This window comes from Ureibacillus sp. FSL K6-2830 (assembly GCF_038004145.1).
GTDB lineage: Bacteria > Bacillota > Bacilli > Bacillales_A > Planococcaceae > Ureibacillus > Ureibacillus thermosphaericus.
The window spans coordinates 1,888,358-1,946,028 of record NZ_JBBOQR010000001.1 but is presented as its reverse complement, the minus strand read 5'-3'; the positions used below and the strand labels follow the sequence as shown (position 1 = coordinate 1,946,028).

The 57,671-nt window shown below is 36.9% G+C and carries 48 protein-coding genes, 7 tRNA genes, 3 rRNA genes and 1 riboswitch (2 of these 59 running past the window's edge); of the genes, 11 read left to right on the top strand and 47 right to left on the bottom strand.

The window, feature by feature from the left end; genetic code table 11:
• The 4 genes from NSU17_RS09530 to NSU17_RS09515 form a co-directional block, all read right to left on the bottom strand.
• On the bottom strand, positions 1–1,648 hold the 5' portion of the coding sequence (locus tag NSU17_RS09530) for a bifunctional homocysteine S-methyltransferase/methylenetetrahydrofolate reductase (RefSeq protein WP_340704879.1). 200 nt of this gene lie to the left of the window's left edge; the window shows 1,648 of its 1,848 coding nt (coding positions 1–1,648); the start codon lies at positions 1,646–1,648; the stop codon falls past the left edge of the window.
• 102 nt (positions 1,649–1,750) lie between these two features.
• Positions 1,751–1,855, bottom strand: a riboswitch (SAM riboswitch).
• Positions 1,856–1,924: 69 nt separating this feature from the next.
• Positions 1,925–3,325, bottom strand: coding sequence for a protoporphyrinogen oxidase (gene hemG, locus NSU17_RS09525; protein ID WP_340704878.1), 1,401 nt, complete (start codon positions 3,323–3,325; stop codon positions 1,925–1,927).
• A 344-nt stretch (positions 3,326–3,669) separates the two neighbouring features.
• Complete coding sequence (locus NSU17_RS09520) at positions 3,670–4,548, bottom strand: tetratricopeptide repeat protein (protein WP_016838943.1); 879 nt, start codon at positions 4,546–4,548, stop codon at positions 3,670–3,672.
• 19 nt (positions 4,549–4,567) lie between these two features.
• On the bottom strand, positions 4,568–5,449 hold the full coding sequence (locus NSU17_RS09515) for a LysR family transcriptional regulator (RefSeq protein WP_016838942.1): 882 nt from the start codon (positions 5,447–5,449) through the stop codon (positions 4,568–4,570).
• Between the two features lie 193 nt (positions 5,450–5,642).
• Between NSU17_RS09515 and NSU17_RS09510 the strand changes: the two genes are divergently transcribed.
• On the top strand, positions 5,643–6,389 hold the full coding sequence (locus NSU17_RS09510; protein WP_016838941.1) for an alpha/beta hydrolase: 747 nt from the start codon (positions 5,643–5,645) through the stop codon (positions 6,387–6,389).
• A gap of 182 nt (positions 6,390–6,571) precedes the next feature.
• On the opposite strand, the gene NSU17_RS09505 is transcribed toward NSU17_RS09510, so the two are convergent.
• On the bottom strand, positions 6,572–7,732 hold the full coding sequence (locus NSU17_RS09505; RefSeq protein ID WP_340704877.1) for an endonuclease Q family protein: 1,161 nt from the start codon (positions 7,730–7,732) through the stop codon (positions 6,572–6,574).
• Positions 7,733–7,915: 183 nt separating this feature from the next.
• Entirely contained in the window at positions 7,916–8,740 is an 825-nt protein-coding gene (gene ku / locus NSU17_RS09500) for a non-homologous end joining protein Ku (protein ID WP_340704876.1), read from the bottom strand.
• A gap of 97 nt (positions 8,741–8,837) precedes the next feature.
• Between ku and NSU17_RS09495 the strand changes: the two genes are divergently transcribed.
• Positions 8,838–10,673, top strand: coding sequence for a DNA ligase D (locus tag NSU17_RS09495; protein ID WP_340704875.1), 1,836 nt, complete (start codon positions 8,838–8,840; stop codon positions 10,671–10,673).
• Between the two features lie 33 nt (positions 10,674–10,706).
• On the opposite strand, the gene NSU17_RS09490 is transcribed toward NSU17_RS09495, so the two are convergent.
• On the bottom strand, positions 10,707–11,657 hold the full coding sequence (locus tag NSU17_RS09490) for a cation diffusion facilitator family transporter (protein ID WP_340704874.1): 951 nt from the start codon (positions 11,655–11,657) through the stop codon (positions 10,707–10,709).
• Positions 11,658–11,706: 49 nt separating this feature from the next.
• Positions 11,707–12,036 (bottom strand): ArsR/SmtB family transcription factor, encoded by a 330-nt coding sequence (locus NSU17_RS09485; protein ID WP_340704873.1) that lies wholly within the window; start codon positions 12,034–12,036, stop codon positions 11,707–11,709.
• Positions 12,037–12,318: 282 nt separating this feature from the next.
• Here NSU17_RS09485 and NSU17_RS09480 point away from each other — a divergent pair, with 282 nt between their 5' ends.
• From NSU17_RS09480 to NSU17_RS09470, 3 genes are read left to right on the top strand one after another with little or no spacing between them, the layout of a single operon-like run.
• Positions 12,319–13,308 (top strand): TAXI family TRAP transporter solute-binding subunit, encoded by a 990-nt coding sequence (locus NSU17_RS09480; RefSeq protein WP_340704872.1) that lies wholly within the window; start codon positions 12,319–12,321, stop codon positions 13,306–13,308.
• A complete protein-coding gene (locus tag NSU17_RS09475) occupies positions 13,289–13,780 on the top strand; it encodes a DUF1850 domain-containing protein (protein ID WP_340704870.1) in 492 nt (163 codons plus the stop codon). Before NSU17_RS09480 ends, NSU17_RS09475 begins: the two co-directional genes overlap by 20 nt.
• Entirely contained in the window at positions 13,777–15,783 is a 2,007-nt protein-coding gene (locus NSU17_RS09470) for a TRAP transporter permease (protein WP_340704869.1), read from the top strand. Before NSU17_RS09475 ends, NSU17_RS09470 begins: the two co-directional genes overlap by 4 nt.
• Positions 15,784–15,985: 202 nt before the next feature.
• On the opposite strand, the gene NSU17_RS09465 is transcribed toward NSU17_RS09470, so the two are convergent.
• The 6 genes from NSU17_RS09465 to groES all read right to left on the bottom strand — a co-directional run bounded on the left by NSU17_RS09465 (position 15,986) and on the right by groES (position 25,658).
• Entirely contained in the window at positions 15,986–18,220 is a 2,235-nt protein-coding gene (locus tag NSU17_RS09465; RefSeq protein ID WP_340704868.1) for a YcdB/YcdC domain-containing protein, read from the bottom strand.
• 374 nt (positions 18,221–18,594) lie between these two features.
• Positions 18,595–19,884: a glycoside hydrolase family 18 protein gene (locus NSU17_RS09460; RefSeq protein WP_340705501.1), complete on the bottom strand. Its 1,290-nt coding sequence runs from the start codon at positions 19,882–19,884 to the stop codon at positions 18,595–18,597.
• A 545-nt stretch (positions 19,885–20,429) separates the two neighbouring features.
• Positions 20,430–21,635, bottom strand: coding sequence for an EAL-associated domain-containing protein (locus NSU17_RS09455; protein WP_340704867.1), 1,206 nt, complete (start codon positions 21,633–21,635; stop codon positions 20,430–20,432).
• Between the two features lie 314 nt (positions 21,636–21,949).
• Positions 21,950–23,407 carry a DHA2 family efflux MFS transporter permease subunit gene (locus tag NSU17_RS09450; RefSeq protein WP_340704866.1) on the bottom strand — a complete coding sequence of 486 codons (1,458 nt, stop codon included), beginning with the start codon at positions 23,405–23,407 and terminating at the stop codon, positions 21,950–21,952.
• A 245-nt stretch (positions 23,408–23,652) separates the two neighbouring features.
• Entirely contained in the window at positions 23,653–25,272 is a 1,620-nt protein-coding gene (gene groL, locus NSU17_RS09445; RefSeq protein WP_340435549.1) for a chaperonin GroEL, read from the bottom strand.
• A 104-nt stretch (positions 25,273–25,376) separates the two neighbouring features.
• Positions 25,377–25,658 carry a co-chaperone GroES gene (gene groES / locus NSU17_RS09440; protein WP_016839634.1) on the bottom strand — a complete coding sequence of 94 codons (282 nt, stop codon included), beginning with the start codon at positions 25,656–25,658 and terminating at the stop codon, positions 25,377–25,379.
• Positions 25,659–25,909: 251 nt separating this feature from the next.
• Here groES and NSU17_RS09435 point away from each other — a divergent pair, with 251 nt between their 5' ends.
• A complete protein-coding gene (locus NSU17_RS09435) occupies positions 25,910–26,638 on the top strand; it encodes a CPBP family intramembrane glutamic endopeptidase (protein WP_340704865.1) in 729 nt (242 codons plus the stop codon).
• A 68-nt stretch (positions 26,639–26,706) separates the two neighbouring features.
• Here NSU17_RS09435 and tatC read toward each other — a convergent pair whose 3' ends face one another.
• The 3 genes from tatC to NSU17_RS09420 all read right to left on the bottom strand — a co-directional run bounded on the left by tatC (position 26,707) and on the right by NSU17_RS09420 (position 28,538).
• Positions 26,707–27,537 carry a twin-arginine translocase subunit TatC gene (gene tatC / locus NSU17_RS09430; RefSeq protein ID WP_016839632.1) on the bottom strand — a complete coding sequence of 277 codons (831 nt, stop codon included), beginning with the start codon at positions 27,535–27,537 and terminating at the stop codon, positions 26,707–26,709.
• Positions 27,538–27,560: 23 nt separating this feature from the next.
• A complete protein-coding gene (gene tatA / locus NSU17_RS09425; RefSeq protein ID WP_016839631.1) occupies positions 27,561–27,815 on the bottom strand; it encodes a twin-arginine translocase TatA/TatE family subunit in 255 nt (84 codons plus the stop codon).
• Positions 27,816–27,905: 90 nt separating this feature from the next.
• Positions 27,906–28,538, bottom strand: coding sequence for a redox-sensing transcriptional repressor Rex (locus NSU17_RS09420; RefSeq protein ID WP_340704864.1), 633 nt, complete (start codon positions 28,536–28,538; stop codon positions 27,906–27,908).
• Positions 28,539–28,668: 130 nt separating this feature from the next.
• On the opposite strand from NSU17_RS09420, the gene NSU17_RS09415 reads away from it, so the two are divergent.
• Positions 28,669–30,612: an ABC transporter ATP-binding protein gene (locus NSU17_RS09415; protein WP_340704863.1), complete on the top strand. Its 1,944-nt coding sequence runs from the start codon at positions 28,669–28,671 to the stop codon at positions 30,610–30,612.
• Between the two features lie 452 nt (positions 30,613–31,064).
• Here the strand turns inward: NSU17_RS09415 and tsaD are convergent, their stop codons facing one another.
• Genes tsaD through tsaE form a run of 4 tightly spaced genes read right to left on the bottom strand, consistent with a single transcriptional unit; the run spans position 31,065 to position 33,689 of the window.
• Positions 31,065–32,096, bottom strand: a complete 1,032-nt coding sequence (tsaD, locus tag NSU17_RS09410; RefSeq protein WP_340704862.1) for a tRNA (adenosine(37)-N6)-threonylcarbamoyltransferase complex transferase subunit TsaD — start codon at positions 32,094–32,096, stop codon at positions 31,065–31,067.
• Complete coding sequence (gene rimI, locus NSU17_RS09405; protein ID WP_016839627.1) at positions 32,096–32,539, bottom strand: ribosomal protein S18-alanine N-acetyltransferase; 444 nt, start codon at positions 32,537–32,539, stop codon at positions 32,096–32,098. Before rimI ends, tsaD begins: the two co-directional genes overlap by 1 nt.
• Positions 32,536–33,243: a tRNA (adenosine(37)-N6)-threonylcarbamoyltransferase complex dimerization subunit type 1 TsaB gene (gene tsaB, locus NSU17_RS09400; RefSeq protein WP_340704861.1), complete on the bottom strand. Its 708-nt coding sequence runs from the start codon at positions 33,241–33,243 to the stop codon at positions 32,536–32,538. Before tsaB ends, rimI begins: the two co-directional genes overlap by 4 nt.
• Positions 33,240–33,689 carry a tRNA (adenosine(37)-N6)-threonylcarbamoyltransferase complex ATPase subunit type 1 TsaE gene (tsaE, locus tag NSU17_RS09395; RefSeq protein ID WP_340705500.1) on the bottom strand — a complete coding sequence of 150 codons (450 nt, stop codon included), beginning with the start codon at positions 33,687–33,689 and terminating at the stop codon, positions 33,240–33,242. The genes tsaB and tsaE overlap by 4 nt, the downstream gene beginning before the upstream one ends.
• A 342-nt stretch (positions 33,690–34,031) precedes the next feature.
• Between tsaE and NSU17_RS09390 the strand changes: the two genes are divergently transcribed.
• Both NSU17_RS09390 and NSU17_RS09385 read left to right on the top strand, forming a co-directional pair.
• Positions 34,032–34,871: an ISL3 family transposase gene (locus tag NSU17_RS09390; protein WP_340704860.1), complete on the top strand. Its 840-nt coding sequence runs from the start codon at positions 34,032–34,034 to the stop codon at positions 34,869–34,871.
• Positions 34,832–35,278 (top strand): transposase, encoded by a 447-nt coding sequence (locus tag NSU17_RS09385; RefSeq protein ID WP_340704859.1) that lies wholly within the window; start codon positions 34,832–34,834, stop codon positions 35,276–35,278. Before NSU17_RS09390 ends, NSU17_RS09385 begins: the two co-directional genes overlap by 40 nt.
• Positions 35,279–35,533: 255 nt before the next feature.
• On the opposite strand, the gene rrf is transcribed toward NSU17_RS09385, so the two are convergent.
• From rrf to acpS, 22 genes are all read right to left on the bottom strand, one after another.
• Positions 35,534–35,649 (bottom strand): 5S ribosomal RNA (rrf, locus tag NSU17_RS09380).
• Between the two features lie 68 nt (positions 35,650–35,717).
• Positions 35,718–38,644: ribosomal RNA gene (locus tag NSU17_RS09375) — 23S ribosomal RNA — on the bottom strand.
• Between the two features lie 303 nt (positions 38,645–38,947).
• Positions 38,948–40,500, bottom strand: a 16S ribosomal RNA gene (locus tag NSU17_RS09370).
• Together the 16S, 23S and 5S rRNA genes with 7 tRNA genes alongside form the textbook arrangement of a ribosomal RNA operon.
• A 132-nt stretch (positions 40,501–40,632) precedes the next feature.
• A tRNA-Gly gene (locus NSU17_RS09365) sits at positions 40,633–40,706 on the bottom strand.
• Positions 40,707–40,745: 39 nt separating this feature from the next.
• Positions 40,746–40,831 (bottom strand) — tRNA-Leu (locus NSU17_RS09360).
• 67 nt (positions 40,832–40,898) lie between these two features.
• Positions 40,899–40,970, bottom strand: a tRNA-Lys gene (locus tag NSU17_RS09355).
• A gap of 9 nt (positions 40,971–40,979) precedes the next feature.
• Positions 40,980–41,054, bottom strand: a tRNA-Gln gene (locus NSU17_RS09350).
• Positions 41,055–41,058: 4 nt separating this feature from the next.
• Positions 41,059–41,134 (bottom strand) — tRNA-Asp (locus NSU17_RS09345).
• Between the two features lie 9 nt (positions 41,135–41,143).
• A tRNA-Glu gene (locus NSU17_RS09340) sits at positions 41,144–41,215 on the bottom strand.
• Between the two features lies 1 nt (position 41,216).
• A tRNA-Asn gene (locus NSU17_RS09335) sits at positions 41,217–41,291 on the bottom strand.
• A gap of 196 nt (positions 41,292–41,487) precedes the next feature.
• Entirely contained in the window at positions 41,488–41,943 is a 456-nt protein-coding gene (locus tag NSU17_RS09330; protein ID WP_340705499.1) for a SprT family protein, read from the bottom strand.
• 156 nt (positions 41,944–42,099) lie between these two features.
• Complete coding sequence (locus NSU17_RS09325) at positions 42,100–44,289, bottom strand: Tex family protein (RefSeq protein ID WP_340704858.1); 2,190 nt, start codon at positions 44,287–44,289, stop codon at positions 42,100–42,102.
• 187 nt (positions 44,290–44,476) lie between these two features.
• Positions 44,477–45,259, bottom strand: coding sequence for an RNA polymerase sigma factor SigB (gene sigB, locus NSU17_RS09320; RefSeq protein ID WP_340704857.1), 783 nt, complete (start codon positions 45,257–45,259; stop codon positions 44,477–44,479).
• Complete coding sequence (rsbW, locus tag NSU17_RS09315; RefSeq protein WP_096549789.1) at positions 45,234–45,707, bottom strand: anti-sigma B factor RsbW; 474 nt, start codon at positions 45,705–45,707, stop codon at positions 45,234–45,236. The genes sigB and rsbW overlap by 26 nt, the downstream gene beginning before the upstream one ends.
• Positions 45,694–46,038, bottom strand: a complete 345-nt coding sequence (locus tag NSU17_RS09310; protein WP_016838303.1) for an STAS domain-containing protein — start codon at positions 46,036–46,038, stop codon at positions 45,694–45,696. The genes rsbW and NSU17_RS09310 overlap by 14 nt, the downstream gene beginning before the upstream one ends.
• Positions 46,039–46,112: 74 nt before the next feature.
• Complete coding sequence (locus NSU17_RS09305; protein ID WP_340704856.1) at positions 46,113–47,111, bottom strand: PP2C family protein-serine/threonine phosphatase; 999 nt, start codon at positions 47,109–47,111, stop codon at positions 46,113–46,115.
• A gap of 14 nt (positions 47,112–47,125) precedes the next feature.
• On the bottom strand, positions 47,126–47,527 hold the full coding sequence (locus tag NSU17_RS09300) for an anti-sigma regulatory factor (protein WP_340432512.1): 402 nt from the start codon (positions 47,525–47,527) through the stop codon (positions 47,126–47,128).
• Positions 47,528–47,851: 324 nt separating this feature from the next.
• Positions 47,852–48,202 carry a type II toxin-antitoxin system PemK/MazF family toxin gene (locus tag NSU17_RS09295; RefSeq protein ID WP_096549791.1) on the bottom strand — a complete coding sequence of 117 codons (351 nt, stop codon included), beginning with the start codon at positions 48,200–48,202 and terminating at the stop codon, positions 47,852–47,854.
• A 5-nt stretch (positions 48,203–48,207) separates the two neighbouring features.
• Positions 48,208–48,528: a hypothetical protein gene (locus tag NSU17_RS09290; RefSeq protein WP_016838307.1), complete on the bottom strand. Its 321-nt coding sequence runs from the start codon at positions 48,526–48,528 to the stop codon at positions 48,208–48,210.
• Positions 48,529–48,626: 98 nt separating this feature from the next.
• Positions 48,627–49,748 (bottom strand): alanine racemase, encoded by a 1,122-nt coding sequence (gene alr, locus NSU17_RS09285; protein WP_340704855.1) that lies wholly within the window; start codon positions 49,746–49,748, stop codon positions 48,627–48,629.
• A 92-nt stretch (positions 49,749–49,840) separates the two neighbouring features.
• Positions 49,841–50,848, bottom strand: a complete 1,008-nt coding sequence (locus NSU17_RS09280) for a LolA family protein (RefSeq protein ID WP_096549794.1) — start codon at positions 50,846–50,848, stop codon at positions 49,841–49,843.
• Between the two features lie 101 nt (positions 50,849–50,949).
• On the bottom strand, positions 50,950–51,306 hold the full coding sequence (gene acpS / locus NSU17_RS09275) for a holo-ACP synthase (protein ID WP_340704854.1): 357 nt from the start codon (positions 51,304–51,306) through the stop codon (positions 50,950–50,952).
• Between the two features lie 70 nt (positions 51,307–51,376).
• Here acpS and NSU17_RS09270 point away from each other — a divergent pair, with 70 nt between their 5' ends.
• On the top strand, positions 51,377–51,982 hold the full coding sequence (locus NSU17_RS09270; protein WP_016838311.1) for a rhomboid family intramembrane serine protease: 606 nt from the start codon (positions 51,377–51,379) through the stop codon (positions 51,980–51,982).
• Positions 51,983–52,028: 46 nt separating this feature from the next.
• On the opposite strand, the gene NSU17_RS09265 is transcribed toward NSU17_RS09270, so the two are convergent.
• Together NSU17_RS09265 and NSU17_RS09260 are read right to left on the bottom strand one after the other, a co-directional pair.
• A complete protein-coding gene (locus NSU17_RS09265) occupies positions 52,029–53,528 on the bottom strand; it encodes a PH domain-containing protein (protein WP_016838312.1) in 1,500 nt (499 codons plus the stop codon).
• Complete coding sequence (locus NSU17_RS09260) at positions 53,518–54,000, bottom strand: PH domain-containing protein (RefSeq protein ID WP_016838313.1); 483 nt, start codon at positions 53,998–54,000, stop codon at positions 53,518–53,520. Before NSU17_RS09260 ends, NSU17_RS09265 begins: the two co-directional genes overlap by 11 nt.
• A gap of 201 nt (positions 54,001–54,201) precedes the next feature.
• Between NSU17_RS09260 and NSU17_RS09255 the strand changes: the two genes are divergently transcribed.
• A complete protein-coding gene (locus NSU17_RS09255; protein WP_016838314.1) occupies positions 54,202–55,785 on the top strand; it encodes a long-chain-fatty-acid--CoA ligase in 1,584 nt (527 codons plus the stop codon).
• 37 nt (positions 55,786–55,822) lie between these two features.
• On the opposite strand, the gene NSU17_RS09250 is transcribed toward NSU17_RS09255, so the two are convergent.
• Entirely contained in the window at positions 55,823–57,259 is a 1,437-nt protein-coding gene (locus tag NSU17_RS09250; protein ID WP_340704853.1) for a DEAD/DEAH box helicase, read from the bottom strand.
• A gap of 339 nt (positions 57,260–57,598) precedes the next feature.
• Positions 57,599–57,671 carry the 3' portion of an alpha/beta hydrolase gene (locus NSU17_RS09245; RefSeq protein ID WP_168412639.1) on the bottom strand. It continues 623 nt past the right edge of the window, so the window shows 73 of its 696 coding nt (coding positions 624–696); its start codon lies beyond the right edge, outside the window; the stop codon is at positions 57,599–57,601.

Sequence of the window (57,671 nt, the reverse complement as noted above, 5' to 3'; positions counted from 1 at the left end):
TTCTTTCTAACACATCATCAGATAATTTAATTCCCGGTACTTCATGATGCAAAAATTCCGCATTTTTAAAACTAGTAAGCGGCATAATTCCTATATAAATTGGTGTATCTAAATGTTTTGTCGCTTCATGAATTTCCACAATTTTTTCCTTCGAATAAACTGGTTGCGTAATGAAATAATCCGCACCATGTTCAATTTTTTTCTCTAGACGGCTGACAGCACGATCTAACACTCTCACGTTAGGATTGAAAGCCGCTGCTACTGAGAAATTCGCTTTTTTTCTTAGTGCTTTGCCAGAAAAAGAAATTCCTTCATTTAACTGTTTAATTAATGATATCAATTCCATCGATGAAACGTCATAAACACTTGTTGCACCCGGAAAATCCCCTACCTTTGTTGGATCACCAGTTACAGCCAACACATCATGAAGGCCAAGAGCATTGAGTCCCATTAAATGGGATTGCAGCCCAATTAAGTTTCGATCTCGGCAAGTAATATGTGGCATTGTGCGTATGCCATATTGCAGTTTTAAAATGGCCCCCATTGCCAAGTTACTAACCCTTGGAGATGCTAATGAATTGTCTGCCATCATGATAAGATCTGCCCCTGCATTGTAAAGAGCTTTTGCTCCTTCAACAAACTGTTCAATTTCAAGATGCTTCGGCGTATCCAATTCTACAATGACAGAACGTGCTCTTTTTGCTTTTTCGTGGAGAGGTTCAAAATTATGCGGTTCAGGCTCGCGAATGATTATTTCCCTCTGAGGTTTTGCCTCTTTCTTTTCAACCGGCTGAAAATGAGCAAGCTTCTTTTTCATCGCTTCAATATGTTTCGGTGTTGTACCGCAACATCCTCCAATGAGCCTTACTCCTTCATTGCATAATTCAACCGTTGCCCTTGCAAAATAATCTACTTCTGATTCGTAAACGACACGCCCCTCTTCAATATCTAATAAAGAAGCGTTCGGATAAACAGATAAATACGCTCGTTCAGGAATTTCTACCTGTTCAAAAGCCTGTATTGTGTGGTATGGACCAAGTCGACAGTTCACCCCTACAATATCTGCACCTAATTTTTCTAACTGCTTTAATGCTTCATTCAATTTCATGCCATTCATTAATACGCCCGGCTCTTGCATTGAAACTTGAGCAATGATGGGCATATCCGTCATGGCTCGTAACATTTTTAACGTCTCGCATAGCTCTTCAACATCATAATAAGTTTCTAACAACAAACCATCTAACTGCCCCGCAATTAGCACTTCTGCTTGTTCACGAACTGCTGCAAGAATTTCATCTAATGTATAATCTACTTTGCGAACACCGCGGATACCACCAATCGAACCTAAAATAAACACTTCACTGTTCTTGGCTGCTTGTTTGGCAACACCTATCGCACCTTCGTTAATTTCCACTACTTTTGACTCCAAACCATAACGAGTGAGCTTGATTCGATTAGCGCCATATGTATTCGTTTGAATAACATCTGCGCCAGCTTGTATGTATTCACTATGAATTTTTTTAATGATTTCCGGTTTTTCAATATTCATTTCTTCGTGACAATTTTCAAGTCCATATGAATATAACAGCGTTCCCATAGCACCATCTGCAACTAACACTTTATGTTTTAACGCATCTAGTAGCCCCATTCGAAATTCCCTCACTTTTCTTTACTTCATAAATTTTCTGTCAATTCATCTAATAGAAAAAGCCTTCTTGCGAAAGAAGGCTTGTCATTTCCTTTAGAATTCACCTTATCTTTCGGCAATTGCCGCTGGATTTAGCACCTTACTAAACATTTTTAGTGGTTGCTGAAGCTTCACCGGGCCAGTTCCCTCCACTTCTCTTGATAAGTCATATTCGATTTTAAAATATCAATATAATAAGTTACATCATAAAATCAATACTTCATTTTGTCAAGTTAATTAGTCGGAATTATTTAAAAAGTTGTTTATAATTTGGTTTGCTGTTTCTTTCCCGTTATCAATGCATGCACCAATTCCTACGCCGAAATAAGAGCAACCAGCAATGTAAAGATTCGGATAGAGGTTATCTAATTTTGTAATTATTTCTTGCAAAGCTTCATGATGAGCTAAATCATAAGTTGGCATGGCATCGATCCATTTTGTAATATTCACAATGGTAGGTTGTGCTTCTATATTCAAACTGAGTTGAATATCGTTCAAAGCAACCTTTGTTAACTCTTCATCACTCATTTTCACTAATTCTTGGTAGCGAGGATTACTTTCTTTATAAAACAGTCGAACAAGTAGATTTCCTTCTGTTGAAGTATGCTTCCATTTACGGCTTGTCCAAGTAGAGGCATTACATAATAAATCGCTGTTGTAGGAAACGATAAATCCAGTGCCATCCTTAGGCAAAATAGAATCTGGTAGATCGAAGCCTACATACATCGTAATGGCTGATGCATTTTTAAATTTGTTGAAATAAGGATTTAATTCATCATTATTTAAAACTTGCTTCACGACTTGGTTGGGCAATGCTAACACAACAACATCCGATTCCAATTTTTCTCCGTTAGCGAAGGAAATTTCATAACGTTGTTCTTTTTTCTCAACAAGTACTGTTTCAGTATCTTTATATATTTCTACATCCACAAGCAGTTCTTCCATTCGATCAATTAGTTGAGATAGTCCGTTTTTAAAAGAAAGGAATTTTTTATTCGCTTCCCGTTCAAACTTTTCCCGATTTGCTTGCAAACCTTTCATTATACTTCCATATTCATTTTTGTAATCAACTAAGTATGGAAGCGTAGAGGCAATGGACAATTTATAAATGTCCCCTGAGTAAACACCAGCTAATACAGGAGCTATTTGTTTCTTCACAATTTCTTTTCCAAAAAAGTATTCTAAGAAATCTCCGATAGAACTTTCCTTCGTAAATTTCGTATTCGGTATTTCCTCATCTTTTAACACTCGTTGTTTCCCTTCTTCTGAAATTAATGTGCTCGCTTTTAGGGATTCGAGAGTCATAGGAATGCCAAAGACAGAATCCTTTGGAATCGCATGTAATTCATTATTGGTGTGAATATAAGAAATTCCTGTTTCGTTATATACGACTTCTGATTCAAAATCTAGTTCCTTTACAAGTTCCATTACGCTTGGATATCGTGCTACAATGGAATCCGCTCCCGTTTCCATGATGAATCCTTTTTCACGCGCTGTGTGCATTTTTCCGCCAAGGTACGGATTTTTTTCCACAAGTACTAAACGGGCAGGAATTTCATTTTCCTTTAATTGTTTTTGTAAATAATACATCGTGCAAAGTCCTGTAATTCCTCCACCGATAACCGTTACCGTTTTCATTCGTTACAACTCCTATAAGATCTTTTTACCGTACTTTTAGTATAATCTTTTTTTATAACTCTTTCTGTGTCGGCTTTAGTAAATTTCAATATAGTAAACAACAAATATGCTTTTGACTGTTGAATTTATTTCAAAAGGAATTTTGATAATTTATTCAATTTATTAAACAATAAAAAACAGCCCTTTCCACTATACTACAAAGGACTGTTTCACTATATTCAACTAGTTTTTCATAATCCAACTTTAGAATCACAATCTCTTCATAGCATGTAATGTTCTGTCATCCCCACTACATTACGGAATCATGGAATGTAGTAATGCAATACTTTTTAGTGTGCTTATTATTAATTATACTCATTTTGCTTTTGTTGTTTTGCCAGTTCTCGCCAGCGGGCTGCCGCTTTTTTATCTACTTCAACATCAATCCCATTTTCGTAAATATATGCGATATTTAACTTTGCTTGATAATCTCCTAGCAACGAAGCTCTCTTATAATAATAAAGTGCTTTCTTTCCGTTTCTTTCAACACCGATTCCATTCTCATATAGAAACCCTAAATTATAAATTGAATCAATGTGATGGTATTCCGCTGCTTTTTCAAACCACTCAATAGCAAGAGGGACATTCCTCTCCCTGCCCAATAGACCCTCAAAATAGATGGAACCCATTCGATATTGGGCATCGAGATCCCCGCCTTCAGCTGCCTTCAAATAATATTGAAATGCTTTTTCGTCATCTCTATTTACCCCAATTCCTTGCTCATACATAATTCCTAATGTAAACATTGCTTCTACAACATTCTGTTTTGCAGCCACTTCAAACCATTTTAAAGCTTCCTTATAATTTACATTTCCTACTTCACCGTTTAAATACATGTCTGCTAAGTTATTAGCTGCATCAGGATTTCCGTTTTTTGCTGCCTTTTTATATAATGAAAAAGCCATTTCAATATCTTCTTCAACGCCAAGTCCTTCGTAATAGCAATTAGCCAACTGATATTGTGCTTCACTATTTCCCGCTTTACTCGCTTTTTGCAACCAGTAAACAGAAAGAGAATATTCCTCCATGATCCTGTATATATCCGCTAATTCAACCATCGCTTCTACGTTCTTTTCATGGGCAAGTTGGTATATATTTTTCGCTTCTAGCATTTGTTCTTCTGTAAGCAAATGACGCAATTGTTGTAAACGCTCTTCAAATCTTTCCTGCATCTCTAATTCCATCACCATCGACACCTTATCTTCATTTAAAATATTCGACTAAATAATTTTTAAATTTCGTTGCAGCAGGAGACATATAACGGCCTTTAACCCATGATACACCGATTTTCCGCTCACAAATGGGTTCTTTAACCGATATTTTTCTTACATTATACTCATTCAATCCTTTAATGTCTGGAATAATCGAAATACCATGGCCAGCACTAACAAATCCTGCTACTGTATGTGGATCTTCTCCTTCAAATGTAATATTCGTTTTAGCAATTCCCACATCTTTTAATAATTGGTCTACAATATGACGTAATGCATTCCCTTTTTTTATAGATACAAAAGGTTCATCTTTTATTTCAGACAAATTGATAAATTCTTTATTTGCAAACCGATGATTTTCTGGAACGATAACAAACAATTCTTCCTTCCATAATTCAATCCATTCAATATCAACTATTTTTGATTCAATACGTTGGGATAAACATAAATCGATATCCCCTTCTTCCAACAATTCTAATAAATTCAATGAAGAAGCTTGAGTTAAAGTAAACTTGATATTCGGATATTTTTCGTGAACATGAGCCATCAATTCAGGCACAATCTCCATCCCTAAAGTGTGGATAAATCCTAATGATACCTCTCCATATCCTGGCATAATCAATCCATTGATTTCCTGTTTCGCTCGATTATATTCTTCTAAAATCGTATTCACTCTTTCCAAAAAAAGTTTTCCATAGCGATTCAATACAATGGAACGGCCTTGCCTATCAAAAAGAGGTACTCCAATCTCTTGTTCTATATTTGAAATTGATTTACTTAATGCTGGTTGAGAGATGTTTAACAATTCAGCAGCATGAGTCATATGTTCTATTTCAGCAACAACTTTGAAATATTCCAATTGTTGTATTTCCATTTACATACCCCTTTTGTTAATTGATAACCATTTAGAATGGTTTTGATAAAAATAATAAATTGTATTTATGTAAGGCTGTATCTATAATAAGTTTACAAGATTGATTTACATAACAAAATTCATTTTAAAAAACAAGATATTTTCATTTTTTTTCATTTTATTGTAACATTATTTATAAAAGGAGTACTTCATAATGAAAATCGTTTCGCCAAAACCATTTACTATTGAGACGGGAAAACGCGCTGTCTTATTACTACATGGTTTTACAGGCAACACTAATGATGTGAAGCGTTTAGGTCGTTATTTAGCAGATCGCAATTATACGGTTCATGCTCCTTTATATAAAGGGCATGGAAGTGATCCTTTAACCCTTATCAACACAGACCCGATCGAATGGTGGAATAGCGCTGTTGAAGGTTACGATGAACTTCGCAGAAGAGGGTATAAAGAAATTGCGGTTGCTGGTGTTTCTTTAGGCGGCATTTTCTCACTACGCCTAGGCGAAGAACGACCAATTAAAGCAATCGTAACAATGTCAGCACCAGCGTTATCTAAAAGTGTTGACAGCTTACAACAACGTATTATTAGCTACACAATTAATTACAAAAAATTAACTGGCACATATAATGAAGATGTAGATAAACCAGAAAACTTAGCGAAAACATATCGAATGCCGAAGCTAGAATACTTGCAAGGCATTATTAATGATACAAGCGCGAAATTAAATCAAATAGATAAACCTGTTCATATTTTACGTGGGTTAAATGATGATGAATACTACTGCCAAAGCGCAGATTACATTTATAACTCTGTAAAATCGCGCATTAAATCTGTTAAAAGCTTTATTAATTCAGGTCACATTTTAACTGTAGATAAAGAACGTGACCTTGTATTTGAAGAAGTATATCGCTTCTTTGAAAGTTTAAAATGGGAAGAATAATATTTGAATCTTCTCAACATAATAAATAATGTATCCCCTAGCAAATTCCCCAATTTGCTATAAAATATATGTCCTTGAGACATACATCCCTTTGGCAAGCTACGAAATAGATCCCCGTCTAACTTCGTAGCTTGTTTTTAATTTATAAATAGGAGAAGCTTAAATAAGTTAAGCATGTTTTTTTACTCAATTACTTTCCCATACACACCGCCTCCGCCAACCTCAATATTTAATTTTCCTCTTCTTGCTAAATCAATTAGATTAGCAATTTTCTTTGGAACCACTTGCTCCAATTGTTCTACCGACACTTCATGTAAAATAGCCATTTCCGTACCGAAAGCTTCAATCAATCGACGAATCGTCTTTGCTCCAACTCCCGGGATAAAATCTAACGGAACTTGATGGATATATGGTGGTCGATGACGAGTAGGGGGTTTATGATCCTTCAATTCGTTTATTCTTTTAGAAACGCCCTTTACCAAATGGCTGCTTTCGCATGCTGAACATGATTCTTCCGATTCAACATGTTCACCACATTCTTGACAAACAGTGGAGTGATACTTTCCTAATAGAGGATTTAATCCATAATTCGCTAAAATCTTTCGGCCGCCTTTTTCTTGTAAAGCGTAAACAAGCTCTTTAAAATTTGCATCCTCCAATTGAACTTTTTGATATTCTCTTGCCAGTTTCCCTAAAGAATGAGCATCTGAGTTTGTGACGAAAGGATATTTTTCAAGTTCACTAATTCCTTGCACCATGTATGTATCAGAGCTCAATCCAAGTTCAATGGCATCAATTCGTTCAGAATCAAACACTTCCGATAAACTTTTTTCTACTCCCTTTCCATAGAGGCTTTTAAAAGGTGTAAACACATGGGCTGGAATAAATAGCCCTTCTAATTCTTGTACTTTTTGTTGTAAAGTCCTCCCATCACAATAGATGCGTTGTGAACTTAAATGAATATTTTTCAAAAGAGGACGCATCCATTCGGAAAATTTCTTCATGTACTCAAGAGTTGGAAAGAAGGAGAGAACATGAATCGGCCCCTTACAGTGTTCATCAAAAATCTCGATTTCCGAGCCTGGAATGAGTGTCGTCTTATCAAATCGCAATCCCCCTTCCGGAAGAAGCTCAATTCTTTGTTCTTCTACCAGTTGTTCGATTTCCTTTATGACTTCAGGTGAATGGCAATCGATTATCCCTACGATATCAAGTCCTTTTTGACTTGAGGCGGTTTGTAATATATTTTTTAGCGTTAAATTTTTACTCCCTGTTATTTTTACTGCTCGCCCACTCTCAGTTCTTCCGATATGTATATGTAAATCAACATAATAATTCTTCATCTTTTCACGTCCTTGTAACTTAAATTTTATTTTAGCATATTTTTTTCGTAAATTTTTCGTATAAAAAAGGACATTACAAAGGAAGTAATCTTTGGAATGTCCCTTTACTCAAAATGTATTCATGAAATTTTTTATTCTAATGAAGTGTTTCATTCATCAATCAAAAAATTAAATAGTGCAACATTATGCTTCTTTTTTCTCTTTTGTTTTTTTCTTTCTTGTGGCAGGTTTCTTTTTCGTTTTATTTAATGATGCTTCTAGAGCACTCATTAAATCGGTCATATCAGGTGGAATGGCTGGATTTTTCTCCGCAGCTGTTACGGTTTCTTCCGCTTTCTTCTGCTCAATCAGTTCGAGAAGTGCTGTACGATAATCATCATGATATTTCTCTGGTTCAAATTTTACCGTCAGTTGATCAATTAACATCAATGCAGTTTCTAATTCTTTTTGTACAACCTTTTCATCACTCGGGATATTCGGAACATCTTTAGCATTTCTAACTTCATCTGGAAAATAAATTGTTTCCATTAACAATGTATCTTCATATACCCGAACAACTGCTAATTGTTCTTTTGAACGTATAGTAATTTTAGCTACTCCGATTTTGCCTGATTCTTTCAACGCTTGACGTAGCAAAGCATATGCTTTCAATCCACCTGTATCAGGTGATAAAAAATAGCTTTTTTCAAAATAAATTGGATCGATTTCTTCTAGCTTGACAAATTCTATAATTTCTACAGCCTTTTCTTCATTTTCTTTCCTCAATTCTTCCAAATCTTCCTCATCCAACACGACAAATTTATTCTTTGCGTATTCATAAGCTTTGACAATCTCTTCACTTTTCACTTCTCTGTCGCAAACGGGACATACCTTTTTATAATTAATGGGACTATGACATTCTTTGTGAAGCTGTCTAAGTTTTACATCTTTATTTTCTGTAGCTGCGTGGAGTTTAACAGGTATATTCACTAACCCAAAACTGATGCTACCTTTCCATATCGTATGCATAGCGTCACCTACTTTTTTCTTATTATGCTTAAATGAAAAATAACTATGTATAACCTTTAACCTCTGTTCAACAATAATGAAAAAAGAGGTTTTCGTCATGAAGCCAATGTTATTAACTTCAGTAGAGGAGTTACCTGTAGGTGACGAGTGGATTTATGAAGCTAAATATGATGGTTATCGAGCAATCTTGGTATGGGAAAATGAAATTCCTACCATTATCAGCAGAAATGGCAACGAATTAACACCACTTTTCCCTGAATTAATTGAATTTTGTAAGCGGTATTTTTCGTTCGTTAAATCTTTTCTTCCACTAACTTTAGATGGGGAAATTGTATACTTAGAAAACAATTTTCGAAGTAATTTTTCTATCGTTCAATCCCGGGGAAAAACAAAAACAAAACAAAAAATTCAACAAGCTAGCCAAAAATTTCCTTGCCAATATATCGCTTTTGATTTACTGCAATTCAAAGGAAAAGAAATGCATTTCTTTCCTCTATCCAAAAGAAAAGAACATTTAAGTCAGCTTTTTTCAAAGGCGAACCTCCCAAAAAATATACAATTTTTCTGCCGTGGACAAATACAATGTATTGAAAGCTTCCAACAGAGGGATGTTCTTTGGAAAATCATTAAAGAGCATAATGGTGAAGGAATGGTTGCAAAACGAAAAACAAGCCTATGGATTAGTGGAAAGCGTTCAACGGACTGGTTAAAAATAAAAAACTGGCGACTTGTATCCGTTGTTGTCCATTCCTTCAACAAAGCAAACGGCTATTTTACAGGTGCAATTTTTAAAGAGCATCAATTAATAGAAGTAACAACTTTTAAACATGGTTTGTCCGATGAAGAATTTAACACATTGGGATCGTTTTTTGAGACGAAAGGAGAAAAAATCTCCAGTTCAATTTGGACTTTACCTCCTTCCATTTGCGTTGACATTGCATGTATCGATTTTGATGGAAAAACATTAAGAGAACCTCGTTTCCATTCTTTTCGTTTCGATTTACTACCAGAAGAATGTAATTGGAAAACATTTTTAAAACAACTTCATCCCATACCCGAACATGTACAAGTTACTCATCCTGAAAAACCAGTCTGGCCGAAACTTAATTTATTGAAAGATGATTATATTCTTTATTTAGACATGATTGCTCCCTATTTGCTTCCCTTTTTACAAAACCGAGCTCTAACGGCGATTCGTTATCCACATGGCGTTCCTGGCGAAAACTTTTATCAAAAAAATGTACCAGACTACGCACCTGATTTCGTTCAAACTATGCGGATCGATTCTATTGATTATATTGTTTGCAACGACATACCCACATTATTATGGCTAGGCAATCAATTAGTATTGGAATTTCATATTCCTTTCCAAACGATTAACACAACCTATCCAACAGAAATCGTGTTTGACTTAGATCCACCTTCCGTCAGCGAATTTCCATATGCCATTGAAGCAGCTCTAAGAATGAAAGCAATTTTTGATCGATTTCAGCTGCAATCATTTGTCAAAACGTCTGGCGGAAAAGGTTTGCAACTCTATATACCGTTGCCAAAAAATCAATTCACCTATGATGAAACCCGCATCTTTACTGAATTCATTTGTAAATTTTTAGTAAATCAGGAGCCGAATATTTTTACATTAGAGCGGTTAAAAAAGAAAAGAGAAAATAAGTTGTATTTAGATTATGTGCAACATGCAGAAGGAAAAACAATTATTGCACCATATTCTCCCCGTGGAAATGAATTAGGCTGTGTCGCAACACCTCTTTACTGGGAAGAGGTGAAAGAAGGATTGCATCCAAATAACTTTACGATTCCAAAAGTGGTTGAACGACTGAATACGTTAGGCAACCCATTTAACAATTATTTTGAGGCTGGAGAAAAACAGAATTTTAAAGAAGTCATTGAAGAATTAAAAAATATATTAAAATAAAAAATCCTCCATCAAAATTGATGGAGGTCCATATTAATGATGATGATGGTGTTGATTACCTTGAATTTTACATAATACAGAATCTTCATGTACATGATCAGCATCTTCTATTTGTACGGTCATATGTGCAATTCCTAAATGCAGCAGTTCATGCTCAATTTTTCTTAATATCTTCTGAGTTTCTTTTAACGTTAAATGTTCATCTACCACTGCATGACAGGATAGTGCGTTTTGTCCACTTGTAATACTCCATACATGTAAATCATGGATACCGATAATACCAGGCGTATTGTTAAATAATGAAATAATTTCATCTATATTGACGTTGCTTGGGACACCTTCCATTAAAACATGAATGGCATCTTTCGTTACTCGATAACCGCTATTTAAAATAATTATTGCCACAATAATACTTGCCACTGGATCCATCCATCCCCAACCAAGGAACATGATGGATAGTGCTGCTACAATTGCTGCAACGGAACCTAACATGTCTCCAATAACATGAAGAAAAGCAGCTCTCATATTTAAATTATCGTGAGTATCGCCACCGCGCATTAATATCCAAGCCACAAGCACATTCACTGCCAACCCGACAATTGCAATTCCAAGCATACCAACAGATGCAATTTCCGGAGGGGAAATGAATCGTTCAATTGCTTCAATAACAATAAAAATTGAAATAAGAATTAATGTAACACCATTAAAGACCGCCGCTAATATTTCAAAACGTCGATATCCATAAGTTCTTGAATAATCCGCAATCTTTTCACCAAACTTGAAGGCAAGCACACCAACTCCTAGTGATACTGCGTCACTCAACATATGTCCAGCATCCGAAAGAAGTGCAAGACTGTTTGTTAATAAGCCGCCAATCGCTTCTACAATCATATATGTGGCAATAATGAAAAATGCAATAGTTAATGTTTTTTTGTTAGCACCATGAGTATGATCATGGTGTGCATGATTATGGCCATGCCCCATCAGTAAACCTCCTTTATATTAGTATATATTCATATAAAAATAAATGTTCTTAATGTTTAGAATGCTCTATTGTTTGATGTAACATATGCATCACGTGGTCATCATCGTGAGAATAGTAAAGTGTTGTACCTTCTCTGCGATATTTGACAAGCCTTAAGTTTTTTAAAAATCGTAACTGATGAGAAACGGTAGGTTGACTTAAATTCAATTTTTTGGCAATCTCATTAACCGAATACTCATTACGCGAGAGTAAATATAAGATTCGTATTCGAGTTGGGTCGCTCAACGCTTTAAACGTTTGAGAAACTAAAAATAGTGTTTCATCATCTAGATCATTATGTTCCAAATTTTCTTCTTGATGAATGAATTCGTTTTCCATGTCTAACACACCTCAAATAATTTCTTATATGAACATTTGTTCATATAAATATATTATAAATCATAGTATTCTCTATGGGAAGTAGTGAATGAATTTAATTTACTCTAAATAAATATCGACTAATTAATATTAAAAAAAATAGTATTCGTGAAATTTTGACATCTATATAAGTGATTTGTCATAAATTGTCGGAAAAATCTGTTTTTTGATGTATTCAATTTTTCTTTTATTATATGTACACTAAAAACTATAGTTTCAAAAAAATCCTTCGGAGGTAAATTTATGAATAAAATACTATTTTTCGCTTTTGCACTATCATTATCATTGATGCTTGCGGCATGTAACAGCAGCGGAAATAACCAAGCCAACGACAATGATAAATCAGCTGCAACTGATGGATTAGATACGAACATCGTAACAATCGCAACAGGAGGAGCAAGTGGTCCTTACAATATTATTGGTTCAACACTTGCCGACCAATATACCAAAACATTTGATGTGAACTCCCGCACTCAAACAACAGGTGCTTCTGTTGAAAATATTAATTTATTAGAACAAGGTAAAGCAGAAATTGCATTTGTCATGAGTGATGCTTTATCCCAAGCTATTAACGGTGAAGTAAGTTTCAATGAGCCAGTGAAAAATATATCTCATGTCGCAACTTTATATCCAAATGTTGTACAAATTATTACAAAAAAAGGATCTGGTATTAATACGATTGAAGATTTAAAAGGTAAACGCGTTGCTGTAGGTGACCAAAATTCAGGGGTTGAAATCAATGCACGTGTGTTATTAAAGGGACATGGCATTACTTACGATGATTTGAAAGTGGATTATTTGGGTTATTCAGAAGCAGCTGATGGATTAAAAGCTGGTACAATTGATGCCGCCTTCTTAACAAGTGGTCTTCCTAATGCTTCAGTATTAGAATTAGCCGAATCAATCGATTTACAATTAGTTTCAATCAATCCTGACAAAGTGGCAGAAATTGCAAAAGAACATCCGTACTTTGTTGCTTACGACATTCCAGCAGATACTTACGGAAACAAAGAAGCGATTCCTACAGCAGCAGTTCCGAATGCACTAGTAGTTCGTGCAGATATGAGTGAAGATGATGTATATAAATTAACAAAACAATTCTTCGAAAGTTTGCCAACATTACAAAATGCTCACCAAGCAGCAAATGATATCACATTAGAAGGTGCACAACAAAATATTGTTGCACCGCTTCACCCAGGTGCTAAACGCTTCTATGATGAACAAAGTAAGTAAAACACTTCTCATGGGAGGTACGGGTATTCTCGTCCTCCTTTTCTTATCCCACATGATCAAGTTTCCTCTCTTAACTTTTGAAATTAAGGAACACCTACTTTGGTCAACCAATAAACATTTCGCAATCAAATGGATTCATTCTGTAGAAAAGGAAGAATGGGTGGAGTTCTATGAAATAAAAGAAGAAGCTTTGTTATTAACAAAAACAAAATTTAAAACTTTCGGTGCCGGGGTTCCAAGCACCCCAAAAGAGAGCAAACAAGCAGCATTAATAGATGGATTTGTAGAATTGGAAATTAATCGTTCCTTTCCATCCATTCAACTAGTCGTATCTGAAAATGTGAAGAGTACCTTAATTATCGATGATAAAGAAATTTTATTATATGAACTGGCGGGAGACTACGAACCCGTAACCATTTCCATACAAACAATTTCTCTTTGGGACATGTTATTGAAGGGGGAATGTCTATGACACAAACAATCAAAGAACCAGTCCTTTCAGAAAATATTTCGGACGAAAAAATACAAGAGGTTTTGGAAAAATACGATGCCGATTCGAAAGTGAGAAAATACAATTCAAAAAAATTAATTATTTTTGTTAGTATTCTTGGCATTTTATATTCATTATTTCATTTGTATACAACTTTCAACCCGCTCCCTACACTTCTCATGCGATCCATTCACTTATTATTTGCGATGGGACTTGTTTTCCTCCTTTATCCTACATACGGAAAACAAGGACGAGATAAAATTCCAGTATACGATTGGCTCTTGTTTGGTTTATGTCTTGTTTCTTGCGGCTATCTATTTATGGAATACGAAGAAATTATGACTGCTAGAGGAGGCATTCCAAATACATTCGATATCGCAGTTGCCATTATAACTGTTTTACTGGTACTTGAAACTGCAAGACGTGTAACAGGTTGGATTTTACCTCTGTTAGCACTGACATTTTTAAGTTATCCATTCTTCAGTCATCAAGCTTGGCTGCCTCGTATCATGATGACACGTCCCTTTGATTTAGGAGATATTTTTGGACAATTGTACTTAAAAACGGAAGGATTATTTTCTACTGCAATTGGTGCCTCTGTGCAATATATTTTCCTTTTTATTTTATTTGGTTCATTTTTAGCCAAATCTGGAATGGGACAGTTTTTCAACGACTTGGCTCTTGCTCTTGCAGGCCATAGACAAGGTGGTCCTGCAAAAGTTGCAGTCATTTCGAGCGCCTTTATGGGAAGTATCAATGGTTCAGCAGTTGCCAATGTCGTTGGAACAGGTGCATTTACCATTCCATTAATGAAAAAAATTGGTTACGAGAAAAACTTTGCAGGCGCCGTTGAAGCCAGCGCTTCGATTGGTGGGCAAATTTTGCCTCCAGTAATGGGAGCCAGTGCATTTATTATGGCTGAAACCACAGGAATCAGCTATGTTACAATCGCCCTTGCGGCAATTATACCAGCGCTTTTATACTTCTTAGGTGTTATTATGCAAGTTCACTTCCGGGCAGGTCGTACCAATTTAAAAGGGATTCCGAAACCTGATTTACCACGTGTAAAGGAAGTATTTAAAGAAGGCGGCCATTTAATCCTTCCTCTTATCGGGCTTATAGTATTACTCGGTTCAGGTATGCCTGTTGCTCATGCTGCCTTTTGGACAATTATCATGACAATCGTTGTCTCTGCCCTTCGTAAAAATACACGAATGTCCTTTAAAGACATTTTGCTTGCTCTCGAAGACGGGACACGCCAATCATTATCGACAGTTATAGCATGTGGTGTAGTTGGAATTATTATTGGGGTAGTCAACTTGACTAGTTTCGGCGCTACGTTAACATCTGCGATTACAACTCTTGGAGGCAATAGTTTATTTTTAACATTATTCTTAACGATGATTGCTTCGATTATCTTGGGAATGGGCTTACCAAGTATTCCTGCTTATATTATTACTGCAACGATGGTTGCACCTGCATTAGCGGATTTTGGAGTACCAGTTTTAGTTGCACATATGTTTGTTTTCTACTTTGGTATTTTCGCAAACATCACACCTCCTGTGGCACTGGCTTCCTTTGCTGGAGCAGGTCTTTCAGGTGGAAGCCCAATGAAGACCGGTTTTATTTCCGTACGTCTAGCACTTGCAGGCTTCATCGTTCCGTATATTTTTGTCTATGCACCAGAGATGTTATTAATCGATCCAACAGGTCTTCCAATGAATGCAACAGAATTTCCATTTGCTTCTCCACTTGATATTATTAAGGTGACGGTTTCTTCCATAATAGGTGTAATAGGCATTGGGGCTGCGATTGAAGGGTACTTTAAAACTAATCTCAACATAGTCCTTCGTCTTGTACTCGCTGTAGGATCATTGTTATTAATTATTCCTGAATTTTACACAGATATAATTGGTATAATCACTGTGTTAGGAATCTTCGCATTTAATACATTTCAAGCAAAAAAACAACTTAAAAATGCATAGAAAAAAGGAGGCTGTCAAGAAAGTCGAACACTTTCTGAACAGCCTTACTTCTTATAGTAATATTCTCTTAAAAACTTTGCTCCTGCGGTGGTCACATCAAACGCGCCTCCTCGTCGCAATTTATCTGCGGTGAAAGTACTAGCGACAGCCGCAAAGGGGGCGTCTTAAAATGACTTTTCAGACGCCCCCCTTTCAACCATTATTAGTCAAAATACAAATTCATATCATTTGCTTTCTTGGCAAGTCGTACTGCAGATGTAACAAATTCAGCATATGTGACAGGTCGTTTTGGTTCAAATAGGTTATTTTCTGCAGGAATTAATCCAAGAGAATTGGCTAACGATACATAGCCAATATAATGACTATTTACTAAATCTACATCTTTCACATTGCTTTTATATATTTCTGAATGCTTCGCAGCTTCTTCTAATCCTAATGCTCTAATGTACCAAACAGCTAATTGTTCTCTCGTAATGTTTGTATCTGGGTTAAAGCCTTTATTTTTCGGATCAAGAATGCCCATAGAAACAGCTTTTTCTACGATATGGAAATACGGATGATCTGGTCCGATATTTTCGTATGTTTGTTTTTTCATTTCTTCGCTATTGTAATAATAGTCTTCATAGAAGTAAGTTAAAGATTTAACTAAACCTTTTAATACTTCTCCTTTCGTAATTGGAGCATCCGCATTAAAGCTATCAATATCCCCTATTTCTAAATAGCCGTTCTCAATAAAGAAATTCAATTCTTTTTCCGCAGTTGGATGAGAAACCTTTTGCTCTTCACTTATTTCTGGATTTTGCAAATAGCTCGGAGTTTTCCATTCCCCACTTATCGCATCTAAATAACTATAAATATTTCCATTATAAATTGGCGAGTACACTAAAGCATAATGAGGATTTTCATCTGGTTGTATATAGCTAAGCTCCACATCTGTACTGTTCATTATAATATTTTTTGCTTCTTCTGCTGAAATTGCATTATTTATTGCCGGCCATTCACTGTTTTCATGATATCCGACATGTAAATTAATCAATTCACCAGTATCACTTATAGCTACATGTAATTCATCGCCAATCACTGGAATTCCATTTACTATTCTTGGGAATGTAAAGAAATACAATCCATTATAATGTTCTATCCTTTGCTCGATTGGTTTTGAATAATGGTGAAGTTTTGATGGCGCATATTGTTTTAAATAGCCAATCGCTTTAGAAAGGGCTTGTTCCTCCGTTATTTTTCTTTGATTTTTTGGATTTTCTCCAATCTGAGCTAATACGTCAGATTTAATATCATAGTACTCGATTAAATCTCCAGTCTGTTTATCAAATGTAATGTTTGTCCCATATCCACCACGGTCATATTCATAGCTATATGAAACGTAAATAATTTCATTTCCATAATGGTTCTCTGTCTCTTCCACGCTATCAATCGTTAAACGTACTTTATTAGAATTAATCTTTAAAATTTGTTCTGCTAATTGTTTTGCTTGTTCAACAGTCATCCCTTGATATTTTGGTGAAAGGGGTTGATTCGTTAATTGGTCCACATTTTTGTTTTCTGGTGGATTAGATTGAAATTTATTTCCTACCAACCAATTTCCAGTTAAGGCATGAATTCCCTCTTTAATGGACGGCACATATACTAACTCTGCTTTTTGTTCTCCCGTATAGTAGTTGTAATCTAATTGATATCGTAATTGAACAGATAAATTGTCTTTTATTTTTTTCATTATTTCTTCTTTATTTATTACTTTATTTACATCATCAAATGTTGCTGATAAGAATTCACTGCGATATAAATGAGTTACTTCTCCATTCCCTAAAACTGATATTGAAATTCTTTGATCTGGAATTGTAATACCGTTTTCTGTACGTACAAATGAAAATGAATATTGAACTGGTTCAGTTAATAATTGTTTTGGTCCTGGATAATAATATACATCGTCTTCTTCAAAAAGTTTATATTTTTTGCCTGCTGTAAATTGTTCAATAAATTTTTTTGCAATTTCCTTTGCTTCATCTTTTGATACTTTCGCAGGGAACATAGCATCTTTTGTATCAATTGGATCTAAATATAAAGATTCAATCTCTAAGTTTTCCCCAGCAAAAGTAATATCACCATAAACGTATCGATTGCCGCTTATTTTTTTGTGGAAGCTTAAATTGTAACGAACGGTATTATCATTTGGATAGTGTCCACTTCTTAAATGGAAGTCAGATTCTGATAAAAAATCATATTTATTTGGGAAAACATCTTTAAACTTTTTAATTAATTCGCTTTTTGATACAGTAGTTTCAGTAGATGCAATAAGAATTTCCAATTGTTGAGGTTTTTCATATACGTCCAAAGGCGTTTCAGCTAAAGCTGGTGTTGCAAGTAATCCAACTGACAATGTAGCAGCAGTTGCAATCGTTCCTATTTTTTTAAATTTCACCAATAGTCCTCCTTTTTATTTACTAATTTTAATTTTAAGACATTTCTATATTGGTTTAAATAGGAAATTACCCCTGTATTTAACTCTGAAATTAATACTTCTATAACAAAATTAGCATTTTTTAGTAATTTTAAATTTATCAATTTTACATATTGCTAATAATCCGTACTTTTATGTATTAGAAAAATATATTTGATATGTCATTCTGTGAACAAATTAATGCCCGGCTCGAGCTTACTGATGAAATAGTTTTCTATATCTCGAGACTCGGGCTAGTTTCCTAAATTTTGAGGATTCTTTTTTATAATCATGCAATTTGTGCAATTCACTATTAATGAAATCTCCATCAACCGTTTAATAATTGCATTGCCATTTCATCTTTTAACAATATTAAAATTGTCTTGAATTAACAACCAATTTTGAGGAAAAGCAAAGCTTAACTTCCAATAACTAATCCCCCGTAAATTCAACCTTTTCATTAAATTAAACTTCGCTTGAATCGACCTAGCATCTTCAAACCAAACTTCATGATTTTTACCCTCATCATCTACATAATAAAAATAAGGAGCTTGAGCAATTGGGTCAAATTGAATTTCTGCACTATGTTCACGGGCAAGAGCAATCGCTTGTTGAGGGCTTATAGCTCTTGCATATTGTCCTCCTTCAACATAAGGAAGGGTCCAATCATAACCATATAAATTTTGTCCCATCATAATTTTGCTTGGCGGCATCTCTGTTAAAGCATAGTTTAACACTTTCTCCACTTCACTAATTGGAGATACTGCCATTGGTGGTCCTCCTGAATAGCCCCATTCATAGGTCATTAATACAACAAAGTCCACTATTTCTCCATGTGCACGATAATCATGAGCTTCATACCATTGACCTGTTTGTTCACGGGATAGTTTTGGAGCTAATGCACTGGAAATTAACAATCCTTCCTCATGAAGACGATCTGCTGCTTTCCTTAAAAAATTATTGTACGCTTCTCTTTGATCTGGAGGTAAAAATTCAAAGTCAAAATGAATGTCAGATACCGTCCCAATACGTTTTGCCTCATCAATAATGTTATCTAGAAGAACATCCTGCACTGCTGAGCTTTGCAATATATCCCTACCAAGTTCCCCACTAAACTGACCATTTTCTAAATTCGTCACGACAAGCATCAAAGAAGCTCCACTATTCTGAGCCACTTCAGGTATTCCCTGTATTGGCATTGGCACGAGACTACCATCTCTTCTTGCTTCATAACTGAATGGCGCTAAGTATGTTAGATAAGTTCCTACTTCACGGGCACTATTCAATAATTGTTCACTAACTGTATCCCCGGATGGTTCAATATAAATATTAACTTCTGCTCTCGTTTTCGTCCTCGGTGGAATATATAATCTTAGTCCTGGCAGCAATGGCTGATTGGGATTTAGTCCGTTCACTTGTGCAAGGGTGAGATAGTTCATTCCAAAACGCTGTGCAATGGTAAATAACGTATCTCCCGGCTGAACCCAGTAAAAACTTCCAACAATCGGAATCACAATTGCTTGCCCCACCACTAAATCATTTGGTAATTCAATTTGATTCGTTTGGATGATTGTTTGAGGATTGACATTGTAGCTTTGCGCAATCCCCCAAATCGTTTCTCCCGGCCGAACAACGTGTATTTGAATGGTGCATCCTCCTTTTCGCACTTATGGCAATCAATAGATTTTATGATGTGTTTTGAAAGAAAATAACAATTGTAATTGATAAACATTCTAAGGAGTTTATATGGAGGTTTGAATGTGAATAGAGCATTTCTTGTGAGAAGATTCCCTTGAATCGTGCGGATAACACCTGAACTTGTGCAGATAATTCTTCTACTTGTGCAGTTAATTCTTCAGCTTGTGTAGATAATTCCTCTACTCGTGCGGATAAATCTCCAGCTTGTGCAGATAATTCTTCTACTCGTGCAGATAGATCTCCAGCTTGTGTAGATAATTTCTCTACTCGTGCGGATAAATCTTCAGCTTGTGCAGATAGATCCCCAGCTTGTGTAGATAATTTCTCTACTCGTGCGGATAAATCTCTAGCTTTTGTAGATAATCTCTCAACTTATGTAGATAGCCCCCCTTCCAGTTATTCTTCTCCATCAAACAATTAAGGCTATCTAGAAACTTCTAGATAGCCTCCAAAAATTTACTTTTCCTTTCATTTATCGAATACAAATTCATTACTAATGTAACAGATTGTGTTCATATAAGTAATCGTACGAAATGTCAACAAATAAATATTCATTGTCAGCTAATGCCATGGAGAACGTACGAGTTAATTCGCCGGTTTTGATGTCACTATATATATTCGAAAGTTCACCTTTCACATCATCCTTTAATTTGATGATATTTAAGAGGAAGTAAGGTCGCCAACTCCAATTTTTACCGATAGCTTCTTTTTCCACTATCCAATTTCCGTTTCTACGCACGATATTTGGTGATATTTGAAATCCTTCTTCATTGCAAATATAAAATCGAAAAGCATATTTTGTTAATTTGTTTGCTAATGCTAAGAGTGACTCCTCATCATGACTTTGTAGTTTTGATTGATCAACAATTGTAGCAATATCCTTTTTCAATTTTTTCATTTCTTCATATTTTATTTCTAACTGCTTTCTTTCGGTTGCAATAAATTGTTTACAATCATTGCGGAATCGCTCTTTTAATGAGTCTTTCGGATTTAAATGTGTAGAAGGTTTCTGTAAATATTCTCCTTTAAAATATCGAGCACCATGCTTCCAAGCGTGATGTAATTGATAATCCGTTTTTATATCATTAAACATTAAAGCGGCACCCATCTTGATTGCCAAACTTTGAATCGTTGTAAACACATGACTTTGGGATCCCCAAGCATTGTAATTCAATTGATTAATGTTGATTTTTAATACAGTTGGCTCCAACATTAGTATTTGATCCAACTTGCTTTCTTTACCAATTTCGTCTAAAGCGATTTTGAAACCAAACGTTTTCATATACCGAATTGGATGCTGTAATTCATCAGCTTCCCCTTCATATTTATGCGCTGGAATTACTAGAAATATTTTGGATAATAACGATTCACCAATTGTTTGTTTTATTGCTTGAAAATAAGCATCTCCAACATCTGTCATAAACAAATTTGGATTACATGGTAAATAAACATAGAAATCATTCAACGAATCCTTTACTTCTGTAACGGCTTTTTTTATGAGAGCAAGTTCTGCTTCTTTCCGCAAATCTTCGAGTATCGTTGAATCATAAGTTAAATTAACAATATCGATTGTTTTATCATTTATTGAAAGCTTTCCAGAAACTTCATAAGCAACAATCGAATGCGAATCCGCACTAAAAATTGGCTCATAAAACACTTCTATTTCATTTATTCTATCTAAAATATCTAGTACTTCCATAAGAAACCTCCACACACAAATTATGTTCAAACTTGCTATGCTAACTGTATTATACATGAAATAATGCATTAAAAAGCAACTTAAATAGAACATTCATCTCTAATATACATATAACTGAAAAAAGAGCTACTTCCCCTTTCACTAATTCAAAAACATTCCTCAAATTTGATTTCGAATCAATTCAAAACAGAATATGAATTATTATAAAATAATTTTATTACAAAATAAATCGTATAATTCTTATAAATTTTATCGAGGATATTGGAAAATAAAATCACCATTTTTCAAAACGGTGATTTTTGTTCGTTTCATTTTTATTTAATTTGAGGCTGTGTTACACGTTTTAAGAAGAATGATAAAAGTAGTGGAATAAGAGTAAAGCAAGTTGCTACAAAGAATGCTAATTCAATTCCTTCTAAAAGGGCCTGTTGGGTAATGCTTGCCATTACTTCCTCCGAAAATGTGCCAGCTTGCATCGCTTCCGCTGCCATTTTTTCTCCAACGGATGTAGCCTTTGTGTTCATCACCGCAATCAAGACTGCTGTACCAATGGAACCAGCAATTTGTTGAATGGTGTTATTTGCTGCAGTACCATGTGGATTCAATCGAGGCGCTAGAGAATTTAATCCATTTGTCATGACAGGCATCATCACTAAAGATATCCCGATTGTTCGCACAGTAAATACGGAAATGATATAAATAATTGAAGTGTCAATTGCTAAATGAGACAGTAAATATGTTGTAACCGTCATAATACTCATACCAATTATCGCCAATACGCGTGGACCAAACTTGTCAAACAAGCGACCAGTAATAGGTGACATTGCAGCCATAACAAGCGCTCCCGGTAACATCATTAACCCTGACTCCATCGGTTCGATATGACGCACACTTTGTAAATAAGCTGGAGTTAAAATCATTCCCCCTGTTAACCCCATTCCAAGCACGGAACTAAAAATTGCGGAAAGGGTATAGGAAGGAGCCTTAAAGATTTCCATACTTAAAAACGGAGATTCAAGTTTTAATTGTCTCAATACAAATAAAACGATGCCAATTATACCAATGATGATGATTGTAATAATTACAGGGTCGGACCATCCTTTATTACCAGCTGTACTAAATCCGTATAAAAGAGAACCGAACCCCATTGTACTTAACACAATTGAAAAATAATCCAATGATTTTTTTTTCGTTGGTATGACATTCTCTAATTTCCATAAACCTAATAAAACACTAATAACTGCAAAAGGCAAAATCATCGTAAATAGAATTCGCCAATTATAATGTTCTACAATATAGCCCGATAAAGTTGGACCGATTGCTGGTGCAGCCATCATAATAAGCCCGAAGAAGCCCATTGCTGTCCCACGTTTTTCAATTGGGAAACTAACTAACATCACATTCATTAAGAGCGGAGCCATAACGGATGAACCTGCAGCTTGAACCATTCTTCCGGCAAGCAATGTTCCAAAGTTAGGAGAGAAGGCTGCAAGTAGCGTACCTAAAGTAAAAATACTGGTAGCCACTACAAATAAAGGTTTTGTGTTAAATCTCGTGATGAAAAAAGCAGAGGCAGGGATTAAAACACCGCTAACTAACATATAGCCGTTAGAAAGCCACTGTACAGTTGCATAACTAATTTGAAAATCTTGCATGATGGTAGGTAATGCAACATTCATTAAGGTATTATTTAAAAACGAAATAAAGGCTCCTATAAACAATACAGCGATCATTAAATAAGGAGGCCTTTGTACTGACAGTTCTTTAGTCATATCTATTCACACTCTCTGTAACAATTTTCAAGCGAAATCTATTCTATACCTACAGTTCAAATTTATCAAGAAAAAATATTACCTTTTCATTTTACTTTAAATTTAGTAATTTTGAATTTATACTAGCAGTTCAATATTGTTATAGTGAAGATGTAAGCGAAAAAAAAGGTTCTTTCCATTGCTTCGGAAAGAACCCTTTTCTATTCAACACTGCCAAAAGGATGGCGTCTTTATTTATAACGTTATTACATCATGCCCATATCTGGCATTCCTGGATTTTGAGCTGGTGGTTCTGGAATGTCAGCAACCACTGCTTCAGTTGTTAAGAATAATGCAGCTACACTAGCAGCATTTTGTAATGCTGAACGAGTTACTTTAGCTGGGTCAACAATACCTGCATCAATCATGTTTACCCATTCACCAGTTGCAGCATTAAAACCAACGCCAACTTCTTCACGTTTTAAGCGATCAACAATGATTGATCCTTCTAAACCAGCATTTTCTGCGATTTGACGAACTGGTTCTTCTAGAGCACGTAACACAATTTTCACACCAGTTGCTACATCGCCATCTACTTCATCTAATACTTTTTCTACTGCTTTATAAACATTTACTAATGCAGTACCACCACCTGCAACGATTCCTTCTTCAACCGCTGCACGAGTAGCGTTTAATGCGTCTTCGATGCGAAGTTTACGCTCTTTTAATTCTGTTTCAGTAGCAGCACCTACTTTAATTACTGCTACACCGCCAGCTAATTTCGCTAAGCGTTCTTGTAATTTTTCTTTATCAAATTCTGAAGTTGTTTCTTCAATTTGAGCACGGATTTGATTTACACGTGATTCGATAGCAGCTTGATCTCCAGCACCTTCAACGATAGTAGTGTTGTCTTTATTTACAACTACTTTACCAGCGCGTCCTAAAGATGTGATATCAGCTGTTTTTAAGTCTAAGCCAAGGTCAGAAGTGATAACTTGTCCACCTGTTAAAATGGCAATATCTTCAAGCATTGCTTTACGGCGGTCACCGAATCCAGGTGCTTTTACAGCAACTACTTGGAATGTACCGCGTAATTTGTTCAATACTAATGTTGCAAGAGCTTCACCTTCGATATCTTCAGCGATAATTAATAATGGTTTGCCTTGTTGTACTACTTGCTCTAATAATGGAAGAATATCTTGAATGCTAGAGATTTTCTTATCAGTAATTAAAATGTAAGGATTTTCAAGCACTGCTTCCATTTTATCAGTATCTGTTACCATGTAGTGAGATACGTAACCGCGGTCAAATTGCATACCTTCTACTACATCTAATTCAGTATTGAAACCTTTTGATTCTTCGATTGTGATTACACCGTCAGTTCCAACACGTTCCATCGCTTCAGAGATGAATTTACCTACTTCTTCATCGGCTGCAGAGATAGAAGCAACTTGTGCGATTTCTTCTTTATTTTGAACTTGACGAGAAATGTTTTTCAATTCTTCAATTGCAGCGGCTACTGCTTTATCAATACCTTTGCGAATTCCTACAGGGTTTGCACCGCTTGTTACGTTTTTCAAACCTTCACGAATCATTGCTTGTGCTAAAACTGTTGCAGTTGTTGTACCGTCACCTGCTACTTCGTTTGTTTTAGAAGCAACTTCTGCAACTAATTTTGCACCCATGTTTTCATAAGGATTTTCAAGTTCGATTTCTTTCGCAATTGTTACACCGTCATTAGTAATTAAAGGTGAACCAAATTTCTTTTCAAGTACAACGTTACGACCTTTAGGACCTAATGTTACTTTTACAGCGTTTGCTAATTTATCTACACCTTGTAACATTAACGAACGAGCTTCTTCTGCAAATTTAATATCTTTTGCCATTTTGCCTTACCTCCATTTATTTTTATCTATCGGTAATCAAAATCGGTATAAATACGCCTGACATTTCATACAATGAAAGAAGCGCAATTTTACTTTCTATATGATTATAAAACAGCTAAAATATCGCTTTCTCTTAAAATTAAATATTCTTTACCTTCATATTTCACTTCTGTTCCGGCATATTTAGAGAAGATAATCACATCGCCTTCTTTTACTTCAGGCTCAACGCGAGTGCCGTTGTCTAATACACGACCAGAACCTACAGCAACCACTTTTCCTTCTTGTGGTTTTTCTTTTGCTGAATCAGGTAGTACAAGTCCAGAAGCAGTTTTTTCTTCTACCTCAACTAATTCGATAATCACGCGATCTCCTAATGGTCTTAGCAAGTGAAACAACCTCCTACATTTCGTATTTTATCTTCCATTATTAGCACTCTTATCACCCGAGTGCTAACAATTATATAATAATGAATCATCCTTTTTTTTGCAAGTGAGAAGTATAAAAAATTTCTTTTCTTTGTATCTTCCTCTACAATAGAATATGATTAGTAAAAACACCATTCCTTAGTTTGAATCGGAAAGATTAATTTTATGATTACATTTTAATGAATTTGCATAAGAAAGAGGGAAATATACGATTGGCTAATTCGCAAAATATTCAAACTCAAAAGACCGCTTTTTATGTATTAATCACTTATATCTGTTTTCAACTTTCTTCTTTTCTACTATGGATTCCCCCGCTAAAAAGTTTCTTTTTAGGCTTTATTGATTTAGAGGGGCGTTTAGCGTATATTGCATTAGCAGGCTGGTGGTCATCCATTACCGCAGGAATAGCATTAATTATTTCTTTTATCTTGATCTCCAAAAATAAAAACTTTTGGAATTGTTTAAAAGGAGAAAAAATGCCATTGTCGGTAGCAATTGGTTGGGGAATTATCGGTTTTTTCATGATTTATTTAGGTCAAGTGATTGGTATTCAAATTGAATCGGCATTAGGCATTGAGCTTGGCTCTGAAAATACTGAAGCCATTATAAATATTACAAAAATCGCACCAATCATGATTCTAGCTTCCGTTATTTTTGGACCAATTTTAGAAGAACTTGTGTTTCGCCGCGTAATATTTGGATCGATTATGCAAGCACAAAATAATTTTTGGTTAGCTGCCTTCATAAGTGCAATTGTCTTTGCGATTATTCATTTAGATTTTAGTCATATCATTCTTTATACCATAACTGGTTTTATTTTTGCCTTCCTATATAATAAGACAAAACGTTTAATCACTCCAATTATCGCGCACATGATGCTAAATGGTTTTGTTACATACTTACAATTGAACATTGAAAAAATTCAACAATTTTTTCATTAAGATAGCCTGCTTTATAAGCATGAATAAAGAAAAAGCCTATTTTCCATGAATTTCATAGAAAATAGGCTTTAATTTTGTTCCTTCATTTGTTCAATTAGACGTCTTTGTTCTGCTAACGCAGCTTCCACTTGTTGTCTTTGTTCCGCTTCCTTTTCTTCTTGCATACGCTGTTCTTCTGCTTTTAAATATTTCTTATATCCGATTTTTGCAATAGCAATGCTAATTTCATACAAAACAAATAACGGAATGGACATTAGAATATATGAAATTAAGTCAGGTGGCGAAATTAATACGGCAATAACAAATAATACAAAGTAAGAATACTTTCTAAACTTTGACATTAAGTTTGGATTCAATACCCCGAGACGGGATAAAAACAATGTAATGACTGGAAGTTGAAATAAAAAACCAAATGGAATCACTAATTTAAATAAAAAAGAGAAATATTCGTTAATGCCGATTGTTTGCTGAATATCTAACCGCTCCGACAAGTTCATCATGAAATTCATAACGTTTGGGAAAAGAATAAAGTAAGAAAACAATAATCCAACTAAAAACAAAACAAAGGAATACGGTATATATTTTAATGTTGCTTTCCTCTCAGATTCATACAAGCCCGGTGCAATAAATGCCCAAAGTTGGTACAAAATCACCGGAGATGTCAAAATTAATGCTACAAAGAAGGATACTTCTAAATATACAGTAAGCGGGTCGCTTACTTTGAATGCATTTAATGTTAATGCCTCTAATTCTTCATTATCATGCTGAATGAATTTAATGATTGGTTCTGCAACATAGAATCCAGCTATTAATGCGATAACGAAAAAAACAGCACAAATAATTAAGCGCTTTCTTAATTCCTCTATATGTTCTATAATAGGAAGTTCTTTTGGATCCATTTTTCTTTTAGACATCCTTATTATTACTTATTGTGTTCTTGTTCTTTCGTTTCAACTTTCTCAATGGATTTTTGTTGCTGATCTATCTCTATGATGTTCTTTTTATCAGTAACATCGCTATCATCTATTAAACCTTGTGTACCCTTTTTGAACTCACGCAAAGTCGTTCCCATTGCTCGTCCAAATTCAGGTAATTTTTTCGGTCCGAAAATAATCAATGCAACAATCCCGATAATAATAAGGGCAGTTGGTGTAATTGCACTTAAATGCACAACCATCGATGACACCTCCTCAGTTTATGTATTTATTTTACCCCAATTCGACATATTTTGCATTACATAACGGAAATAGATTGTGAAAACTTTTTATCAATCACTATTTCGAATTAAATAAATTAAAGCCTCTAGTTCAACTGCTAAATCGATATTCATTACTTTCATCGTTTCCGGAACATTTAAACGAACAGGAGTAAAATTCAATATTCCTTTTGCGTTGATTGCTGATAAGCGATCGGCAATGGCTTGGGCAGAGCGTGAAGATACAGTTAATATTGCAAGTTCTGCATTATATTTTTGATACATTTCTTCTAATCGATCGGGATGATAAACTGGGATTCCATTTACTTCATGCCCTTCCATTGGCGCCTTTGTATCGAACGCAACAACGATTCTCGTATTATGATTTTTTTGGAAATTATATTTCAAAAGGGCATTTCCTAAATTCCCCACGCCAATAAGAGCGACATTCGCGCCGTCATCTTGATCTAGAATTTGTCTAAAAAATTCCAACAAATACAAAACATCATATCCATATCCTTTTTTACCTAAGGCGCCAAAATAAGAAAAATCTCTTCGAATTGTAGCGGAGTCAATCTTCATTGCCTCACTTAATTCTTGAGATGAAACTCTCTGTTTTCCATCATTTGCAAAGTTCTGTAAAAACCGATAATAAAGAGGAAGTCTTTTTGTTGTCGCCTGTGGAATTTTTATATCTCTTTTCACAATAATCCCCCTGTTAACTTCAACTCGAAATTGATTTTATATTACTAAACATAGCTAAATAAGTAAAGCGTTCACATTGCTTGAATTCCTGTCTTCTATTACACTAATAGTAGTGAACAGAGGTGTAAACATGATCATACTTCAAGTAAATCAATTAACAAAATCATTCTTATCTGATGAAATATTAAAGGATGTAAAATTAGAAGTTCAACACCGTGACCGTGTCGCATTAGTAGGTCGCAACGGTGCGGGTAAATCTACGTTATTAAAAATCATCGCTGGACAATTGTCTTACGATTCTGGCGAAATCATTATTCCTAAAGATATAACAATTGGGTATTTAGAACAACATGCTGGTCTTGAATCCAAACGTACAATTTGGGAAGAAATAATGACGGTGTTTGAACCGTTAAAAAAACAAGAAATGCGACTTCGCGAATTAGAACAACAAATGGCTGACCCATCCGTGTATGAGAGTCCAACGAATTACTCTCGTATTATGGCAGAATATGATCAACTACAACATTCTTTTAAAGAAGCAGGTGGCTATCAATATGAAGCAGATACACGTTCCGTACTCCATGGTATGAAATTCTTCCCCGACATGTATGATAAACCTGTTTCTTCCTTATCGGGTGGTCAACGAACACGACTTGCCCTTGCAAAATTGCTACTAAGTAAACCGGATTTACTGATTTTAGACGAGCCTACGAACCATTTAGATATCGAAACATTAAGTTGGCTTGAAAATTATTTAAAAGCTTATACAGGTGCCATTTTAATCGTTTCTCACGATCGTTATTTTCTCGATCAAATCGTCAATATCGTTTATGAAGTATCAAGAACTCGCGTAACAAAGTATATAGGAAATTATAGCGATTATTTGGACCAAAAAGCAAAACAATATGAACGCGATTTAAAAATGTATGAGCAACAGCAAGATGAAAAAGCGAAACTTGAAGCCTTTATTCAAAAAAATATCGCACGTGCTTCTACAGCAAAACTTGCAAAAAGCCGAAGAAAAATGTTGGAACGTATCCAATGGATGGATGCCCCAATAGGCGATGAAAAATCAGCAAAATTCGGATTTGATATCGAAAGACAAAGCGGAAATGATGTACTATCAATCGATGATTTATCAATTGGATATGAGCAAAATCAAATGATTTCTGAAAATATCTATTTGCGCATCTTCCGACAAGATCGAGTTGCGATAGTAGGACCGAACGGAGTCGGAAAATCCACTCTATTAAAAACCATTGTCAAAGATTTATCTCCACTCTCTGGAAGCATTCGTTATGGAACGAACGTTAAAATTGGCTATTACGATCAAGAACAAGCAAAACTCGATAGTAATAAAACCGTTTTAAATGAACTTTGGGATGAATGGCCGTTAATGAATGAAAAAGAAATTCGTTCCGTTTTAGGTCAATTTTTATTTAGTGGCGATGATGTACTAAAACTTGTTAATACATTATCCGGTGGGGAAAAAGCACGCCTTGCCTTAGCAAAACTCATGTTGCAAAAAGCAAATTTCCTCGTATTAGACGAACCAACGAACCATCTTGATTTAGACAGTAAAGAGGTCTTAGAGAATGCGTTGATGGACTATCCAGGAACGATACTATTCGTTTCCCATGACCGTTATTTCATGAATAAAATTGCTACAAAAGTCGTTGAACTATCCGCCACAGGCACATTTGAGTATTTAGGTGATTATGATTATTATGTAGAGAAAAAACAAGAATTAATGGAATTAGCTGAACTGAATGAAACAAAGCATGAAGCAAAACAGGAAGAAATCAAAATCCAGCATCCATCTTCAGTAAACAAAGAAGTCAAAAAACGAGAGCGTCAAATTCGAAGAAAAATTGAAGAGCTTGAAAAAGAAATGTCCAATTATGAAGAGGAAATTAACAATATCGAACTGAAGCTCTGTGAACCAGAGATTTTTAGTGATTACGAAAAGGCATTAGAGCTCCAAAATAAACTGGATTCGTTAAAGCAATCTCACAGCGAGCTCGAAACTCAATGGCTTGAACTACAAGAAGAATTGGAAAACCTGAAAATTTAAGCTACCTGAATAATATTCAGGTAGCTTTTCATTTATATATGGAAAACATGAATCTTGTTTTCGAATATTACATATATCTTGGTCAATAGACAAATTTCGATAAATTTTCCCCACAGTTTTATTCACAATAAAAACTCAGTGATATCAACATATCAACAGCCTTTTCCACATTATCCACATCACCAGAAAAAAAAATCCACACTTCGTTCTGGAAAAATACACACAATATATTGATTTTTCACAGCTTTATCACAGGTTATCCACAAGTTATACACAGATTGTGCATAAGTACGAATGTTCGTCTTGACAAAAAAAGAAAACTATTCACAAACTTGCGGATAAGGTTTAAGAAAAATATTCAAAATTTTAATTCTGTACATAACTTTGTGTATAAATAAAAGGATATGACTTCATGTCATACCCCATCTTTTTTTGAAGAAAATATTATACTTTTATCGAAGTTTGTCGTCTGTATTACTCCAACTTTTCAATTCTTTCCCTGGCAAACCATTCATCGATAAATCGGATCTTACCCCTGCTTCAAACATGTAAGCCGCACAGGCACCAATCATTGCTGCATTATCTGTGCATAAAGAAAGTGGAGGAGCCGTAAATGGTATCCCTTCCTGTTCAAGTGCTTTACTTAAACTTTCTCGCAATCCACGATTTGCAGAAACACCACCAGCTACTATTACTTGTTTAACCCCTAATTCCTTAGCTGCTTTTATCGTTTTAGTTGTCAATACTTCTACAACACTGTCTTGGAAGCCTTTTGCGACTTCTTCAGGCACAATCGATTGTCCTCTTTGCTCCAAATTATGTTTATAATTAATGACCGCTGATTTTAATCCACTAAAACTAAAATCATACGTATCTTCTAACCACGCTCGTGGAAAATCGACACCTTTTTCAGCTTCATGAGCCATTCGATCAATATGCGGACCACCGGGATAAGGTAAATTTAACACCCGTGCCACTTTATCATAAGCTTCCCCGGCCGCATCATCGCGAGTTTCTCCAATGACTTCAAAAGATCCATGTTCTTTCATATAGATTAATTCCGTATGCCCTCCAGATACAACAAGTGCTAATAAAGGAAATTTCATTGGTTCAACAAGCGCACTTGCATATATGTGACCGGCAATATGGTGCACCCCAATAATCGGTAATCCGTGAGCAAAGGCAAAGGCTTTTGCTGCATTAATGCCGATAAGCAATGCACCAACTAGTCCTGGGCCTTCCGTCACTGCCACTGCGTCTAAATCTGATGGTACAATGCTTGCCTTTTCCAATGCTTCTTCAATTACAACCGTTATTTGTTCAACATGGTGGCGAGACGCAATTTCTGGTACGACCCCCCCAAATCTTTTTTGACTATCGATTTGTGAAGCTACTACGTTTGAAAGAATTTCATTTCCATTTCTAATTACGCTAGCAGCTGTCTCATCACAGCTTGTTTCAATTGCTAAAATTAAGTTTTCCATTATAAATTCACCCACATTACTAGAGCATCTTCCTGGTTATCTGTATAATATCCTTTCCGAATTCCGCCATCTTGGAATCCGAGCTTTCGGTATAAATTTTGTGCCACTATGTTTGATACACGTACTTCTAAACTCATCGTTTCCGCATTGTGTTCTTTCGCTACTCTCATTGCCTCTCGCATAAGCCCTTCACCAATGCCTTGTCCTCTTGATTTTTCAGTAACCGCCACATTAGTAATTTGAGCAGAATCAACGACAATCCACATACCACAATATCCAACAATTGTTCCATGGTCATCTTCTGCTACAATGTAATGAGCAAAGGGATTTTCTCTCATTTCATAATGAAAAGAATCCTCGGTCCAAGGAGTTGGAAACGATTCAACCTCTATCGCATGCACTGCCTCCACATCTTGTGCCGTCATTTTTCGATAGTGAATCATCCTTTTTGCTCCTTTTGATGTGCTTTTAACCAATTTGCCTCTGCTTCAGCTAAACGATGATATTTTGGCACAAAGGAATGAACCATTTCTAATGTTGGCAATGGTTCTTTTTCAGCTAATTCGATTAATTTTGAAGCTCTCGGTAAGTTAAGAGAAGGCGGTGCAAATCTAGCCTGTCCACCTAAAACGGATTGAATCTCTTCCTTAAATTTTTTCACATCTGAACCAACAAACATAATTGTTTCTTGATACTCTTGTAACTTTTGCAACAGTTCTTCCAAAGATCCATGATGTTCTGGAATAATCGTTTTCAATTCTTTCCCTTTATATACTGCAGCGTATACATTCTTTCTTCTAGCATCAAACATCGTGCAAATAATGCCATCAAACAATTCAACATTACTTGCAAGCACTTTTAGACTTGATATGCCAACTAATGGTTTCTTTAAAGTCCAAGATAACGTTTTTGCAATCGTTACCCCGATTCTTAGCCCAGTATACGAACCAGGACCTTCGGAAACCGCTACGGCATCAATATCAACAGGTTTTAAGTTAGTTTTTCGAAATACCTCTTCTATTGTTGGCATACAAGTAACAGAATGTGTTGATTTTGTATTTTGTACTATTTCTGAAAGCACTTCTCCGTCTCTTACGATAGCGACGGAAAGTGGAGCGTTTGATGTTTCAATTCCTAACCAAATCATGTAAATAACTCCTCACATAATCGTTCATACCGTTTTCCTATTGGTCTAAATATAAATTTTCTTTTATTTTCATCAAGTCGTTGAATTTCAATATCTAATCTTTCATCCGGTAGATTTTCCTCAATTAAATGTGCCCATTCAATTACCGTTACCGCATCACCATAAAATATTTCATCCCATCCTAAATCTTCATCACTATTTTCTAAACGATATACATCTAAGTGATTAAGCGGCAAATTCCCTTCATATTGTTTCATGATTGTAAAAGTAGGGCTATTCACTGTTCGGGAAATACCAAGTCCTTTCGCTAAAGCTTGAATAAATGTTGTTTTCCCGGCACCTAAATCCCCTTCAAATGTTAGATTATCTCCCGGCTCAAGTAAATTCGCTAAACGAATTCCAAGTTGATTTGTTTCTTCTAAAGAATGCACTTCCTTTTCGTACATCGTCTTCACGTATCCTCTCACCCTAACATTAACAATAGTTTATCTAAAAGAATTCATTAATTCAAAATGTATCATTTATAAATCCAAAAAAAAAACATCTCTCTATATAGTAACTCATTCATTTCTTATCTAGAAATAAATTGTTTTCATTTTATAGAGAGATGCGTTTCCCTATCCACTTATTGAAGAAAATAATGAAAGATAAAATGAATAAGACTTGCAATTAATATAAAAATTATCACCATTATATTTCTTCTTAACCGTCTCATTTTTCCACCTCAAAAAGGGATATTACTAATATATTTATTCTTTACTTGCTTTTATGACATGGTGGATTCGGTGATGTTATGTGCAGAAGAACTCATTAAAGGGGTCCAATCAAAAGTCTTTTATGGCCAATTAACTTACCAATCAAAAGCGTGCTATGCTTGTGGACATGTCTTCGATGATCAAATCATTAAACACGGTTTTAAAACGTCTCTCATTAAAATGCCTAGCATTTCAGGTTTTCATACCTACTTAAAATTGCGTAAACAGCGTTATTTCTGTAAACATTGTCATTCCACGTTTACTTTAAAAACGAGCGTCGTGGCTAAAAACTGTTGTATTTCCAACAATACTAAAGTAGCGATTGCTTTAAACGCCAAAGATAAAATATCCGAAAAAGATATTGCGATGAAACATAATGTTTCTCATGCCACTGTCAGTCGTGTCATTGACAGCTTTTATAGCTACTATCAACCAAATGTTCACTACCTTCCAAAGCATTTGTGTTTTGATGAGTTTAAATCAGTGAAATCCGCAGCTGGAGCGATGTCCTTTATTTTCTGCGACTCTGAAACGGGGGAGATTGTGGATATCGTGGAGGACCGGAGATTACATGTCCTCAAAGAGTATTTCTTACGGTATTCCAAGAAGGCGAGAGATGCGGTAAAAACGATTGTCATCGATATGTACAGCCCTTATATTTCCTTAATCCAAGAAGTTTTCCCTAAAGCGGAAATCATACTCGACAAATTCCATATCCTCCAACTATTTAGCAGAGCTTTAAACAAAACGCGCATCAACGTCATGAATCGGGATAAAAAGAATTACAATAAATTGAAAAAAATACTGGAAGCTCCTTTGAGTTATATCAATACGTGCAACATTGCATCAAAATCAAAGACTTTGAGCTCCTAAAGAAAACATTAGAGAATAAACAAAATATCGTTTCCAGCTATATGAAAACCGCCATCAAGACAATCAACAAATACATCAATTACGTCGAGAATACGCTAAAGTACGATTATAATAACGGCATTTTAGAGGGGATTCATAACAAAATCAAAGTGATGAAACGCATTTCTTTCGGTTATCGATCCTTCTATCACTTTAGAAACCGAATATTCATTACCCAAAACTTAGCGAAAATAAAAACCGCTTACGGGAACCTCGAATTTCCCCTAAGCCATCCGATTATATATCTTATATATCACCAAATAATGTCACTAAAATTGATTCACCAACACCATTTGACAAAGAACCAATTTTTGCAAAGCGCTCGTCTATCTCTCACAAGGGGAACCCTTAACTACCATCGGCGCTAACTCCGAAGCACGTTGACCGGCGAATTTCTGCGTCACCTTCGGCAGTCCGGTGCTCACGTACACAGTACGCTCCGCTCCGGGCTGCCTCGCTTCCTTGAACTTCTTGGTCTCCGTGCTTCTCGTCTTCTCCAAATAATTGTTTTGCTTTCGTTTTAAATGCCGCTCCTCTATCGCACCGATCGGACTTTCAGTCCTTGGTAGTAAGGGGCATAAAAAAAAGCCACTACCGACCTTCCGTCAGTAATAGCTTTTTGAGCCTAGCAACGTCCTACTCTCACAAGGGGAAGCCCCTTACTACCATCGGCGCTAAAGAGCTTAACTTCCGTGTTCGGTATGGGAACGGGTGTGACCTCTTTGCCATCGTCACTAGACTCATTTGATTATGTATGTAATTACAGAGAGGTTGTTCTCTCAAAACTGGATAACGACATTGAAATGATTGGTTAAGTCCTCGATCGATTAGTATCCGTCAGCTCCACACGTCACCGTGCTTCCACCTCGGACCTATCTACCTCATCGTCTTTGAGGGATCTTACTTGCTTATGCAATGGGAAATCTCATCTTGAGGGGGGCTTCATGCTTAGATGCTTTCAGCACTTATCCCGTCCACACATAGCTACCCAGCGGTGCCTTTGGCAAGACAACTGGTACACCAGCGGTGTGTCCATCCCGGTCCTCTCGTACTAAGGACAGCTCCTCTCAAATTTCCTACGCCCACGACGGATAGGGACCGAACTGTCTCACGACGTTCTGAACCCAGCTCGCGTACCGCTTTAATGGGCGAACAGCCCAACCCTTGGGACCGACTACAGCCCCAGGATGCGATGAGCCGACATCGAGGTGCCAAACCTCCCCGTCGATGTGGACTCTTGGGGGAGATAAGCCTGTTATCCCCGGGGTAGCTTTTATCCGTTGAGCGATGGCCCTTCCATGCGGAACCACCGGATCACTAAGCCCGTCTTTCGACCCTGCTCGACTTGTAGGTCTCGCAGTCAAGCTCCCTTATGCCTTTACACTCTGCGAATGATTTCCAACCATTCTGAGGGAACCTTTGGGCGCCTCCGTTACCTTTTAGGAGGCGACCGCCCCAGTCAAACTGTCCACCTGACACTGTCTCCCAAGCCGATCAGGCTTGCGGGTTAGAATTTCAGTACAACCAGGGTAGTATCCCAAGGGCGCCTCCAGGGAAGCTGGCGCTCCCCCTTCTACGGCTCCTACCTATCCTGTACAAGTTGCACCGAAATTCAATATCAGGTTACAGTAAAGCTCCACGGGGTCTTTCCGTCCTGTCGCGGGTAACCTGCATCTTCACAGGTACTATAATTTCACCGAGTCTCTCGTTGAGACAGTGCCCAGATCGTTACGCCTTTCGTGCGGGTCGGAACTTACCCGACAAGGAATTTCGCTACCTTAGGACCGTTATAGTTACGGCCGCCGTTTACTGGGGCTTCAATTCGGAGCTTCGCTTGCGCTAACTCCTCCTCTTAACCTTCCAGCACCGGGCAGGCGTCAGCCCCTATACTTCACCTTACGGTTTTGCAGAGACCTGTGTTTTTGCTAAACAGTCGCCTGGGCCTATTCACTGCGGCTCATCAGGGCTTGCACCCCAATGAGCACCCCTTCTCCCGAAGTTACGGGGTCATTTTGCCGAGTTCCTTAACGAGAGTTCTCTCGCTCACCTTAGGATTCTCTCCTCGACTACCTGTGTCGGTTTGCGGTACGGGCACCTCCCGCCTCGCTAGAGGCTTTTCTTGGCAGTGTGAAATCAGGAACTTCGCGCATAACGCGCTCCCCATCACAGCTCGGCGTATTAGGAAGCGGATTTGCCTACTTCCACGCCTTGCTGCTTGGACACGCTCGACCAACGGCGTGCATTCCCTATCCTCCTGCGTCCCCCCATCACTCAAACGGCGGGGAGGTGGTACAGGAATATCAACCTGTTGTCCATCGTCTACGCCTTTCGGCCTCGACTTAGGTCCCGACTAACCCTGAGCGGACGAGCCTTCCTCAGGAAACCTTAGTCATTCGGTGGATGGGATTCTCACCCATCTTTCGCTACTCATACCGGCATTCTCACTTCTAAGCGCTCCACCAGTCCTTCCGGTCTGACTTCGACGCACTTAGAACGCTCTCCTACCACTCGTGCAACGCACGAATCCACAGCTTCGGTGAATCGTTTAGCCCCGATACATTTTCGGCGCAGCGTCACTCGACCAGTGAGCTATTACGCACTCTTTAAATGATGGCTGCTTCTAAGCCAACATCCTGGTTGTCTAAGCAACGCCACATCCTTTTCCACTTAACGATTACTTTGGGACCTTAGCTGGTGGTCTGGGCTGTTTCCCTTTTGACCACGGATCTTATCACTCGTAGTCTGACTCCCGTGTATAAATAGCTGGCATTCGGAGTTTGTCTGAATTCGGTAACCCGAGGTGGGCCCCTAGTCCAAACAGTGCTCTACCTCCAGTATTCTTCACACGAGGCTAGCCCTAAAGCTATTTCGGAGAGAACCAGCTATCTCCAAGTTCGATTGGAATTTCTCCGCTACCCACACCTCATCCCCGCACTTTTCAACGTGCGTGGGTTCGGGCCTCCAGTGAGTGTTACCTCACCTTCACCCTGGACATGGGTAGATCACCTGGTTTCGGGTCTACGACCACGTACTCAAAACGCCCTATTCAGACTCGCTTTCGCTGCGGCTCCGCATTTTCTGCTTAACCTTGCACGTAATCGTAACTCGCCGGTTCATTCTACAAAAGGCACGCCATCACCCGTTAACGGGCTCTGACTACTTGTAGGCACACGGTTTCAGGTTCTCTTTCACTCCCCTCCCGGGGTGCTTTTCACCTTTCCCTCACGGTACTGGTTCACTATCGGTCACTAGGGAGTATTTAGCCTTGGGAGATGGTCCTCCCGGATTCCGACGGAATTTCACGTGTTCCGCCGTACTCAGGATCCACTCAGGAGAGGATGGATTTTCGACTACAGGGCTTTTACCTTCTCTGGCCGTCCTTTCCAGAACGGTTCATCTAACCCATCCTTTTGTAACTCCGTATAGAGTGTCCTACAACCCCAAGAGGCAAGCCTCTTGGTTTGGGCTGTTCCCGTTTCGCTCGCCGCTACTCAGGGAATCGATTTTTCTTTCTTCTCCTCCAGGTACTTAGATGTTTCAGTTCCCTGGGTGTGCCTTCTTAACGCTATGGATTCACGTTAAGATACTGTTCCATTACGAACAGTGGGTTCCCCCATTCGGAAATCTCCGGATCAAAGCTTACTTACAGCTCCCCGAAGCATATCGGTGTTAGTCCCGTCCTTCATCGGCTCCTAGTGCCAAGGCATCCACCGTGCGCCCTTAACAACTTAACCTTTACGGTTTTCGATACGCTGCGCAATACTTCGTCAATTTCGCTCGTTCGAATCCTCATGTACGCATATAGTACACTCCGGTTCTCACTCGCTCATTCCCTTGTCTTGCTTGCGTCTCGCAACCCTTACGGCTTTAATCCACGTCGCATTTACGTCGTGTTAGCCTAGTTGTTTGCGCTTTACAGTAAATTGCTTGCTTTCAATGTCGTTTATCCAGTTTTCAAAGAACAACACTATAACTTTGAAGGTCATAAACCTTCAAAACTGAACACAAAACGCTAATGCTTCCGTAAATATCCTTAGAAAGGAGGTGATCCAGCCGCACCTTCCGATACGGCTACCTTGTTACGACTTCACCCCAATCATCTGTCCCACCTTCGGCGGCTGGCTCCCGAAAGGGTTACCTCACCGACTTCGGGTGTTACAGACTCTCGTGGTGTGACGGGCGGTGTGTACAAGGCCCGGGAACGTATTCACCGCGGCATGCTGATCCGCGATTACTAGCGATTCCGGCTTCATGCAGGCGAGTTGCAGCCTGCAATCCGAACTGAGAACGGTTTTTTCGGATTGGCTCCGTCTCGCGACTTCGCGACCGTTTGTACCGTCCATTGTAGCACGTGTGTAGCCCAGGTCATAAGGGGCATGATGATTTGACGTCATCCCCACCTTCCTCCGTATTTGTACGGCAGTCTCCTTAGAGTGCCCAACTGAATGATGGCAACTAAGGACAAGGGTTGCGCTCGTTGCGGGACTTAACCCAACATCTCACGACACGAGCTGACGACAACCATGCACCACCTGTCACCGCTGTCCCCGAAGGGAAGGCTATGTCTCCATAGCGGTCAGCGGGATGTCAAGACCTGGTAAGGTTCTTCGCGTTGCTTCGAATTAAACCACATGCTCCACCGCTTGTGCGGGCCCCCGTCAATTCCTTTGAGTTTCAGTCTTGCGACCGTACTCCCCAGGCGGAGTGCTTAATGCGTTAGCTGCAGCACTAAGGGGTGGAAACCCCCTAACACTTAGCACTCATCGTTTACGGCGTGGACTACCAGGGTATCTAATCCTGTTTGCTCCCCACGCTTTCGCGCCTCAGCGTCAGTTACAGGCCAGGAAGCCGCCTTCGCCACTGGTGTTCCTCCATATCTCTACGCATTTCACCGCTACACATGGAATTCCGCTTCCCTCTCCTGCACTCAAGTCTCCCAGTTTCCAATGACCCTCCCCGGTTAAGCCGGGGGCTTTCACATCAGACTTAAGAGGCCACCTGCGCGCGCTTTACGCCCAATAATTCCGGACAACGCTTGCCACCTACGTATTACCGCGGCTGCTGGCACGTAGTTAGCCGTGGCTTTCTAGTAAGGTACCGTCAAGGTGCAGCCAGTTACTACTGCACTTGTTCTTCCCTTACAACAGAGCTTTACGATCCGAAGACCTTCTTCGCTCACGCGGCGTTGCTCCATCAGGCTTTCGCCCATTGTGGAAGATTCCCTACTGCTGCCTCCCGTAGGAGTCTGGGCCGTGTCTCAGTCCCAGTGTGGCCGATCACCCTCTCAGGTCGGCTACGCATCGTCGCCTTGGTAGGCCGTTACCCCACCAACAAGCTAATGCGCCGCGGGCCCATCCTATAGTGATAGCAGAACCATCTTTCAACATCAAAGCATGCACTTTGATGTGTTATCCGGTATTAGCACGCGTTTCCGCGAGTTATCCCAGTCTATAGGGCAGGTTACCCACGTGTTACTCACCCGTCCGCCGCTAACCTCATGAAAGCTAGGCTTTCAATTGGTTCGCTCGACTTGCATGTATTAGGCACGCCGCCAGCGTTCGTCCTGAGCCAGGATCAAACTCTCCATAAAAGAAAATTTGATTTGCTCAAAAATTGAATGTCCGAATCTAGTTTGTTAACGAGGGTTAACAACTAGATAATTTGTTACATTAACGTTTTGTTGTTCAGTTTTCAAGGTTCATTCTTATTTAATACATAAAATTGGAGCGGGTGATGGGAATCGAACCCACGACATCAGCTTGGAAGGCTGAGGTTTTACCATTAAACTACACCCGCGTTATTATTAAAAGTTGTTATAGATCTCGCATTAGCACTTGGTGCGGCCGAGAGGACTTGAACCTCCACGGGGTTGCCCCCACTAGGCCCTCAACCTAGCGCGTCTGCCATTCCGCCACGACCGCATTTATCGGTGGCTTTATTAATTATACACTTTCGATTTGATTTGTCAAGCGTTTGTAATAAAAGAAGTGAGCCATGAAGGACTCGAACCTTCGACCCTCTGATTAAAAGTCAGATGCTCTACCACTGAGCTAATGGCTCATAAGGGAATGGCTGGGGTACCAGGATTCGAACCTGGGCATGACGGAATCAAAATCCGTTGCCTTACCACTTGGCTATACCCCAATAATGGCGGTCCCGACCGGGATCGAACCGGCGATCTCCTGCGTGACAGGCAGGCATGTTAACCGCTACACCACGGGACCTAATTATAATGACCCCTACGGGATTCGAACCCGTGTTACCGCCGTGAAAGGGCGGTGTCTTAACCACTTGACCAAGGGGCCATGGCTCCGAAGGTAGGATTCGAACCTACGACCAATCGGTTAACAGCCGATTGCTCTACCACTGAGCTACTTCGGAATAATTATTTTGTCGAATCATCCTACCGACTTTTATTATTATAAAGACGGTCAGTCGAAAAGTCAACACTTTTTTTTCATTTTTTTATTTTCATGAATATGTGTAACTTTCGAGGATTCATCGGTCTAACTAAGTAATTTAGCGACTTTAATAATCTAACATAAATCATTAATAATGTAAAGATATTTTTTCATAGTTATATTAATTTTTTTAATAAGCCGTAACATTTACCACAACGATATTTGCTAACATTTATTCTTCGCTTTCTAGGATATTGTTGTTTACAAGATAAGCATTCATATAAATGAATCATCTTATTATATTTTCTAAAGTTTTCTTCGATTCTAGAACAATATCTAGGTGCTCCAACTTTAGTTAATAAATCTCGAAAATCTTTATCGCGATGCTTATATCCTTTCCCTTGAATATGTAAATGATAATGGCAAAGTTCGTGAAGTATAATCCCCCGTAATTCATCAATCCCAAATAGCTCATATGACTTTTTATTGATTTCAATATTGTGACTTTTAAGCAAGTATCGACCTCCTGTTGTTCTTAACCTAGGATTAAAATAAGCTTTATGTATAAACTGTCGACCGAAATACTCTAAAGACAATTGTTCCACTAGTTGTTGTAACTCTTGATCAGTCATTTTCCCACCGTTCTTCATTACAATATTTTATCCCTTTTCAACACAAGTTTATCATAATAATAAAAGAGGTGTCTGGTTGTTTAGACACCCTTAGCACTTCTAATATAATAGAACTGATAATTTATCATTTAAAACATGACAACTATTATTAAGTTTTCACTTTTCCATTTCGTTAGCAACATTTTCTTTTTCCGGTGGAATCATCGTTAAAGAAATTCTACCTTTTTCAATTTCTACTTTTTCCACCCAAACCGTTACAATATCACCTAATGAAACAACATCAAGCGGATGTTTCACTCTTCCTTTTTTCAATTTTGAAATGTGCACAAGTCCATCTTGTTTAACCCCGATATCAACAAAAGCTCCAAAGTCTACAACATTTCGAACAGTACCTTGTAAATCCATTCCCACTTGTAAATCTTCCATTTTTAAAACATCGGTTTTTAACAACGGTTGCGGGAACTCATCGCGAGGATCTCTCATTGGCTTCATTAAACTATCTACAATATCTTTAATTGTGATTTCACCAACACCTAATTTCTCGCTTAGCTCTACCATGTTCACTTCGCTTAGCGTCTTTTCACATTTTTCAGTACCAATATCTTGTTGAGTTAGTCCACACATTTCAAGTATTCTTTCCGCTATTGAATAGCTTTCTGGGTGAATACCCGTTGCATCGAATGGATTTTCTGCATCTGGTATCCGCAGGAATCCGATTGCTTGTTCATAAGTTTTGGCGCCTAGTCGAGGAACTTTTTTCAATTGAGTGCGTGATGTAAACTTTCCATTTTCACTTCTCATTTTTACAATATTTTCCGCTACAGTTTTAGAAAGGCCTGAAACATATTGCAATAACGAACTTGAAGCAGTATTTACATCAACCCCTACTTGGTTCACGGCCGTCTCTACAATAAACGTTAACGATTCTGCTAATTTCTTTTGGGATACATCATGTTGGTATTGACCAACACCTACTGCTTTAGGATCAATTTTTACGAGTTCTGATAATGGATCTTGTAGGCGTCTTGCGATTGAAACAGCACTTCGTTGTTCTACTTGTAAGTCAGGAAATTCTTCCCTAGCAATTTCAGAAGCAGAATATACGGATGCTCCTGCTTCATTAACGATGACATAAGATACTTTTCGTTCCACTTCTTTTAGAACATCCGCAATAAATTGTTCAGTTTCTCTAGATGCCGTACCATTACCAATTGCAATAATATCAATTGGATATTTATTCAATAACGCTTTGATTATCTTTTTCGATTCTTCTGTTTTCGAAAGTGGCGGATGTGGGTAAATGGCTGAAACTTCTAACATTTTTCCGGTTTCGTCAACAACCGCTAATTTGCAACCCGTTCGATATGCAGGGTCTATTCCAAGAACCATAATGCCGCGCATTGGCGGTTGTAAAAGTAAGCTTCTTAAATTTTCTGAGAAAATATGAATTGCTTGAATTTCTGCCTTTTCAGTTAATTCGTTTCGAATTTCTCTTTCAATTGAAGGTTGAATCAGGCGTTTGTAACTATCTTCAATTGCTTCTTTCACCGGTGTTATTGAAGGTGAGTTCGATTTGAACGGAATCCATTCTTTTTCCATGATGAAAAGAGCCTTCTCTAATGGGACATGGATGGATACTTTTAGCACTTCTTCTTTTTCGCCCCGGTTGATGGCTAGTGTTCGGTGAGGAACAATAGATTTTACAGGTTCTTCGTATTCATAATACATTTCAAATACTTTCTTTTCATCTTTATTCTCATCTTTTACCGAAGTAGTAATGAGCCCTTCTCTCCACGTTAGTTTTCTTAATAAATCACGAATTTTTGCATCATCAGAAAAACGTTCAGCTAAAATATCTTTAGCACCATTTATCGCATCTTCTACCGTGAATACTTCTTTCTCTTCATTAATGAATGGGCTGGCTAACTTCTCTACTGGATCGTTTCCAAATTTCATTAATTCTTCAGCTAACGGTTCTAAACCTCGCTCTTTGGCAACAGTAGCTTTTGTTCGACGTTTCTGTTTATATGGGCGGTATAAATCTTCCACTCGTTGCAAAATCGTTGCTGCTCGAATTTCAGCGGCTAATTCTTCTGTTAATTTTCCTTGCTCATCGATTAGCCGGATAACCTCTTCTTTTCTTTGCTCTAGTTGTTGTATATAATGATAGCGTTCTTCTATCAATTTAATTTTCACTTCATCAAGGGAGCCAGTTGCTTCTTTACGATAACGTGCGATGAATGGCACTGTATTCCCGTCTTCTAATAATTTAATGACCGCTTCCACTTGAGATGGTTTAACTTCTGAGTCGTTTGCAATCAATTGAAACATTTGCTTTTCGTCCATTTTTCCACTGCCTTTCTACCTTAGAACCTTTCCAATTCAATCGCCTAAAAATTATTTAGACAGAGTTATTTTATCATTATACTTATTTAAATGACCAATTGATGTATTTGTAATAGTAAGTAATAAACTTATATAAAAATAGCCCACTCCAGTAGATTGAGCAGGCTTGTCCACATTTTCTGTTCTATTAAATTGAAACACTGCTATTAGTCGTAATAGCGCTCTTCAGTTTTTCAAGGGCTTTTCTCTGTATACGAGAAACATGCATTTGAGAAATCCCTAGCATTTCACCAGCTTCTTTTTGACTTAATTGATCTAAAAAGGTAAGTTGAATTATTTGCTTTTCCCGTTCTGATAAGATATCTATTACTTCAGAAAATACAATTCTTTTATTTGTAAGCTCGAATCGATCATCCTCTTTTCCTAGCATATCTAATAATGTAACGGTACTTCCATCTGTATCTGATTCAATAGAATGATCAATCGATAATGCTTGATAATTTTTTCCGATTTCCATTGCTTCCAATACTTCTTCCACTTCAACACCTAAGTAATTCGCGATTTCTGGAATAGTAGGGGAGTGCTGTAATTTCACTGTTAACATTTCCACGGCTGATTTTATCTTCGGTCCTAACTCTTTTATACGGCGTGGAACATGAACATCCCAAGTTTTATCACGCAAAAAACGTTTAATTTCACCAATAATTGTCGGAATAGCAAAAACTTCAAAATTTTTGCCAAGAGAGGGATCATAACGTTTTATTGCACCTAACAATCCCAACATCCCAACTTGAAACACATCATCATAAAGCGATTTTCCATAGGAATATTTTTTTGCAATGGATTCAACTAAATTCTCATAATGAAGCACAATACTTGTCAGAAGTTCTTCATCTCCTGTTTGTTGATATTGGAGAATGAAAGAAACAACTTCTTCTTCGAGCCTAAGTGATTGGGATTTTGTGGACATTTTCTTTCACCTGCTCTCTTGCGACATATTTCGTCATGAAAACAGTAACTCCACCTTCATTGTTCACTCTCACCTCGTCCATTAAAGTTTCCATTAAATAAAGACCTAGTCCGCCTTCTCGTAAACTTCTAATATTTTCGTCTTCTCGATATGGTCCAATTTTTGACTTAATCTCTTCGAAATTAAATCCATTTCCATAATCTGAAACCATAATTTCCATTTTATTATTGTACAGTGCACAGCCGATGACGATTTCTCCTTCATCCATACCATAATAGGCGTGTTGCACTACATTTGTAACCGCTTCACTGACTGCAATTTTCATATCTTCAATTTCATCATAAAAAAAGCCTACTCGAGTGGCTAAACCAGATATCGAAAGCCTAATAACACTTACATATTGTGGCTTTGCAGGAATTCGTATTTCTACATAATCAAATGCACTCATTAGCTGGTTCCACCTTTTTATCAGTTTCAATATCCATTAATTCACTCAGCCCAGTGATTTCAAACAATCTAGCTAAGCGACTAGATAGGCGTACTAACTTTAATTCGGCATTTTCTTTTAATACTTTTTTATAAAATGCAACAAAAACTCCCAATCCCGTACTATCCATATAGGTAACTTTTGATAGGTCTAATTCAATAATCGAACTTTTATTGATTGTGATTACCTCTAGTTCCTCCCTTAACATTGGAGCAGTGTAAGTGTCGATTTCTCCTTCTATTACCCCATATATACGATTCCCTTCTTCCCGAAATTGTACATTGACATTCATCCAGGACACCTCCAAATTGACTAAAGTACCTTTCCCCCAAAATACAATGATTAAACCTAAAATTATATTACTTTCTAATATTTTTTAATTGTAACAATAGTAAAATCATCTTCCAATAGAAAATCTTGCAATTTATTTAAGTATTCAAAAATCTTCTCACACATTTCTTGCGCACTTAAATGATTTAACGATTTCGCTAATTCCTTAATATATGCTCGTGAGTCAAAGTTGTCCATATTTCTAAATTCTGTTACACCATCAGTGATCATAATGATAAAATCATTTTCTGATAGATGAATGTCAGTTTGAGAGTACTTCATCTCAGGCAATACTCCTAATAATAATCCATTAGAATCTAAATCTGTAAATGTTTGTTGTTTGGAGTTATAGTAAAGTGCAGGTTCATGTCCCGCTGAACCAAAAGTAAATATATCCTTTTCCAAATCATATCGACCGTAAAACATGGATACGAACATACTGTCATCAACGCTCTTTTCAATAATACGATTTAATACTTCTAAAACATAGGAAGGATTATTGTTTGCATATTCTAACGTATCCAAACCATATTTCACCATCGACATACATAGTGCTGCAGGTACACCTTTGCCAACTACATCCGTAACAGCTACACTAAAATATTTCCCATCATCATGCATAAAGTGAACATAGTCACCATTCATTTTTCGAACAGGCACAGAAACCATTCCAATATCAAGACCGTTGGGTTTCGGAATTTTTGTTTCAAGCAATAAATTCTGAATTTTTGCGGCTATTTCCATTTCAATTCGAATCTCTTCTTGCTTTAATAATAAACTTTGATGTTCCTTTAACATCAATCCAAAGTCAACCATCACTTCGATTAAAAAATCAAAAGAATTGAATACAGAATCAGGAAGATCTGGAACGATATATTCTAGCGACTGTTTATGAATACTAACTAAATCTTCAGGAGAAACATTATTCTTCATTAATTGGCGCACTAAATTTTGACCGATGTATAGATTGCTTTCATTTTGATTTAATAAATAATCTGATAAGACTTTTTGATATTGGACTTTTAATTTTTTCAAGAGGAATACACTCCCTATTCCAACCACTTTTCAATCCTTATCACAGTTCCTTTACCTAATTCAGAATTGATTTGGAAAGAATCCATTAATCGTTTTACACCTGGAAGTCCGACTCCTTGGCTATTGGATGTTGTATAATTATCTTCCAGGATTTTGCGAGGATCAGAAATACCTGGACCATTATCTATTGCTGTAATAGCAATTCCTTTTCGTCCATCTTTCTCTAATTTTTCGACAATAATTTCCCCCATGGTGGCATATAAATAAATATTTTTTGCTAATTCACTTGTAGCGGTGGCAATTCTTGCTTGATCAACAACTTCAAAGCCAATTTCCTTGGCTAAATAGCGGCTTAATCGACGTGCAGCAACTATATCTAATTCCGTAACTATATTTACTGTCGGGTGATTTCTCATTTATTAACACCCCCATTGATGTTCCCTAATCACTAGGTCTTTATTCTATTAAAACAATATGTAGTTAAAAATATTGATAAGGATATTGATAAAAATAGTATTTTATATATTTAATATAACGTATTGAATAATCTTCCATCAATTAAATAAATATAGCCGCAATGACGGTACTTTCGAAAATTTAGATATTTTTGATAAGAACGATCGAATTATTATTTCTATCTAATTAATATTATTTTCTAAATCATCTTTGCATTCTCCTCTTTTTTAAGCAAAAAAAGCTAATAAAGCATCGTTTGCTTTATTAGCCTCATCGAATATGTATTAAAATTTTATTAAACCTAAACTTATTTCCAAAGCGATATCGACTTTTTCCATCAGCTCATCGTCCAGATGGGTTATTCGGTCGGTTAATCTGGACTTATCTATAGTGCGCAATTGTTCAAGCAAAATTACCGAGTCCCTTTCGAATCCATATTTTTTCGCATCTATTTCGACATGGGTAGGTAATTTTGCTTTTTGAATTTGCGCAGTAATTGCAGCAATAATCACAGTAGGACTAAATCGATTCCCAATATCATTTTGGATAATTAACACAGGCCTTGTACCGCCCTGTTCAGAACCTACAACAGGCGACAAGTCTGCAAAGAAAACGTCCCCACGTTTTACAATCAATAATGTCATCCCCCGCTTACGAGACGCTCCACTGTATGTTCTGCTTCATACTCGGCATGTAGACATTCACATGAAATCGACAAATTAATTTGAGCCATTTCTACATAGCCTTTTCTCAAAGCTTCCCGTATTTGATTTGGTTGCTTGCACGCAGCTTCTCTTCTCTTAAACGTATAAATAAACGTTTCATTATTCGAATATTCTAAATTTCCACCGCAAAATTCCATGACCATTTCCTGAGGAAGAGCCACCTTTACTTCCTTTGCACCATTCACTTTTTTTGCGTACACAACAAGCACCTCCACAAAAACCGTACCTTTTCTCATCACTCTATCTCATTCTATCATCTGAATATAGAGTTGAAAAGACAAGATGTTACAAATTCTGATGTTTTTACAGTTTTTGTTGAGGATTTTGTCGTATTTTAGTCATTTTTGTAATAAATTCTCGGTACTCTGGAAGTGATGATGCAAGGAACTTCGTAGTTAATTGTATCTACTTTAGCAGCCCACTCATCAATAGTAATTTCTTCATTTTTTTGCTTTCCAATTAAAACAACTTTTTCACCAATATTATATGCAGTAGGTAAAGCAATCATACATTGATCCATACAAATTCGTCCGACAATAGGTACTCGTTTTCCATCAATCAATACATCCTGTCCGCTATATTTGCGAATTAATCCATCTGCATAACCAATCGGTAATGTACCGATATAAGTTGGTTCATTAACAGTAAATGTAGCTCCATAACCAACAGACTCCCCAGGTCCGATTTGTTTTATTGCTACTAATTCCGTTTCCAATGAAAAAGCAGGTTTAAATGGAAAAGGATGTTTCGATTTTACATATTTTGATGGTGCTAATCCATACATTGAAATACCGAAACGTACTGCATCATACTGCAAACGCGCATCTTTTACTAATGTGGTTGCAGTATTTGCGACATGAACGATTCTCGGTTTTTCAGGTAATGCTTTTATAAATTGTTCAAATCGATGAACTTGTTTTTGGAAGTAAGAATCATCCTCTTCATCTGCTGTTGCAAAATGAGTAAAAATTCCATCAAGTATAAAGTGCTCTGCCGATTGAATTGCATCATACAGGGAGCGCAACTCTTTTACTGTTGTTACGCCAATACGATTCATTCCAGTATCTACTTTAATATGTAGTTTCAGTGACTTGTTGCAAACTTTTTTTGCTTCTTCAACCCAATTTGGAGAATATACCGTTAATGTAATATTTTCTTCTGCTGCGTAATCTGCAAAGGATGCTGGTGAATATCCTAGCACTAATATTTCGGCTGTCGGTATATGTTTCCGAACATGAAGAGCTTCGTCAGGAGTAGCTACTGCGAGCATGCTTGCTCCAGCTTCCAACGCCGCTTTCGCTACTTCAATATCTCCATGTCCATAAGCATTCGCTTTCACGACTGCAATAATTTGAACATTGGGTTGAATATGTTTTTTTAATTCATTTACATTGTATTTTATTGCATTTAAATCAATAATTGCTTTTGTTGGACGGAAGTGCTTATTGTTACGCATATTAAGTATTCCCTCTTTTATTTTTTTTAAACTTCAAATCTTAAGCTTTCTTGTTTGTATTGTAAATCTCTCCGTCCAACAAAGCAATGAAATTACTTCAAACTACCCGCTGTAACTGACGCTGCAACTTCAATCAATTCTTCCTTCGTTAAATCATTGGAAGCAATGAAGAATGAAATACCATCTTTTTCCCAACTAATTGAATGGTCTGTAATAGCACCAATTGTAAATCCTAAATCTAGTGGATCTCCTGGTTGGAATACAGGAATTGTTGCAGATTCGCCTAGCTCAATCGGTTCTTGTACTAATGTGAAGGACTTATCACCTTCAAATGTGAGAATAACACGCTCTACGCCGTCGTTTTCAATACGTTTTTCATCTACTAAAGTTGTGTTACCCCAAGTTAATATTGGATAATGTGTTTGGAATTCAGTACTTTCTTTTTCGGTCGCTACATTTGGTTCATTTTCTTTCGTAAATTGTTCAACTGCATATTCTTTTTCTTTATGCTGCACACCTAAATCGATCTTTTTAAATGTAATTAGCATTTGCTCTTCTTCAGACTCGTCTAATATTGAAACACTTTTTGGGAGCAATGTTTTCTTATCTACGGTTACTCTTTGAGTAGGCATGATGCTCTTATGATTATTTCTCGTTGCAACAGTAAAGATATAGCTATCTTCCGTTTCCTCCATCACAACATTTTCATCTGCCAACAAGTCTTCAGCTAACGCTCCAATTAGATACGGTTGGCTATTTTGTTTTGGCCATTCACTTTGGAACTTGTACGTTTTTTTCAATGAAGGTGTGACGACGAATACTCCTTCTTTATTTCGAATAATCATTTGGGTTACATTTTCATCTTTTTGAGAAACTTCAACTCGATAAAAATCTGGTTGTGTGTGCCATACATTAACATCATAAACTCTTGGTTCGTTTCCTGTTTTAATTTCCATTGTAGCATCGAGTTCGTATCCTTTGCCTTCTGCCCATTTTTCGTGCAGCTTTTCCAAAACTTCTTCCTTCGAATCTTTACCGCAAGCACTCAGCACGACGACACTTAACAGCAAAACGAAAAATATAATGACTTTGTGTCTCAAAACTCCATCCTTTCTACTCTAACTCGATACGACAAATATATGAGGGGCAGTAGAAGTTTATGCTATCACTTTTGGACAATAACACAATTTCATGTTGATAATCAGGAATTCAAAATAATAACTTGTGCTGCAGCATAATCCCTCGAATGTGTAATGCTGACAAAACCATTTACAACTTGGCCATTAAAATAAAGTATTGGCTTCCCAAGTTCATCATTTAAGATTTCAATTTGGTGAAACTCACATCCCTCCCTTATCCCCGTTCCATTTGCTTTGGAGAAAGCTTCTTTTGCTGCAAATCTTCCTGCTAAAAATTCGCATTTTCTTTTTTCAGAAAGCTCTTTAAAAACGGACAATTCTCGTTCTGATAAAATGCGTCTCTGGAACTTATCTGTTCGATTCATTAACTCATATATTCGATCAATCTCTACGATATCTAAACCTATTCCTTTTATCATATGTTGGCGTTCTCCTTTTAATAATCTCTAAATTCAATGTATAATAATTTTATAAATTGAGGTGACTATTATGTTTGTTCGAAGAGAAAATTTTAGACAATATATTAAGTTCTATCCAGTAGTTTCAACGATAATTGCGTTGAACTTAATCGTGTACATATTAACGCTGATTCCTATTATTGGCGATAAAATTTTTTACTCAGGAATGAGCGTGAATAGGTTGATCGCTGAAGGCGAATGGTGGCGAGTAATCACTGCTACTTTTATTCATGCAGGATTCTTTCACATTCTATTTAACATGTTTGCTTTATTTTTATTCGGTCCAGAATTGGAAAGAATTTCTGGTAAAATTCGCTTCTTTACGATTTACCTAATATCAGGACTGTTTGGTAACGTCGCTACCTTCATTTTTCAACATTTGGATTATGCCAGCGTAGGAGCCAGTGGTTCAATTTATGGTATTTTCGGAGCTTATGCAGCACTTGTCTACTATACTAGAAATACAATGCCGCAACTAAAACAAATCATTATGCCAATTATTATCATCGGGTTAATTATGACATTTTTACAACCGAATACGAACTTTTACGCCCACGTTGGTGGATTAATTACTGGATTCATGTTAGGGCTTGCCTACTTCTCACCAAAAAATATATTACGTTGGCGCATGAAATAATACTAATTTGGACAATAAAAAATTTTTTATATAAAAAGAGGATGCATTAGGCATCCTCTTTTTTCATTTCCTTTGATTTTTCAAACCAAGAAAGTAACTCATTTACATCTGATTCATTTAAATGAGATACTCTCGCAGTTGCACCTGTAATACCAGACATAACGGTAGCTTGAATAGAAGCGATGTTTTTTCTTTTTTGAAAATAATTTTGTTTACTCTGGACAACTTGAATCCGTTTCTTTTCTGCAATAAACGTCACTCGGCTAATCACACGATAACGCAATGTTAGTTGGTTACCTGTAATGATAAAGCCATTTGTTTTATACTGCCATAATCTAAGCATAAGAACAGGAAGTACAAATAATATCGAAAATAAACCTAATGGATAAAAGAAGTAAGAACATAATCCAATGATTGGAAGAAGCCACAGAATATCAATCCTATAAAAATGAGGTTTTGCCTTCTTTGGTGGACGAATAAAATCCGGTTCCATTTCAAAATCAAAATGTGGAAATAATTGTCGTAACGGTTCTAACATTCTTTGATTCGAAATGATTGGAAACAACATGATTTTTTTATCGTGTTCTCCAAAACCACCGCTTGCGCTTTCTACAACGACTGTTGCATATTTAACCATTTGTCTTATAGGATTTTCGACAATTTTAATTCCTTGTACTCGATTTTTTGGAATCGTAATTCGCTTTTTTTCCAATAAACCGCGTGTAATTACAATTCGGTCGTTCTCTTGAACAACTGTAAAATCATAGTAATTAATAAATGTAATGATGATTGATACAATCCATGCCATTAAAAATGTAAAGAAAATGGTCATCAACACAATCATAAATCCAAATTGTATAAATATTGATAGCTCTTCAAAAATCCTTTCGTAAGGTATAAATTCAGAAACTTGAGAAATAAAAGCCGCTACCCCTGCAATAACCACTCCTATACTATTCGATGTAGTGGCAAGCAGAAATAAGTCTTTTGCTGAAATTTTGTAAATGATTTCATGAAGATCTTGTTGAACTTCAACTGCTTCCAATTGGTTTTTATCTTCGAATTCATTTTCACTTGCTTGCTCTATGTTTACTTTCTTTGTTTCTCTTTCAATCTGAGAAGCCTCTTCTCTCGTTATAGCTGTTAACACCACTTCAGGTTTACCATCCGTACTTCCGGCTGTTTCTACCATAACTTGAACAAGACCGAAAATACGGTGGAATATCGATTCTTTATAATTAAAACTTTGGATGCGATCAAAAGGAATATAACGTTTCTTTTTGATAAATAGTCCATATTCCACTCTTAGTTCATTTTCTTCAAACCAATAAACAAAAGTCCACCATCTAATAAACCCGGAAATTAAATAAAATATTAGAACCAATAAAAAAATTAATAAAGGGATATATTCCCAAAAGTCATTACTCTCAATTTTAAAACCGTTCGCAACTGCAATAATTAAAAATGGAATAATTAATTCTTTTAATCCCTTTATAAAGTTAATAACAGCCGAAACTGGATGGAGTTTATACTTTTTATACATCATCTTCAGCCACCCTCGCTAACTCGGAAATTCTTGCTCGCAAACGGTCTGCTTCTTCTGTTATTAACATGGGAATTACATGGGTCGTGGCTGCTGTTGAAATCGAAATATTTGCTAAATCATATTTTTTTAATATGGGACCTTGTGATGTATCCACATGTTGTACTCGAACCATCGGAATCAACGTTCTCGTTACGACAAATAAGCCACTTTGAATTTCAATTTCATGTTCCCTAACTTCATAACGCCAATGATCCCATCGAATTTTTGGAAATAGCCAAATTAATGCCAAGGCTGGGATGGCAACAAAAACAATTGCAATGTAATAAATAAATGTTGGCCCATCAAATTTATATGTAAGAAAACTAGCTACTCCAGCAATTATTGATAGAAAAATAGTATAAATAAGTCCATATAATCTCCATACCGTTAATCCTTTTCTAGGAATTTGATATTCCGGTTCTCTTCTTATCATTATCTCTCACCTCTTATCTATCTCTTTCATATACGGTTTTCCTTTTATTTTGTTTCAAAACTCCTTATTTTTTTAATTCATCATTTTTTAGCTTAGTAAATTCATATATATCATATTAGACTTCCTAGTGCTTTCTCTGTATAAATTTTAGAATTTTCAGTCTAATAAAATCACTATTCATTACGTAAGGAGTGTAGTTGGATGAACGTACCTTTAGTTTTAACCCATTTTTTAGATCGAGCCGTTGCATTATACGGAAATAAGGAAGCAATTATCAGTTATGAAGGGGATCGGCGATTCACTTATTACCAGTTCAACACCCGAGTAAATCAGCTGTCAAGGGGGCTACAATCTTTAGGCATTAAAAAACATGATAAAGTAGCATATCTTGCCCCAAACACGATTGAAATGCTAGAAGGTTTTTATGGGATATATCAAGTTGGTGCAGTAATGGTACCTTTAAATATTCGTTTAAAACCTGAAGATTATCTTTTTATTTTAAATCATAGCGAGTCAAAAGTATTGTTTGTAGATCAAGAACTTTATCATTTAATTGAACCAATCAAATCAAAATTAAATACCGTCGAATCAATTATTGTTCATAACAAAAATAGTGAAACAAATGAAATCAATTATGATGAATGGCTTGCTTCTTTTGATGGTTCAAACTTTGACAGAGTTGATTTGGATGAAAATGATGAATGCAGTTTATTATATACAAGCGGAACAACCGGTAATCCAAAAGGCGTCCTTCTAACACACCGAAACAATTATTTACATGCTTTAAGCTCGATGCATTTCTTACGCGTTACAGATCGAGATGTATACTTACACGTCTTACCGATGTTCCATGTGAACGGGTGGGGATCACCTTTTTATTATACTGCCAATGGAGCAACTCACGTTACGTTGAGAAAAGTTGCAGCTGATCAAATCTTTGATGCTATTCAAAAATATAAAGTAACAGTCATTCATATGGCACCTACTGTATTAAATACATTATTGCAATATTATGATGAACATAAACCTGTGGTGTCTCATAAAGTGAGAGTTGTTATCGCTGGATCTGCACCACCTCCTGCCTTTGTTGAACGGGTTGAAAAAGACCTTGGCTGGGAATTCATCCAAGTTTATGGAATGACAGAATCTTCACCACTGAGCTTAGGTTCCCGAATACTTTCACAATATGAAAATCTTTCAGAAGTTGAAAAAATGAGATTGAAAGCAAAAGCCGGTACACCATTTATAGGTACAGAAGTAAAAGTAGTGGATGAAAACGGCGAAGAAGTTCCTCACGATGGGAAAACAATGGGAGAAATTATTGTTCGTGGACACGGCGTGATGAAAGGCTATTGGAAAAACGAAAACGCTACAATGGAAACAATCATTAATGGTTGGTTATATACAGGCGATGTAGGCACCATTGATGAGAAAGGTTATATCGATATAACTGACCGTAAAAAAGATATTATTATAAGTGGCGGTGAAAATATCTCTTCCATAGAAGTAGAAGGCGTATTATATGAACACCCTGCTATAAAAGAAGCAGCCGTCATTGCTATTCCACACGAAAAATGGGGAGAAACTCCTCACGCCATTGTCGTATTAAAAGATGGCTACCAGGTTACTGAGCAAGAACTAATCGACTTCACTCGTTCAAAATTAGCACATTTTAAGGCAATAAAAAGTGTATCTTTTGTAGATGAGTTGCCAAAAACAGCTTCAGGCAAAATACAAAAAGTTCAATTACGCAAACAATATATTGAATCGGTTCAACAAATATAAAAAGCAGGAGGGAAGCCCTTCCTGCTTACATTTATTCTTACTTTCTACCTCGACGGCGTTCTCCCGTTTTCTTACCGCCTTCTCTTCTGCTTCCACGGTGTTCTCGGCGAACACTTCGTCCCCCACTGCGTCCATTTGAACGTTCTTTTCGCATTGGAAGCGGACGTTCTTCTGTAATTTTCACTGGAGTATCGTCCGGCTCTTTTGTAAATGATTTGATGGCTGCAGCTATAAGATCTACTGCATCATAATCTTCCAATAATTCTGTTGCTAGTAATCGATAATCTTTTAAATCATTTGCTTGAACAACTTCCACAAGCTTTTCAATCGCCAATTTCTGTTGCCCTGCTAATGCTTCGTCTTCAGTTGGTGGGCGCAGAGGCGTCATGCGTTTATTTGTTGTTTCTTCAACGATTCTTAAATAGCCCATCTCTCTTGGTGTTACAAATGTAACAGCAAGTCCTGATTTCCCTGCACGCCCAGTCCGACCAATTCGGTGTACATAACTTTCCGGATCTTGAGGGATATCAAAGTTATACACATGAGAAACTCCAGAAATATCTAATCCACGTGCAGCCACATCTGTTGCAACAAGGATATCAATTTTATTTTCTTTAAACTGACGTAATACAGACAAACGCTTTGATTGGCTCAAGTCTCCATGAATACCTTCTGCTAGATATCCACGAATATTTAACGCTTGCGCTAATTCGTCTACACGGCGTTTTGTACGACCAAATACGATGGCCAATTCCGGTTGATGTACATCCAAAAGACGAGTTAAAATATCAAATTTTTCTCGCTCCTGAGTTTTCACAAAATATTGTTCAATATTTTCAACCGTCATTTCTTTTGATTTAATTTTCACTTCTTTTGGATTCTTCATAAATTTCGTTGCAATTTTACGAATCGCTGGCGGCATTGTTGCTGAGAACAACAACATTTGGCGATTTTCAGGCACTTTTTCTAAAATCGCATTAATGTCATCAATGAAGCCCATGTTTAACATTTCATCTGCTTCATCTAATACAAGGGTTTGAACATGTTCAAGTTTCAATGTACGACGGTTGATATGATCTATTATTCGACCAGGAGTTCCAACGATAATTTGCGGTTTGTTTTTTAAAGCACGAATTTGTCGTCCGATATCTTGTCCACCGTAAACAGATAATATTTTTACTCGCTTATCATATCCAATTTTATAAAGCTCTTCTGAAACTTGAATAGCTAGTTCGCGAGTCGGTGCAATAATTAATGCTTGAATATCCGGATTATTCGTATCAATTTTTTCGATAATCGGAATACCGAACGCCGCCGTTTTACCGGTACCTGTTTGTGCCTGTCCGATAATGTCGCGACCTTCTAAAGCAAATTTAATAGTTCCTTCTTGAATGGGTGTTGCTTCTTCAAATCCCATACGTTTTAACGAACGTAATGTAGATTCACTAATATTAAATTCTGAAAAATTTGTCAAACTCTTCAATCTCCTTTTTTCTCTTAAGTCGACAAATGGTTACATTTTTCAGATGGAATGTCGGCAAATATCGAGCCTTTAGTTAGAACGTTCCGTCAAATTAATAAATCCTCATACTTAGAGAAAACATTTATTTATATGAAAAGGAAAGCCCGGTCTTTGCCGAGCGGTTCAATTCTATGCATTTCAATATGTTCCAATAGAATAAAACCGATAAACTCAAAAAAAAGTACTCTTCGTTTCCTTTGAAGAGTATTTGTATAAAATGTATCCATTGCTCTCCCTAGTCTACACGGTACATGAAAATTATGCAACGATAATGCTTCTATTGTCTAAAGCTTATTTTTCAGATTGTAAAAAATGCAGTACATCCGGAAACCAAGATTCACAATCGTCGCTATAACAAATATGG

What these genes read in the sequence shown, in the direction of transcription:
- NSU17_RS09255 (WP_016838314.1), top strand. Translation starts at nt 54,202, where the DNA reads ATGAACGTACCTTTAGTTTTAACCCATTTTTTAGATCGAGCCGTTGCA.
- tsaD (WP_340704862.1), bottom strand. Translation starts at nt 32,096, where the DNA reads ATGGAAAACTTAATTTTAGCAATTGAAACAAGCTGTGATGAGACAGCT.
- NSU17_RS09515 (WP_016838942.1), bottom strand. Translation starts at nt 5,449, where the DNA reads ATGGAAATACAACAATTGGAATATTTCAAAGTTGTTGCTGAAATAGAA.
- NSU17_RS09300 (WP_340432512.1), bottom strand. Translation starts at nt 47,527, where the DNA reads ATGAGAAATCACCCGACAGTAAATATAGTTACGGAATTAGATATAGTT.
- groL (WP_340435549.1), bottom strand. Translation starts at nt 25,272, where the DNA reads ATGGCAAAAGATATTAAATTTGCAGAAGAAGCTCGTTCGTTAATGTTA.
- tsaE (WP_340705500.1), bottom strand. Translation starts at nt 33,689, where the DNA reads ATGTACGAAAAGGAAGTGCATTCTTTAGAAGAAACAAATCAACTTGGA.
- NSU17_RS09415 (WP_340704863.1), top strand. Translation starts at nt 28,669, where the DNA reads ATGATCATACTTCAAGTAAATCAATTAACAAAATCATTCTTATCTGAT.
- NSU17_RS09510 (WP_016838941.1), top strand. Translation starts at nt 5,643, where the DNA reads ATGAAAATCGTTTCGCCAAAACCATTTACTATTGAGACGGGAAAACGC.
- NSU17_RS09490 (WP_340704874.1), bottom strand. Translation starts at nt 11,657, where the DNA reads ATGGGGCATGGCCATAATCATGCACACCATGATCATACTCATGGTGCT.
- NSU17_RS09475 (WP_340704870.1), top strand. Translation starts at nt 13,289, where the DNA reads ATGATGAACAAAGTAAGTAAAACACTTCTCATGGGAGGTACGGGTATT.
- NSU17_RS09505 (WP_340704877.1), bottom strand. Translation starts at nt 7,732, where the DNA reads ATGAAGAATTATTATGTTGATTTACATATACATATCGGAAGAACTGAG.
- tsaB (WP_340704861.1), bottom strand. Translation starts at nt 33,243, where the DNA reads ATGATTTGGTTAGGAATTGAAACATCAAACGCTCCACTTTCCGTCGCT.
- rimI (WP_016839627.1), bottom strand. Translation starts at nt 32,539, where the DNA reads ATGATTCACTATCGAAAAATGACGGCACAAGATGTGGAGGCAGTGCAT.
- NSU17_RS09265 (WP_016838312.1), bottom strand. Translation starts at nt 53,528, where the DNA reads ATGATGTATAAAAAGTATAAACTCCATCCAGTTTCGGCTGTTATTAAC.
- alr (WP_340704855.1), bottom strand. Translation starts at nt 49,748, where the DNA reads ATGCGTAACAATAAGCACTTCCGTCCAACAAAAGCAATTATTGATTTA.
- NSU17_RS09325 (WP_340704858.1), bottom strand. Translation starts at nt 44,289, where the DNA reads ATGGACGAAAAGCAAATGTTTCAATTGATTGCAAACGACTCAGAAGTT.
- NSU17_RS09270 (WP_016838311.1), top strand. Translation starts at nt 51,377, where the DNA reads ATGTTTGTTCGAAGAGAAAATTTTAGACAATATATTAAGTTCTATCCA.
- NSU17_RS09260 (WP_016838313.1), bottom strand. Translation starts at nt 54,000, where the DNA reads ATGATAAGAAGAGAACCGGAATATCAAATTCCTAGAAAAGGATTAACG.
- NSU17_RS09450 (WP_340704866.1), bottom strand. Translation starts at nt 23,407, where the DNA reads ATGACTAAAGAACTGTCAGTACAAAGGCCTCCTTATTTAATGATCGCT.
- NSU17_RS09290 (WP_016838307.1), bottom strand. Translation starts at nt 48,528, where the DNA reads ATGAGAAAAGGTACGGTTTTTGTGGAGGTGCTTGTTGTGTACGCAAAA.
- NSU17_RS09390 (WP_340704860.1), top strand. Translation starts at nt 34,032, where the DNA reads ATGTTATGTGCAGAAGAACTCATTAAAGGGGTCCAATCAAAAGTCTTT.
- NSU17_RS09470 (WP_340704869.1), top strand. Translation starts at nt 13,777, where the DNA reads ATGACACAAACAATCAAAGAACCAGTCCTTTCAGAAAATATTTCGGAC.
- tatA (WP_016839631.1), bottom strand. Translation starts at nt 27,815, where the DNA reads ATGGTTGTGCATTTAAGTGCAATTACACCAACTGCCCTTATTATTATC.
- rsbW (WP_096549789.1), bottom strand. Translation starts at nt 45,707, where the DNA reads ATGAGTGCATTTGATTATGTAGAAATACGAATTCCTGCAAAGCCACAA.
- NSU17_RS09485 (WP_340704873.1), bottom strand. Translation starts at nt 12,036, where the DNA reads ATGGAAAACGAATTCATTCATCAAGAAGAAAATTTGGAACATAATGAT.
- NSU17_RS09330 (WP_340705499.1), bottom strand. Translation starts at nt 41,943, where the DNA reads ATGACTGATCAAGAGTTACAACAACTAGTGGAACAATTGTCTTTAGAG.
- acpS (WP_340704854.1), bottom strand. Translation starts at nt 51,306, where the DNA reads ATGATAAAAGGAATAGGTTTAGATATCGTAGAGATTGATCGAATATAT.
- ku (WP_340704876.1), bottom strand. Translation starts at nt 8,740, where the DNA reads ATGCATACGATATGGAAAGGTAGCATCAGTTTTGGGTTAGTGAATATA.
- NSU17_RS09310 (WP_016838303.1), bottom strand. Translation starts at nt 46,038, where the DNA reads ATGAATGTCAATGTACAATTTCGGGAAGAAGGGAATCGTATATATGGG.
- NSU17_RS09520 (WP_016838943.1), bottom strand. Translation starts at nt 4,548, where the DNA reads ATGGAATTAGAGATGCAGGAAAGATTTGAAGAGCGTTTACAACAATTG.
- NSU17_RS09495 (WP_340704875.1), top strand. Translation starts at nt 8,838, where the DNA reads ATGAAGCCAATGTTATTAACTTCAGTAGAGGAGTTACCTGTAGGTGAC.
- sigB (WP_340704857.1), bottom strand. Translation starts at nt 45,259, where the DNA reads ATGTCCACAAAATCCCAATCACTTAGGCTCGAAGAAGAAGTTGTTTCT.
- NSU17_RS09455 (WP_340704867.1), bottom strand. Translation starts at nt 21,635, where the DNA reads ATGGAAGTACTAGATATTTTAGATAGAATAAATGAAATAGAAGTGTTT.
- tatC (WP_016839632.1), bottom strand. Translation starts at nt 27,537, where the DNA reads ATGGATCCAAAAGAACTTCCTATTATAGAACATATAGAGGAATTAAGA.
- hemG (WP_340704878.1), bottom strand. Translation starts at nt 3,325, where the DNA reads ATGAAAACGGTAACGGTTATCGGTGGAGGAATTACAGGACTTTGCACG.
- NSU17_RS09480 (WP_340704872.1), top strand. Translation starts at nt 12,319, where the DNA reads ATGAATAAAATACTATTTTTCGCTTTTGCACTATCATTATCATTGATG.